This is a genomic window from Kitasatospora sp. NPDC001261, assembly GCF_042896795.1.
Lineage (GTDB): Bacteria > Actinomycetota > Actinomycetes > Streptomycetales > Streptomycetaceae > Kitasatospora.
Genome location: NZ_JBIAXP010000017.1, coordinates 145,837 through 201,719, shown reverse-complemented (window position 1 = coordinate 201,719; position 55,883 = coordinate 145,837). Strand labels below are relative to the sequence as shown.

General features: G+C 74.6%; 51 protein-coding genes (1 of these 51 running past the window's edge). 30 read left to right on the top strand and 21 right to left on the bottom strand.

The genetic code is table 11. The annotated features are described in order from the left end of the window. A protein-coding gene (locus tag ACFY4B_RS23725) for a GlxA family transcriptional regulator (protein ID WP_387970752.1) crosses the window boundary here: on the bottom strand, positions 1-833 show its 5' portion. The gene continues 172 nt to the left of window position 1, outside the view; 833 of the gene's 1,005 nt are visible here — the first part of the coding sequence; it begins with the start codon at positions 831-833; its stop codon lies off the left edge, out of view. Positions 834-1,009: 176 nt separating this feature from the next. On the opposite strand from ACFY4B_RS23725, the gene ACFY4B_RS23720 reads away from it, so the two are divergent. Next, positions 1,010-1,651, top strand: a complete 642-nt coding sequence (locus tag ACFY4B_RS23720) for a DUF4937 domain-containing protein (protein ID WP_387970749.1) — start codon at positions 1,010-1,012, stop codon at positions 1,649-1,651. 172 nt (positions 1,652-1,823) lie between these two features. Beyond that, positions 1,824-2,174 carry a hypothetical protein gene (locus tag ACFY4B_RS23715; protein WP_387970746.1) on the top strand — a complete coding sequence of 117 codons (351 nt, stop codon included), beginning with the start codon at positions 1,824-1,826 and terminating at the stop codon, positions 2,172-2,174. A 59-nt stretch (positions 2,175-2,233) separates the two neighbouring features. Here the strand turns inward: ACFY4B_RS23715 and ACFY4B_RS23710 are convergent, their stop codons facing one another. After that, a complete protein-coding gene (locus ACFY4B_RS23710) occupies positions 2,234-3,388 on the bottom strand; it encodes a hypothetical protein (protein ID WP_387970743.1) in 1,155 nt (384 codons plus the stop codon). Between the two features lie 115 nt (positions 3,389-3,503). Here ACFY4B_RS23710 and tsaA point away from each other — a divergent pair, with 115 nt between their 5' ends. Next, entirely contained in the window at positions 3,504-3,950 is a 447-nt protein-coding gene (tsaA, locus tag ACFY4B_RS23705; RefSeq protein ID WP_387970740.1) for a tRNA (N6-threonylcarbamoyladenosine(37)-N6)-methyltransferase TrmO, read from the top strand. 71 nt (positions 3,951-4,021) lie between these two features. Here tsaA and ACFY4B_RS23700 read toward each other — a convergent pair whose 3' ends face one another. Together ACFY4B_RS23700 and ACFY4B_RS23695 are read right to left on the bottom strand one after the other, a co-directional pair. Beyond that, entirely contained in the window at positions 4,022-4,939 is a 918-nt protein-coding gene (locus tag ACFY4B_RS23700) for an aminoglycoside phosphotransferase family protein (RefSeq protein WP_387970737.1), read from the bottom strand. 141 nt (positions 4,940-5,080) lie between these two features. After that, positions 5,081-5,566, bottom strand: a complete 486-nt coding sequence (locus ACFY4B_RS23695) for an ATP-binding protein (protein WP_387970734.1) — start codon at positions 5,564-5,566, stop codon at positions 5,081-5,083. Positions 5,567-6,031: 465 nt separating this feature from the next. Between ACFY4B_RS23695 and ACFY4B_RS23690 the strand changes: the two genes are divergently transcribed. The 7 genes from ACFY4B_RS23690 (at position 6,032) to ACFY4B_RS23660 (ending at position 12,250) form a co-directional block, all read left to right on the top strand. Beyond that, positions 6,032-6,691 carry a phosphoribosyltransferase gene (locus ACFY4B_RS23690; protein ID WP_387970731.1) on the top strand — a complete coding sequence of 220 codons (660 nt, stop codon included), beginning with the start codon at positions 6,032-6,034 and terminating at the stop codon, positions 6,689-6,691. A 66-nt stretch (positions 6,692-6,757) separates the two neighbouring features. Then, positions 6,758-7,315 (top strand): GNAT family N-acetyltransferase, encoded by a 558-nt coding sequence (locus ACFY4B_RS23685; protein ID WP_387970728.1) that lies wholly within the window; start codon positions 6,758-6,760, stop codon positions 7,313-7,315. A 344-nt stretch (positions 7,316-7,659) separates the two neighbouring features. After that, positions 7,660-8,145: a hypothetical protein gene (locus ACFY4B_RS23680; protein WP_387970725.1), complete on the top strand. Its 486-nt coding sequence runs from the start codon at positions 7,660-7,662 to the stop codon at positions 8,143-8,145. Positions 8,146-8,272: 127 nt separating this feature from the next. After that, on the top strand, positions 8,273-8,632 hold the full coding sequence (locus tag ACFY4B_RS23675; protein ID WP_387970722.1) for a hypothetical protein: 360 nt from the start codon (positions 8,273-8,275) through the stop codon (positions 8,630-8,632). Positions 8,633-8,692: 60 nt separating this feature from the next. After that, entirely contained in the window at positions 8,693-9,784 is a 1,092-nt protein-coding gene (locus tag ACFY4B_RS23670; protein WP_049651746.1) for a PLP-dependent cysteine synthase family protein, read from the top strand. Positions 9,785-9,834: 50 nt separating this feature from the next. Next, positions 9,835-11,067, top strand: a complete 1,233-nt coding sequence (locus tag ACFY4B_RS23665) for an MFS transporter (protein ID WP_387970791.1) — start codon at positions 9,835-9,837, stop codon at positions 11,065-11,067. Between the two features lie 250 nt (positions 11,068-11,317). Further along, positions 11,318-12,250 carry a S1 family peptidase gene (locus tag ACFY4B_RS23660; protein ID WP_375875928.1) on the top strand — a complete coding sequence of 311 codons (933 nt, stop codon included), beginning with the start codon at positions 11,318-11,320 and terminating at the stop codon, positions 12,248-12,250. A gap of 201 nt (positions 12,251-12,451) precedes the next feature. Here the strand turns inward: ACFY4B_RS23660 and ACFY4B_RS23655 are convergent, their stop codons facing one another. Continuing rightward, entirely contained in the window at positions 12,452-15,712 is a 3,261-nt protein-coding gene (locus ACFY4B_RS23655; RefSeq protein ID WP_387970718.1) for a bifunctional cytochrome P450/NADPH--P450 reductase, read from the bottom strand. 161 nt (positions 15,713-15,873) lie between these two features. Here ACFY4B_RS23655 and ACFY4B_RS23650 point away from each other — a divergent pair, with 161 nt between their 5' ends. Further along, positions 15,874-16,545 carry a helix-turn-helix transcriptional regulator gene (locus ACFY4B_RS23650; RefSeq protein ID WP_387970715.1) on the top strand — a complete coding sequence of 224 codons (672 nt, stop codon included), beginning with the start codon at positions 15,874-15,876 and terminating at the stop codon, positions 16,543-16,545. Positions 16,546-16,565: 20 nt separating this feature from the next. On the opposite strand, the gene ACFY4B_RS23645 is transcribed toward ACFY4B_RS23650, so the two are convergent. Further along, a complete protein-coding gene (locus tag ACFY4B_RS23645) occupies positions 16,566-17,378 on the bottom strand; it encodes an SAM-dependent methyltransferase (protein ID WP_049651750.1) in 813 nt (270 codons plus the stop codon). An 82-nt stretch (positions 17,379-17,460) separates the two neighbouring features. Here ACFY4B_RS23645 and ACFY4B_RS23640 point away from each other — a divergent pair, with 82 nt between their 5' ends. Both ACFY4B_RS23640 and ACFY4B_RS23635 read left to right on the top strand, forming a co-directional pair. After that, positions 17,461-17,874, top strand: a complete 414-nt coding sequence (locus ACFY4B_RS23640; protein ID WP_117485742.1) for a MarR family winged helix-turn-helix transcriptional regulator — start codon at positions 17,461-17,463, stop codon at positions 17,872-17,874. Between the two features lie 261 nt (positions 17,875-18,135). Further along, a complete protein-coding gene (locus tag ACFY4B_RS23635; RefSeq protein WP_387970712.1) occupies positions 18,136-18,879 on the top strand; it encodes a hypothetical protein in 744 nt (247 codons plus the stop codon). 23 nt (positions 18,880-18,902) lie between these two features. On the opposite strand, the gene ACFY4B_RS23630 is transcribed toward ACFY4B_RS23635, so the two are convergent. From ACFY4B_RS23630 to ACFY4B_RS23615, 4 genes are all read right to left on the bottom strand, one after another. After that, complete coding sequence (locus ACFY4B_RS23630) at positions 18,903-20,261, bottom strand: aldehyde dehydrogenase family protein (protein ID WP_387970709.1); 1,359 nt, start codon at positions 20,259-20,261, stop codon at positions 18,903-18,905. Beyond that, positions 20,258-21,655, bottom strand: coding sequence for a carotenoid oxygenase family protein (locus ACFY4B_RS23625; protein ID WP_387970706.1), 1,398 nt, complete (start codon positions 21,653-21,655; stop codon positions 20,258-20,260). The genes ACFY4B_RS23630 and ACFY4B_RS23625 overlap by 4 nt, the downstream gene beginning before the upstream one ends. A gap of 148 nt (positions 21,656-21,803) precedes the next feature. Beyond that, positions 21,804-22,844 carry a ferritin-like domain-containing protein gene (locus ACFY4B_RS23620; RefSeq protein WP_387970703.1) on the bottom strand — a complete coding sequence of 347 codons (1,041 nt, stop codon included), beginning with the start codon at positions 22,842-22,844 and terminating at the stop codon, positions 21,804-21,806. Beyond that, positions 22,841-25,042, bottom strand: coding sequence for a hypothetical protein (locus ACFY4B_RS23615; RefSeq protein ID WP_387970700.1), 2,202 nt, complete (start codon positions 25,040-25,042; stop codon positions 22,841-22,843). The genes ACFY4B_RS23620 and ACFY4B_RS23615 overlap by 4 nt, the downstream gene beginning before the upstream one ends. 247 nt (positions 25,043-25,289) lie before the next feature. On the opposite strand from ACFY4B_RS23615, the gene ACFY4B_RS23610 reads away from it, so the two are divergent. The 11 genes from ACFY4B_RS23610 (at position 25,290) to ACFY4B_RS23560 (ending at position 36,670) form a co-directional block, all read left to right on the top strand. Continuing rightward, a complete protein-coding gene (locus tag ACFY4B_RS23610) occupies positions 25,290-26,486 on the top strand; it encodes an inositol-3-phosphate synthase (RefSeq protein ID WP_387970697.1) in 1,197 nt (398 codons plus the stop codon). Beyond that, positions 26,483-27,355 (top strand): SCO3242 family prenyltransferase, encoded by an 873-nt coding sequence (locus ACFY4B_RS23605; protein WP_387970694.1) that lies wholly within the window; start codon positions 26,483-26,485, stop codon positions 27,353-27,355. The genes ACFY4B_RS23610 and ACFY4B_RS23605 overlap by 4 nt, the downstream gene beginning before the upstream one ends. Further along, complete coding sequence (locus ACFY4B_RS23600; RefSeq protein WP_387970691.1) at positions 27,352-28,296, top strand: sugar phosphate isomerase/epimerase family protein; 945 nt, start codon at positions 27,352-27,354, stop codon at positions 28,294-28,296. The genes ACFY4B_RS23605 and ACFY4B_RS23600 overlap by 4 nt, the downstream gene beginning before the upstream one ends. Further along, positions 28,293-29,033: an EboA domain-containing protein gene (locus ACFY4B_RS23595; RefSeq protein WP_387970688.1), complete on the top strand. Its 741-nt coding sequence runs from the start codon at positions 28,293-28,295 to the stop codon at positions 29,031-29,033. Before ACFY4B_RS23600 ends, ACFY4B_RS23595 begins: the two co-directional genes overlap by 4 nt. Beyond that, complete coding sequence (locus ACFY4B_RS23590) at positions 29,033-29,920, top strand: TatD family hydrolase (RefSeq protein WP_375875912.1); 888 nt, start codon at positions 29,033-29,035, stop codon at positions 29,918-29,920. The genes ACFY4B_RS23595 and ACFY4B_RS23590 overlap by 1 nt, the downstream gene beginning before the upstream one ends. Positions 29,921-29,949: 29 nt before the next feature. After that, positions 29,950-31,128 carry a metabolite traffic protein EboE gene (gene eboE / locus ACFY4B_RS23585; RefSeq protein ID WP_387970684.1) on the top strand — a complete coding sequence of 393 codons (1,179 nt, stop codon included), beginning with the start codon at positions 29,950-29,952 and terminating at the stop codon, positions 31,126-31,128. After that, positions 31,125-32,591, top strand: a complete 1,467-nt coding sequence (locus tag ACFY4B_RS23580) for an alkaline phosphatase family protein (RefSeq protein ID WP_387970681.1) — start codon at positions 31,125-31,127, stop codon at positions 32,589-32,591. The genes eboE and ACFY4B_RS23580 overlap by 4 nt, the downstream gene beginning before the upstream one ends. A gap of 15 nt (positions 32,592-32,606) precedes the next feature. After that, the gene (locus ACFY4B_RS23575) at positions 32,607-33,839 is read left to right on the top strand and encodes a S8 family serine peptidase (RefSeq protein WP_387970678.1); all 1,233 of its coding nucleotides are present in this window, start codon (positions 32,607-32,609) and stop codon (positions 33,837-33,839) included. 207 nt (positions 33,840-34,046) lie between these two features. After that, positions 34,047-34,370 (top strand): chaplin family protein, encoded by a 324-nt coding sequence (locus tag ACFY4B_RS23570; RefSeq protein WP_117485752.1) that lies wholly within the window; start codon positions 34,047-34,049, stop codon positions 34,368-34,370. Between the two features lie 36 nt (positions 34,371-34,406). Next, on the top strand, positions 34,407-35,678 hold the full coding sequence (locus ACFY4B_RS23565; protein WP_387970676.1) for a hypothetical protein: 1,272 nt from the start codon (positions 34,407-34,409) through the stop codon (positions 35,676-35,678). Next, positions 35,660-36,670 (top strand): hypothetical protein, encoded by a 1,011-nt coding sequence (locus ACFY4B_RS23560; protein WP_387970673.1) that lies wholly within the window; start codon positions 35,660-35,662, stop codon positions 36,668-36,670. Before ACFY4B_RS23565 ends, ACFY4B_RS23560 begins: the two co-directional genes overlap by 19 nt. 55 nt (positions 36,671-36,725) lie before the next feature. On the opposite strand, the gene ACFY4B_RS23555 is transcribed toward ACFY4B_RS23560, so the two are convergent. Further along, on the bottom strand, positions 36,726-37,478 hold the full coding sequence (locus tag ACFY4B_RS23555) for a sirohydrochlorin chelatase (protein WP_387970670.1): 753 nt from the start codon (positions 37,476-37,478) through the stop codon (positions 36,726-36,728). Positions 37,479-37,743: 265 nt separating this feature from the next. Here ACFY4B_RS23555 and ACFY4B_RS23550 point away from each other — a divergent pair, with 265 nt between their 5' ends. Then, positions 37,744-38,148, top strand: coding sequence for a hypothetical protein (locus tag ACFY4B_RS23550; RefSeq protein WP_074003226.1), 405 nt, complete (start codon positions 37,744-37,746; stop codon positions 38,146-38,148). A gap of 20 nt (positions 38,149-38,168) precedes the next feature. On the opposite strand, the gene ACFY4B_RS23545 is transcribed toward ACFY4B_RS23550, so the two are convergent. The 6 genes from ACFY4B_RS23545 to ACFY4B_RS23520 all read right to left on the bottom strand — a co-directional run bounded on the left by ACFY4B_RS23545 (position 38,169) and on the right by ACFY4B_RS23520 (position 44,623). Then, positions 38,169-39,170 carry a D-alanine--D-alanine ligase gene (locus tag ACFY4B_RS23545; protein ID WP_387970667.1) on the bottom strand — a complete coding sequence of 334 codons (1,002 nt, stop codon included), beginning with the start codon at positions 39,168-39,170 and terminating at the stop codon, positions 38,169-38,171. Positions 39,171-39,207: 37 nt separating this feature from the next. Beyond that, positions 39,208-39,678 carry a GNAT family N-acetyltransferase gene (locus ACFY4B_RS23540; protein WP_387970664.1) on the bottom strand — a complete coding sequence of 157 codons (471 nt, stop codon included), beginning with the start codon at positions 39,676-39,678 and terminating at the stop codon, positions 39,208-39,210. A 23-nt stretch (positions 39,679-39,701) separates the two neighbouring features. Then, positions 39,702-41,315 (bottom strand): M4 family metallopeptidase, encoded by a 1,614-nt coding sequence (locus ACFY4B_RS23535; RefSeq protein ID WP_387970661.1) that lies wholly within the window; start codon positions 41,313-41,315, stop codon positions 39,702-39,704. Positions 41,316-41,398: 83 nt separating this feature from the next. Further along, complete coding sequence (locus ACFY4B_RS23530) at positions 41,399-42,658, bottom strand: phophatidylserine decarboxylase associated domain-containing protein (RefSeq protein ID WP_387970658.1); 1,260 nt, start codon at positions 42,656-42,658, stop codon at positions 41,399-41,401. A 167-nt stretch (positions 42,659-42,825) separates the two neighbouring features. Further along, positions 42,826-42,996 carry a hypothetical protein gene (locus ACFY4B_RS23525; protein WP_387970655.1) on the bottom strand — a complete coding sequence of 57 codons (171 nt, stop codon included), beginning with the start codon at positions 42,994-42,996 and terminating at the stop codon, positions 42,826-42,828. Between the two features lie 10 nt (positions 42,997-43,006). Next, positions 43,007-44,623: an SMI1/KNR4 family protein gene (locus ACFY4B_RS23520; protein WP_387970652.1), complete on the bottom strand. Its 1,617-nt coding sequence runs from the start codon at positions 44,621-44,623 to the stop codon at positions 43,007-43,009. A 238-nt stretch (positions 44,624-44,861) separates the two neighbouring features. Here ACFY4B_RS23520 and ACFY4B_RS23515 point away from each other — a divergent pair, with 238 nt between their 5' ends. Further along, complete coding sequence (locus ACFY4B_RS23515; protein ID WP_387970649.1) at positions 44,862-47,534, top strand: NACHT domain-containing protein; 2,673 nt, start codon at positions 44,862-44,864, stop codon at positions 47,532-47,534. Positions 47,535-47,567: 33 nt separating this feature from the next. On the opposite strand, the gene ACFY4B_RS23510 is transcribed toward ACFY4B_RS23515, so the two are convergent. Continuing rightward, entirely contained in the window at positions 47,568-48,482 is a 915-nt protein-coding gene (locus ACFY4B_RS23510; protein WP_387970646.1) for a hypothetical protein, read from the bottom strand. A gap of 731 nt (positions 48,483-49,213) precedes the next feature. Here ACFY4B_RS23510 and ACFY4B_RS23505 point away from each other — a divergent pair. Together ACFY4B_RS23505 and ACFY4B_RS23500 are read left to right on the top strand one after the other, a co-directional pair. Beyond that, the gene (locus tag ACFY4B_RS23505) at positions 49,214-50,437 is read left to right on the top strand and encodes a glycosyltransferase (RefSeq protein ID WP_387970644.1); all 1,224 of its coding nucleotides are present in this window, start codon (positions 49,214-49,216) and stop codon (positions 50,435-50,437) included. A 95-nt stretch (positions 50,438-50,532) separates the two neighbouring features. Further along, entirely contained in the window at positions 50,533-51,147 is a 615-nt protein-coding gene (locus ACFY4B_RS23500) for a TetR/AcrR family transcriptional regulator (protein ID WP_387970642.1), read from the top strand. A 58-nt stretch (positions 51,148-51,205) separates the two neighbouring features. Here the strand turns inward: ACFY4B_RS23500 and ACFY4B_RS23495 are convergent, their stop codons facing one another. Then, entirely contained in the window at positions 51,206-51,439 is a 234-nt protein-coding gene (locus ACFY4B_RS23495) for a ferredoxin (protein WP_387970639.1), read from the bottom strand. After that, positions 51,433-52,641 (bottom strand): cytochrome P450, encoded by a 1,209-nt coding sequence (locus tag ACFY4B_RS23490; protein ID WP_387970636.1) that lies wholly within the window; start codon positions 52,639-52,641, stop codon positions 51,433-51,435. The genes ACFY4B_RS23495 and ACFY4B_RS23490 overlap by 7 nt, the downstream gene beginning before the upstream one ends. Before the next feature lie 259 nt (positions 52,642-52,900). Between ACFY4B_RS23490 and ACFY4B_RS23485 the strand changes: the two genes are divergently transcribed. Together ACFY4B_RS23485 and ACFY4B_RS23480 are read left to right on the top strand one after the other, a co-directional pair. Continuing rightward, positions 52,901-53,527: a class I SAM-dependent methyltransferase gene (locus ACFY4B_RS23485; RefSeq protein ID WP_387970633.1), complete on the top strand. Its 627-nt coding sequence runs from the start codon at positions 52,901-52,903 to the stop codon at positions 53,525-53,527. A 90-nt stretch (positions 53,528-53,617) separates the two neighbouring features. Further along, on the top strand, positions 53,618-54,259 hold the full coding sequence (locus ACFY4B_RS23480) for a nucleotidyltransferase domain-containing protein (protein ID WP_387970630.1): 642 nt from the start codon (positions 53,618-53,620) through the stop codon (positions 54,257-54,259). A gap of 35 nt (positions 54,260-54,294) precedes the next feature. Here ACFY4B_RS23480 and ACFY4B_RS23475 read toward each other — a convergent pair whose 3' ends face one another. Further along, positions 54,295-55,656, bottom strand: coding sequence for a Fic family protein (locus ACFY4B_RS23475; RefSeq protein ID WP_387970627.1), 1,362 nt, complete (start codon positions 55,654-55,656; stop codon positions 54,295-54,297). Between the last annotated feature and the right edge of the window lie 227 nt (positions 55,657-55,883).

Sequence of the window (55,883 nt, the reverse complement as noted above, 5' to 3'; positions counted from 1 at the left end):
AGCTCCTCGACGTACGCCCCGGGCGTCGTACCGGTCTCCGTACGGAACACCCGGGCGAAGTGCCGCTCGCTCATGGCGAGCCGGCCGGCGAGGGCGGGCACCGACAGGTCGGCGTCCAGGTGCTCGCCGATCCAGCGGCGCAGGTCCCGCAGGTCCACCCTGCCGCCCGCGCGGTGGGCCAGCGGCACGCTGAACTGGCTCTGGCCGCCCGGGCGTTGCAGGTACATCACCATGATCCTGGCGATCTCCAGCGCGAGGTCGTCGCCGTGGTCCTCGGCGACCAGCGCCAGGGTGAGGTCCATCGAGGTGCTCAGGCCGGCGCTGGTCCACATCCGCCCGGAGCGGATGAACACCGGATCGGCGTCCACCTCGACGGCCGGGTGGTCGGCGGCCAGCCGCTCGGCGGTCGCCCAGTGGGTGGTCGCGCGGTGCCCGTCCAGCAGCCCGGCCGCCGCCGTCACGTGCGCGCCCGCGCAGACCGAGGCGACCCGTCCGGCCCGTGGCCCGGCCTCCCGCAGCCAGGCCACCACGGCCTGGTCCACCCGGGGCACCGGCCCGTCCGGCCCCAGGTCCACCCGGCCCGGCACCAGCACCGTGTCCGCGCGGACCCGCGCCTGCGCCAACGTCCCGGTCACGTGCAGCGGCACCCCCGAGAAGGTCTCCACCGGCCCGCTCCGCTCGGCGCACACCCGCACCTCGTACCCCGGCCGCCCGGGCGGCAGCAGCCGGCCGGCCAGCGCGAAGATCTCGGCGGGCCCGGCCACGTCCAGCGCGTTCACCCCGGGGAACACCGGGACCACGACCAGATGCGGCAGGCGGAGTGCGTCGTCCATGCCCCCACCCTCGCCCGGAGGCGGCTCTGGCGGCAATGACAGGACTCTGCAACATCCGGCCATCGGCCCGGGTCCTCTCGTCATCCGAAAGAGAGGACCTACGCCCCCGGCCGTACCGCCCCCGCGACCAGCGCCCGATTGACCCTCCTCCGCCTCCCGGCGGCAGGATGGCCCGCATGTGGGGCAAGTGGATCGACTGCCGGGTACGGCCCGGAGCACACGAGGCGTTCGCCGCCGGCCAGCGCCGCTGGTCGGCGATCTCCGACCAGCCGGGCCTGGTCGGCCAGACCGGCGGCTGGGCACCGGACGGCGACCGCGCCCTCCTCCTCGCCCTGTGGGCCGACGAGCCCGCCTACACCCGCTTCCTGCGCGAACGCCACGACCGGGCCGCCGCCGACGCCGCCCAGCACTCCGCCTACAGCGCGATCGAGGTCGCCACCGGACCGGTCGTCCTCACCATGCCGGGCGGCTCCCCGTCCCTCCCCGACGCCCTCACCCGCGCCACCGTCCTGCGGGCCGCCGACTGCCGCCTCCTCCCGGGGCGCGCCGACCACTTCCTCGACGTCCAACGCCGCCTCTGGGCCCCGGGCATGGCCGCCGCCGACGGCATGCTCGGCGGCGCCGTCACCCGCCTCGCGCCCGACCGCTACCTCGTCACCACCCTCTGGACCACCCCCGCCGCCCACCACGCCTACACCACCGACCACCTCCCTGCCCTGCTCTCCCGCGCCGCCGTCCCCACGGACGTCCACACCCTCACCGGGCACCTGCTCCCGCTCGAACCGTCCTGGCTGGTCCTCCCCGTCCGGTCGCCGTAGCGGGGCCTGTCAGGGGCCGGCCCTACACTCCGGGCCATGTCACTGCCGCACTCCGTAGGCTCCGTCGACGACCAGCTGTCGGTCCTCGACTCCCTCCTCGCCGCCCCGTTCCCCGAGCGCGCGGACACGAGGACCGAGCACGGCTGGGGCGGCGACGGGGAACCAGCTCGCCGTGCTCCGGGCGAGCCGCGACTTCTGGGACGACCCGGGCCCCGAGACCGTCACCGAGGCCGAGGACGAACTCGAAGCCGACCTCACCGCCCTGACCGCCGTCCTGACCGACCGCTGGGGCGCCCCGGACACGATCGACCTCTGGTCCCACCTCGGGTACGACCAGCCGGACTTCGCCGACACCGACGGGCCCGAGCCGCTGGTCTCCCTGGCCTCCCTCGTCTTCCACCTGCCGGTGTGGCGGGTGCCGTCCACCGGGCGCTGGGTGGGCCTGATCATCGGGCAGGCCGACCGGGAGTTCCCGCTCGAACTCCTGGTCGCGATCGGCGAGGAGTCCTGCCTGCCGCGGTGAGACCCCTCGCGCCGTCGCCGCCGCACCGGGCGCCGATCGCGCGGGGCCGCGCCGCGCCGTCACCCCGGCGCCCCCGGCCGGTGGGCGTCGCAGTACCAGCCGCCCGGATACAGCCGGGCTCCCGGCGCTCCGCACGGGATCCGCCCCGCCGAGCAGATCTCCCTCCGCACCGGCGGGATCACCCGATCGGAGGTGAGCGGCTCGCCCACCGGGTCGTACGGGTCCCCGGGCAGCAGCAGCCGATGCGGCGGGCGGTGCGGAGCACGGCGCCGCTCCGGCACCCGCGGGTGGTCGGCCCCGCGCTGACGCGGGATCACCGGCCGGTCCGTCCGGTCCGCCAGCACCCCGCCGTTGGCGAGGAAGCGGCGCCGGTCCGCCTCGGGCGCCCAGAAGCGCAGCGGGCCACCGTTCCGGGTCCGTTGGGTGATCGGCACATACACGCCGCCGGCGACCCGGCGCACGAAGTCGTCGATCCGCGGGACCAGCACCGCCCACGTCGGGTGCCACCGCCCGCAGCGGCCGCCGCCGCCGCGCACCTGGCAGGGCCGCGGGCTGACGCGGTCGCACTTCAGCAGTTGGAGGGTCCGCACCCCGCCGCGCAGCAGCAGGTCGCGGTCCTCGCGGATGGCCCGGGCCGGCAGGTTGTCGGTGCGCACCCAGTGGACCTGGTCGATGAGCGGCGCGTTCGGGTCGACGGTGTGCCAGACCGCGGTGATGCCGTCCTCCCGCGCCAGCCGGTTCCGACGCCGGACGGACTGCGCGCTGACGTACGAGAGTTGGGGCTCGAACCCGAACCGGCGGCCGTCCGCGCCGGTGACCAGGACGGCGGGCCGCCGCCCGTCGGCCGTCCCGGCCCCGATCTCGACGGCGTGCCCGTCGCTCTCGGCGGCCCGGGCGTAGCGCTCCTGGTAGGCCTTGCGCTGCTCGTCCTGGGCAGCGGTGTGGGCCCGGCGGTGCGGGTTGTGGTGGGAGGCGATGCGCCGACCGCGCCGGAACGACAGGTACATCCACTCCGGCTGGTCGGGGCGGGCGTCCCGGCAGATGGGGCAGAGCAGCCCGCGCTGGGCCACCGGCCGCCGGTCGGCGCGCAGCCGGTGCCACAGGCCGGGCTGTTCGGGGACGCCGAGGTCGTCTCGGTCGAGGTCGAGGAGGCGGTCGAGGTCGGTGTTGAAGACCAGGTTGCGCGTAGGGAGTTCACCGTCGTACTCGTTCATGGCGTCTCATCTCTGCCATCAACCACGAGAGGGAACTTCCAGTCTGCACCGGGGCACCGACACCCGGGCCCGCTACCGTGCTGCCGGACGGAGCCGAGGGTGCACGGAGGGCGCAATGACGGACAGGGGTTTGCGGGAGCGGAACCAGCGGGAGCGCGGGTTCGAGGTGCGGGCGATCGGGTGGGTGGAGTCGCCCTTGCTGGAGCGGGCGGGGGCGCCGAGGCAGGGGGACGAGGGCGCGCCGGAGGCGTGGGTGGCCTTCGAGGCCGAGGTGGAGCGGGGGCTGCGGGACCTGGTGGCCGGGCAGGAGGTGCTGCTGCTGACCTGGCTGCACCGGGCGGACCGGGAGGTCTTGGCGGTGCATCCGCGCGGGGACCGCTCCCGGCCGGAGACCGGGGTGTTCGCGACCCGCTCGCCGGACCGGCCGAACCCGATCGGGCTGCACCGGGTCACCGTCCTGGCCGTGGACGGCCCGCGGCTGCGGGTCAGCGGACTGGAGGCGATCGACGGCACCCCGGTGCTGGACGTGAAGCCGGTGCTGCCCGGGCTCGCCGAGCGGTAGCGGGGGTCGGCGGGGGCGGCGGGGGGCGCCGTCGCCGGCCCGGGCCAGCGCATGACGGTGGCAGCGCGCCGTCAGCGGCCCACCGTGGCGACGAGGCGGGCCAGGGCGGCCCGGGCGGGTGGGCCCCAGGTGGGCTTTCCGCCGGGGCGGCCGTGGTCGCCGGCGTGGCCGATGCGCAGGCAGGAGAGGGCGCGCAGCACCGCCCAGCCGCGGGCTCGGCGCAGGGTGGCGGGGTCCGGGGCGGGCCGGTAGGCCGCGTGGAAGCGGTCGGCGGCGCCGTCCGGCAGCAGGATCCAGGCGGCGGCGAGGTCACCGGCCGGGTCGCCGGCGAAGAGGTCGCCGAAGTCGATCACACCGCAGAAGGTGCCGTCGGCGGTGAGCACGTTGGCCGGGTGCAGGTCGCCGTGGAGCCACAGGTCCGGGCCCGTCCACTCCGGCGCGGTGACGGCGTCCTCCCAGACCGCGCGGACGGCCTCCGGGTCGGGGAGCAGCCCCAGTTCGATGGCCGAGGCGAGCTGCCTCGCGAAGCCCTCGGCGTGGTCGGCCAGCGGTCCGCCGCGGCCGCGACCGGCGGGCGCACCGTCGGGGGCGGGGCGGTGAAGGGCGGTCAGGAAGGCGGCCAGGGTGTCGGCGGCCCGCGCGGCGCGGGTGGCGGGCGCGCGGTCGGCGGGCTCGCCCGGCACCCAGGTGGTGACGATCCACGGCCGCGGGAACCGCTCGGAGGGCTCGCCGAGGCGCTGCGGGACGGGGACGGGCAGCGGCAGGTGCGGGGCGAGGGCGGGCAGCCAGGCGTGTTCCTTGCGCAGCAGCTCGTCCGCCGACGTCGTCGCCCAGGGCAGGCGGACGGCGAGGTCGTCGCCGAGCCGCCACAGCTGGTTGTCCCAACCGCGCGCGCCGAGCGTCACGGGGCGGTCGGCCAGGTCGGGGTGCTGGTCGCGCAGCAGCGCGCGGACCAGCTCAGCGGTGATGTCGGTCCCGGTGTCGGTCATGCCGGGCAACGGTAGTCGGGCGGCGGGGGCGGTGCCACGGGAACGGGAAAGGGCGCGCCGGGCCCCGGAGTTCGACGGGTGCCGTGCGCCGGCTGCGGAGCGACGGACGCATCCCCGGACGAGGGCGAGGACGTGCGGCGATCAGCCCGGCCGTTCCGGCGCCCCGTCCGCACCGGCCGCCGTCAGGGCCGGCGGGCGCGACACCTCCAGCCAGACCAGCTTCCCGCCGGCCTCGGGCCGGGAGCCCCAGGCGGCGGAGAGCCGGTCCACCACCCGCAGTCCGTGCCCGCCCGGGCGGCCCGTACCGGCGGACGGGCGCAGGCACGGCGGGACGGGGCTGGCGTCCGCGACCTCCACCCGCAGCCGGGCACCGTCCCAGTGGAGCCGCAGCTCGCTCGGGCCGCCGGGAGCGTACAGACAGGCGTTGGCGACCAGCTCGGCGACCATCAGCAGGACGTCCTCGGCGGCGGCCCGCCGGTCCTCGTCGACGGCCGGCAGCCACTGCCAGGACACCAGCGCCCGTCGGCTGAACTCGCGGCTGCGCCGCACCGTGCCGGGGCCGCCTTCCAGCGCCAGTCGCCTGACCTGCTCCCGGCCTGGCGGCCCACCGTTCCCGGGGCGGTCCACGGCCTGCCTCCTCACCTCGGTTCGGCCCGGCCGGTGCGCTGGTGGCCGGGGTGGAGCCGTGGCACGCGGTCGGCCCCGATTCTCGCGAGCAGCCGTGGCTGGGCCGTCCGAGCGCCCGGTCGCGCCTCCGGCCGGGCGCCCGGCCGGGCGTCCGGCTCGTGGTCCGGCGGGGACGGCGCGGGGCCGTCACCGGGTGCACGGTGCCAGGCGGGCCTCACCACTGGTGCGAGCGGGAGCACCGTCCGTCGGCCGTCCATGCCCCGCGCCTGCCCGTTCCCCGCCGGTGCACACGCGCCGTCCGTTCCGTACCACCCCCGGACCGCGCCCGGACGTTAGAGCCCGCCGCAACGGGGCAGCCGCCCCGGTGACGGGGCGGAACGGACGGTGCCCGCAGGCCGCTCGCCCGTCCGCACCACCCCGGTCCCAGCCGAGCCGCTCGAACACCTGGAGGACGAGGACGGGCCCGTGAGATTCCTCGACCGCAGCGCCGCCGGCCACCAGCTGGCCCTCAGGCTCGCCCCGCTGCTGGGCGGGCGAGCCGGCGCCGAGCTGGTGGTCCTCGGCCTGGCCCCCGGCGGGCTGCCGGTGGCGGCCGAGGTCGCCGAGTCGCTGGGCGCCCCGCTCGACGCCACGGTGGTCCGGCCGCTGGCCGTGCCCGGCCACGACCGCCCGGTCGGCGCGATCGCCGACGGCGGCCCGCCGCTGCTCGACCGGTACGCCCTGGAGAGCCTCGGGGTCACCTCGGCCGAGCTGGACGCGAGCGTCAGACGGGAGCGGGTCGAGGTCCACCGCCGCGAGGCGCTCTACCGCCCGGGCCGGGCCCGGCTCCCGCTGTGCGGGCGCATCGCCGTCCTGGTCTCCGACGGGCTGACCGACGCGCTCACCGCCCGGGCGGCCCTGCACGCCCTGGCCGCCGACCACCCGGAGCGGCTGATCCTCGCGGCGCCGGTCGGCGACGCCCGGATCGCGGCCGACCTGCGCCGGGACGTGGACGCGGTGGTCTGCCTCCACCTGCCCCGCTACGCGCACGCCGCCGGGCCCTGGTACGGCGAGTTCCACGAGGTCACCGACCGCGAGGCGGCCGTCCTGCTGCAGCGGCGCACCCCGGCGGACGGCCCGGACTGACGATCGGACGACCCCGGCCAGAAAACCCGTTTGCCCGGCGAGGCGTGCACGGACCATCCTCCTGCCATGAACCATCCCCAGCACGTCATCGCCCTGGACGGGGCCACCCTGCGCCGCTTCGACGGCGAGGCGGATCTGCCCGAGTTCTTCGCCGTCATCGAGGAGTCGCTGGAGCACCTGCGGCCCTGGATGCCCTGGGTGGGCGAGCACAGCCGCGCCAAGACCGCCGAGTTCCTCGCCGGCCGCGCGGAACTCTGGGCGAACGGGCGGGACTTCACGTACGCGATCGTGCTCGACGGCGCGATCGTCGGTGCCTGCGGGCTGTTCCGGCGCGAGGACACTCCGGACGAGGTCCGCGAGATCGGCTACTGGCTGCACCCTGCCGCCACCGGGCGCGGGCTGGCCACCCGGACGGCGCGGGCCCTGGCCGACGAGGCCTTCCGCCTCCCCGGGGTGGAGGCCGTCGAGATCGTCCACGACCCGGCCAACCGGGCCAGCGGCGCCGTCCCGGCCCGCCTCGGCTTCACCGAGCACCTGCGCCGCCCCGCGGAGGCGCTCGCCCCGGCGGAGACCGGCGAGGAACTGGTCTGGCGGTTGCCCAAGGAACGGGCCTCGGCTCAATAACCCCGTGGCCCCCAGCCGATCCGGTGACCCCGGCGGTCCGCAGCCAGGGGGGGAGCGTGCGGACCGCCAGGTGCGCCGGCCGGACGGGACGGTCCGGCGGCGCGTCGGGAGCGGACGCGGTCGGAGACCTCTGGCTCCGCGCGGAGCGCCCCATCTAGCACTCCGCGTTCCCGCCGTGGACCTCACCCACGGCATCGCGCGTTCACTCCCGTGCCCAGGAGACCCTCCCCGCTCTCGCCGATAACACTTTCTTCCGATCGTGCTCCGAGCCAGGCCAGTTGATGATTCATCACACCATCTGAGGCGCGCTATGGCGGAGCAGGAAGTCGGGCTAGGATCACGGCATGGTCACCGCCCGGTCGCCGTTGCGTACACGACGCGCCCGCCCCCGAGGGGTGGCGGCGCGGCTGTTCTGGCTGGGCGCCCTGCTGATGGCCGTGTTCGCGTCCCATGGGTTCAGCGCGGAGACCGGCGCCGGGCACACCGATCCGATCCGGATCGTCTGGTCCGCCCACGCCACGGCGGCGGGCGACAGCCCCCAGGCTCCGAACTCCCCGAAGGCTCCGCAGCCCACGCGGCCCGCCCACCAGCAGGAGCACGGCGAGGACGCCGACCACCCCGGCGGCGAGTGCCTGTCCGGGAAGCCCGAGGACGGCCCCGACGCCGAGGCCGCCTGGTCGGCCGTCGCCGCCCAGCCCACCCTCGGGGACGCCGCACCGGCGCCCGACCCGACGGGCCCGACGGCCGGAGGCACCGGAGACGCCGGAGCCGGGAACACCGCTCCCGGAACACTCGAACCCCCGCACCGGATCGCCCGGCTGAGGGTCTAGACCGGCCCCGGGCCGCGCCCCGCCCCCGCCCGCCTCGCGGCGCGCGGGCCGGCGCCCGTCACCCGCGTCCGCCCCCTCCGCCCCCGCGATCCGCTGCCGCCCCCGCGCGGCCGCGCGGAGTCCCGTCATGCCCATCAGGCTCCTGGCCGCGCTGCTGCTCGGCCTGTTCTCCCTGCTGCCCGTCGGCTGCCCGCAGCAGCACCTCGACCCCCATCCGCTCCGCTCCCCCACGGCGGCCACCGCCCCGGCCGAGCCGGGCGACTTCTCCGCCGACTCCCTGGAGCGGCACTGCGCGACCGGGGAGGCCGCCGCGCCCGCGCAGCGGTACGTCCGGTCGACGGCCCTGCCCGCTCCGTCCCCGGCCACCGCCCCCGGCGGGGACCGGGCGGAGCCTGCCGCGCTCCGCCCGACGGCCGCCGCCGGGCGCGCCGCCCGTACGTCCGGGCCGAGAGGCCCGTTGCTGGTCACCGGTCGGTGGCGGATATAGCGGCTCGGTGTCCGTCCGAGCTGCCGTACCTTCCGCCAACTTCCCGACAGGAGACGAGACATGACGTCCCTCACCCATCGCACGGACGACCACGCGGCCCTCAGCGGCCTGGTCGGCAACACCCCGGTCCTGCGGATCGGCGAGCCGCTCGCCCCGGCGGGCCGCGGTTTCTGGGCCAAGCTGGAGGGCTTCAACCCCGGTGGCATCAAGGACCGCCCGGCCCTGCACATGGTCCAACGGGCCCGGGCCCGGGGCGAGTTGCGCCCGGGCGGCCGGATCGTGGAGTCCACCAGCGGCACGCTGGGACTGGGGCTCGCGCTGGCCGGCATGGTGTACCGGCACCCGGTCACGCTGGTCACCGACCCGGGGCTGGAGCCGACCATGACCAGGCTGCTCACCGCGTACGGCGCCGAGGTGGAGGCGGTCGCCAGTGCGCACCCGCGCGGCGGCTGGCAGCAGGCCCGGCGCGACCGGGTGGCCGAACTGCTGGCCCGCCACCCGGGATCGTGGTGCCCCGACCAGTACAACAACCCCGACAACACCACCGCCTACACCCCGCTGGCGCTGGAGCTCGCCGCCCAACTGGGCCACCTGGACGTGCTGGTGTGCAGCGTCGGCACCGGCGGGCACTCGGCCGGCACCTCGCGCGTCCTGCGCCAGCTCTACCCGGGGCTGCGGGTGGTCGGGGTGGACACCGTCGGCTCCACGATCTTCGGGCAGCCCGCCCGGACCCGGCTGATGCGCGGCCTGGGCTCCAGCATCTACCCGCGCAACGTCGCCTACCAGGCCTTCGACGAGGTCCACTGGGTCGCCCCGGCCGAGGCCGTCTGGACCTGCCGCCGACTGGCCGCCTCGCACTACGCCACCGGCGGCTGGAGCGTCGGCGCGGTCGCCCTGGTGGCCGGCTGGCTGGCCCGCACCCGGCCCGCCGGCACCCGGATCGCCGCGATCTTCCCGGACGGGCCGCAGCGCTACCTCGGCACCGTCTACGACGACGAGTACGGCGCCGCGCACGACCTGCTGGACCACCCGCCGGCGGACGGCCCGGACGAGCTCGCCCGGCCGGACGAGCGGGAGGTCACCCGCTGGACCCGGTGCGCCGAGGTGGTCGACCCGCTGACCCTCCCGGGCGCCCCCGGCGGTGCCGCGTGAGGGGGCTGACCGCCCAGTTCCGGGGCCACGAGCGCAGCGTCCGGCTACTGATGGTCAACCAGTTCACCATCAATCTGGGCTTCTACATGCTGATGCCCTACCTGGCCGCGCACCTGTCCGGCGGCCTGGGCCTGGCCGGCTGGACGGTCGGGCTGGTGCTCGGGGTGCGCAACTTCACCCAGCAGGGCATGTTCCTGGTCGGCGGCACGCTGGCCGACCGGTTCGGCTACAAGCCGCTGATCGTGGCGGGCTGCCTGCTGCGCACCGCCGGCTTCGCCGCGCTCGGCCTCTCCTCCTCGCTGCCCGCCCTGGTGGCGGCCTCGGCGGCCACCGGCCTGGCCGGGGCGCTGTTCAACCCGGCCGTGCGGGCGTACCTGGCGAGGGACGCGGGCGAGGAGCGGCGGGTGGCCGCGTTCGCCCTGTTCAACGTCTTCTACCAGGCGGGCGTCCTGCTCGGCCCGCTGGTGGGCATGGCGCTGACGGCGGTGGACTTCCGCACCACCTGCCTGGTCGCGGCCGGGGTGTTCGCGGTGCTCAGCGCGGTGCAGATCCGGTCGCTGCCGGCCCGCCGGGGCTCCGGGCCGGACGAGGGGCACGAGCGCACGGGTGTCCTCGCGCAGTGGCGCGGGGTGCTGGCCAATCGGCCGTTCCTGCTCTTCGCGGGCGCGATGACCGGCTCGTACGTGCTGTCCTTCCAGGTGTACCTGGCGCTGCCGCTGGAGGTCCGCCGGCTGGGCGGCGGCGGCACCGGCGGGACGGTGGCGACGGCGCTGCTGTTCGTGGTGTCCGGACTGGGCACGATCCTGCTCCAGACCAGGGTGACGGCCTGGTGCCGGGCCCGGATCGCACCGGGCACCGCCCTGGTCGCGGGGGTGGCCGTGATGGGCGCGGCCTTCCTGCCGCTGCTCGCCGCCTCGGCCCTGCCCGTCCCGGGGGCGGGCCCCGGGCGCTGGGCGCTGGCCGCCGGGCCGCCGGCGCTGGCCGCGTTCCTGCTGGCCCTGGGCACGGTGCTGGCGTACCCGTTCGAGATGGACACCGTGGTCCGGCTCTCCGGGGGCCGCCTGGTCGCCACCCACTACGGGCTCTACAACACCGTCTGCGGGGTCGGCATCACCCTGGGGAACCTGCTGACCGGCGCGGCCCTGGACGCCGCCCGCGCGGCCGGGCTCGCCGCGCTCCCCTGGCTGGCGCTGTGCGCCCTCGGGGCGGCGTGCGCGCTCTCGCTGCGCGCCCTCCACCGCGGCCGCCGGCTCGCCGGGTCCGAACCGGTGCCCGCCGTGTAGGAGCGGCACGGCAGCCGCCGAACGGCGGACCCGCGGGCTCACTCCTGAGCCTGCGGGTCCGCCGACACCCCATCAGAAAGCTTGTACCGAACGGACCGTTTCCTCATACTTCCGGTCAGCGCCGGTCAGGAGCTGATCATCCGCCGTGCTTCCGGAGAGCACCGGCCGGGGTCCGCCCATCGCCTGACCGCGCTTCACGGCCCCAACCCTCAGGGCCGTCGCCCCCCTCTGGAGGAGATCGGTGAGGACCATGCGCCCCACGCCCCGCACCGGCACCACACCCGGCACCACCCGCCGTACCGGCCGTACGCGCCGCTTCCGCCTGCTCGCCGCCGCCCTGGGCCTGCTGACCGCCACCGCGGTCGCCGCGCCGGGCGCCGCAGCCACTCCCATCCCCACCGCCCCCACCGTCCCCACGGCCCCCACCGCCCGACCGGAGCAGCTCCTGGCGGTCAGCGAGGCCATCCTGGGCGCCGAGGTCAACGGCACCGCCTGGTACGTCGACGAGGCCGCCGGACACGTCGTGGTGACCGCCGACAGCACCGTCTCCCCGGTCTCGCTCGCCAAGCTGATGAGTTCCGCCGGCGCCGACGCGTCCACCATCACCGTCCACCGCGTCCCCGGCGCGTTCACCCCGCTGCTCGCCGGCGGCGACGCCATCTACGGCGGCCAGTACCGCTGCTCGCTCGGCTTCAACGTGGTCAGCGGCAGCACCTACTACTTCCTCACCGCCGGGCACTGCGGCAACGTCGCCGCCAACTGGTACACCGACGTCAACCACGCCAACCTGATCGGCCCGACCATCGGCTCGACCTTCCCCGGCCACGACTACGCGCTGGTCCGCTACGACAACGGCGCGCTCAGCCACCCGGGCGGCTTCACCTCCGCCCCGGACGCCGTCGTCGGCGAGGCGGTGCAGCGCACCGGCTCGACCACCGGCACCCACGGCGGCACCGTCACCGGGCTCAACGCCACCGTGCGCTACACCGACGGCAGCACCGTCCGCGGCCTGATCCAGACCAACGTCTGCGCCGAGCAGGGCGACTCGGGCGGCCCGCTGTACGACGGCGCCAAGGCGCTCGGCCTCACCTCGGGCGGCAGCGGCGACTGCACCTCGGGCGGGACGACCTTCTACCAGCCCGTCAACGCGGCGCTCTCCGCGTACCAGGTCAGCGTGTACTGACACCGGCCGCTCCCTGCGAGCCGTGGGGGGGGCGCGCCCCCGGGGCCCGCCCCCCCCCCCCGCCGGCGGGGGGGGGGGGGCCGGCCCCGGCCCCGCCCCCCCCCGACCCCCCCCCCCCCCCCCCCCCCCCCCCCCCCGGGGGGGGGGGCCCCGCCCGCCCGGGGCCCCCCCCCCCACGGCCGTGTCAGGAGGGGTGGGCCGTCAGCCGGCGTACACGTCCTCGACGTACCGCCCGGCCTCGATCAGCCCCTGCAGCCAGGCCTGCGCCCCCTGCTCGTCCGCGCCCGGGACGCGCTCCCGGTACAGCGTCCGGAAGGCCTCCCGGACGCCCGGCGCCATCCGGGCGCCGTCGCCGCACACGTACACCTCGGCACCGGCTTCGAGCAGCTCCCAGACCTCGGCAGCCTCGGCGGCGATCCGGTCCTGCACGTAGCGCCGCCCGTCCCGCGGCCGCTCGCTGAAGGCGGGCCGCAGCGAGACCGCGCCGGCCTGCTCGGCCGCCTCCAGCTCACCGCGGTGCAGGTAGTCCGCGTCCGGGTCGTCGCAGCCGAAGTACAGCAGCGCCGGGGCGAGCCCGGCCCCCTCGGCGAGCAGCGCCCGGCGGTCGGCGACGGCGCCCCGGAAGGGCGCCAGGCCGGTGCCGGCCGCGATCATGACCACCGGGGTGCGGTGGCCGATCCGGAACGCCTCCCGGCAGGGCTGGACCCGGGCCAGCACGCTGTCGCCGACGGCCACCCGGTCGAGGTAGCCGGAGCCGGTGCCCCGGAAGGTGCCCCGGCCCGAGCGGGCCGGCCCGCTGAGCACCGAGACCATCAGCTCCGCCCGGCCCGGGTCGCCGGCGGGCGAGGAGGAGATCGAGTAGTGCCGCGGCCGGATCGGCGGCAGCAGCTCCAGCAGCACCGGCCAGCCGAGCCGCCCCTGGAGGGCCGGGTGGTCCTCGACCAGGTCCAGCAGGGTGCGCGGGTCGTCCTCGGACAGCGCCCGCAGCGCGGCCTGCTCGGGCGGGCAGGGGTTGAGCGCGGCCAGGGCGGCGCGCTGCTCGACGCTCGGCCGGTCCTGCAACTCGACGTGGCGGGTGAGCAGTTCGCGCACCGTCAGCGGGCGGTCGACGGCCAGTCCGGTGCGCCGGTGCGCCACGATGCCCAGCACCGTGTCGAGGTCGGCGCCGAACAGCTTGGCGGCGCGCTCGACCAGCGCCGGGTCGTTGGCCGGGAGCACGGTGAGGTGGTCGGCGGTCCGGTAGCCGGTGCCCTCCGGCAGGGCCAGCCGGACCAGCCGCTTGACCCGGTGGTACGCGGGGTCGGTCAGGCTGCCGACGGCGGTGACGGTCAGCTCCGCCATGCCGTGCCGGGCGGCCAGCGCGGCCAGCGGGCCGCCGGTCACCTCGGTCACCGAGTAGGCGGCCGCCGGCCGCGCCTCGGCGGGGGCGTCGGCGTCCCCGTAGCGCGCCAGCAGGGTCTCGCGCAGCTCGGCGGTGAACTGCCGTACGGTGCCGGCCAGGTCGCCGGAGGCGTCGGCCTCGGCGCGGGCCAGCAGCCGGGTGCCGCCGAGCGCGGCGAGCCGGTCGTCGATCAGCCCCGGGACGCGCTGGTAGGTCGCGGCGTAGGTGCGGTCGCCGATGCCGAGCACCGCGTACTCGACGCCGTCGGCCATCCCGCGCTCCTGCCCCTCCCCGCTCTCCTGGAGGCGCCGGACGAACCGGGCCGCGTCGTCGGTCGGCTGCCCGTTGTACGAGGCGGCGGTGATCACCACCGGCCGGTCGGTGGGCAGCCCGTCCGCGTACGCGTCCAGCGGGGCGGTCTCCGTCTCGCAGCCGAGGTCGGCGGCGGCCTCCGCGAGCTGCCGGCTGAACTCCCGGCAGGCACCGTAGTTGGAGCCGTGCAGAAGCAGCAGCCCGGTCCCCTGGCGGACCCGCCCGGCCGTCCCGGGCCGCTCGGCAGTGCCGGTGGCAGCAGCGGTGGAGCCGGAGGCGGTCGCGGCCCGGCCGGGCGTGCGCCGGGCGAGGCCGAGGGTGAAGTCGTCGGGCTTGATGGTGAGCGTCTGCTTGATGGTCAGCCGGTAGTCGGTGTGGTCGATCAGCCGGTAGCGGTGGACCAGCATGCCGAGCAGCATGACGGCCTCGTGCAGCGCGAACTGCCTCCCGATGCAAGCGCGTTCGCCGGTGCCGAAGGGCTTGAAGGCGTGCGGGGAACGGGCCTCCTCGCACTCGGGGTCGAACCGGGACGGGTCGAACAGCTCCGGGTTGTCGCCCCATGCCGGGTCCCGGTGCAGCATCGGCGTGGAGACGAAGACGGTCTCCCCGGCGCGCAGCGGGATGCGGCCGCCGAGCAGGGTGTCCTCGCGGGCCTCCCGGCTGAACGCGGGCGCCGTCGGCCACAGCCGCAGCGCCTCGTTGAGCACCTGGCGGGTGTGGCGCAGCCGTCCGACGTCCTCGTAGGAGGGCTCCGGGTCGGCCTGGTCGCCCCAGAGCCCGTCCACCTCCCGCTGTACCTGGCGCAGCACCGTCGGGTGCTTGACCAGGTAGTACATCGCGAAGGAGAGCGCGCCCGAGGTGGTCTCGTGGCCGGCGATCAGGAAGGTGATCACCTGGTTGCGGATGTTCTCGGCGTCCAGCCGGGTCCCGTCCGAGGGGCGGACCGCGCCGAGCATCAGGCCCAGCAGGTCCTCGGCCGGGGCCTGCTCGCCCTCCGCAACAGCTCCCTCCCCGGCGGTTCCCTCCGCGGAGCGGGCGGCGATCACCTCGTCCACCACGGCGGCCAGGTAGTCGGCGTCGGCCCGGAAGGCGGTGTCCCGCTCGCGGTGGTCGGCCTCCGGGTCTCGGGTGAGCCTGTTCATCGCCCAGCCCAGGCAGCGCACCATCGCCTCGACGAAGGGGTGCGGCTCGTCCCGCTCGAAGGAGCCGAAGTCGAAGCCGAAGCCGGCCAGTCCGATGGTGTCCAGGGTCATCCGGGTCATGTCGCCGGGCACGTCCACCGGCAGTCCGGCGGCCTCCCGGCGGTCCCAGGAGTCGACCAGCCGGCGGGCCACCCGCAGCATCACCGGGTGGTAGGTGCGCATCGAGCCGAGCGCGAAGGCCGGCATCAGGATGTCGTGCGCCCGGGCCCAGTTGGGCTCGTCGTTGTAGGCGGTGAACAGGCCGTCGCCGGTGAACTGGCGGACGTTCTCCAGGCCCGGGCCGATCGACTTGGTGAACCGGGTCTCGTCGGCGAGCTCCTCGACCAGCTCCAGCCCGCTGACGATCAGGCTGTCCCGGCCGTGCAGCCGCTGGACGAAGGCCGGGCCGTGCTCTCTGGCCAGTTCCATGGTGCGCAGCATCGGGGCGGCGATCGGCGGCGCCGACGAGATGTCCACCAGGGGGACGGCCCGACCGCTCCCGGCCCCGTCCGCCCGCTCGCCGCCGTCCGTCCACCCGTCCTCGGCCGTCCACTGGCCCTCGGTCGTGCTCTCCACGGTCTCGGTCATCGCTGTGGCCCCTCCCACGGCAGGAAACTTCGGTCTTCCACCACTGTGCGCCCACCGGGCGGAACGTCGGCCCCCGATCACTACATGATTGTGTAGTACCAGGGGCTCCGACGGGCTTGCCCACGAACCGTCAGCCCTGGCCCCGGAGAGGAGAAGCACCGATGCGACCGACCGAGGACTGCGCCCCCCTGCCGGGTGGCCGCCTGGACCCGGCGGTGATCTGGCGCAACCGGGCACTGCGGCTGATGGACCACGTGCCGATGCCCATCGCGGTGTGCGAGTTCGGCGGGCAGATCCTGATCGTCAACCGCGCGATGGCAGCCGAATTCGGCTGCTTGCCGGGCCAGTTGCGCCACCGTAGGATTCTGGAGTTCTTCACCCTGCGGGACACCGGCACGCTGGAGGCGCTCACCGAGGCCGTCCGGCTGCACCGCCGATCGCAGTACCCGGCCCGGGTCTCCTGGACGCCCGCCGGCGGCACCGAGCGGCACGGCGAGATGACCGTCGACCTGGTCAGCGACACCCCGGAGCAGACCCCGAACCTCCTGCTGTCGCTGCAGGCGGCGGAGCCCGCCGCCGAGGCCCCGCCGCCCGGCCCCCGGGCCGAGGCCAGCCCGGTCGAGGCCCGCATCCTCGCCGCCGCGGCCCGGGGCGACACCACCGCGCAGATCGCCCGGGCCCTCGGCATCACCCCGGACGGCGTCAACTACCACCTGGCCCGGCTCTCCCGCCGCTGGCGCGTCCCCAACCGCACCGCCCTGGTCGCCCGCGCCTACACCACCGGCGTCCTGGCCCCGGACACCTGGCCGCCCCAGCCCGCCGACCAGAACTGATGGTTCGTCAGGCCCCGGCGTCAGTCCGCGGTACGCCGCTCCGCCTCGATGAACGCCCTCGTGGTCGACGGGTCCGGGAGCGGGCGCCCGTACGTCTCCGCGAGCCGGGTCAGGGCGGTGGTCTCCACCGTCCAGCCGTGCCCGGCCAGCCAGTCGCCGGTGCCCGGGCCGAGCCCGCCGCGCCACAGCCCGGTGAGGTGGGTGAGCGCCGGGTCCTGCGGTGTGCGGCTCACGTCCCCGCCCTGCTCCAGCAGGAGGCGGCTGCCCGGGGCCGCCAGCCCGGCCACCGCCGTGAGCAGCCCGGCCGCCTCGTCCGGGGCGAGGTAGACCAGCAGGCCTTCGGCGAGCCAGACCGAGCGCCGGGCCGGGTCGAAGCCGGCGGCGACCAGCCGCTCGGGCCACCGCGGGTCGACCAGGTCGACGGGCAGGGCGGTGCGCCGGGCCTTCGGCACGGCGCCGAGGCCGTCCAGGACCTGCTGCTTGAAGTCCAGCACCGGGCCGAGGTCGAGCTCGAACACCCGGGTGCCGGACGGCCAGTCCAGCCGGTAGGCGCGGGTGTCCAGGCCCGCCGCCAGCACCACCACCTGGTCGGCGCCGGCGGCCGGCAGCCGGTCGTCGTAGAAGCGGGTGCGCAGGATGCCGTGGGCGACGAGGGCCTTGGCGAGGCTGCTGACCGGGCCGGAGAGGGCGGGTTCGAGGCCGGCGGCGTCCACGAAGGCGAGGGCGTACGGGTCGACGAAGAGCGGGTCGGGTCGGGAGCTCTCGTAGGCCCGCACCCGGGCGACGGACAGGGCGGTGCGGGAGACCGGGCTGAGCGGTTCGGAGGTCGTCATGCCCGGCAATCTACATCGGCACCGATGCATCAGTGAAGATGTATTGGTGGAGATATATCGGTGAAGATGTATTCTTGCGGGCATGGACGGCGTGCAACTCCTCAGACTCGGCAAGCGGCTGACGGAACTCGGCCGCGCGATGATCACCGACCCGGCCGCCGAGCACCTCAGCGCCGGGGAGATCGCCGTGGTCTCCGACGTGTACCGCCACCCCGCCACCTCCGTCCAGGAGATCCGGGTCCGCACCGGCTTCGCCCAGAGCCACGTCTCGGTCTCCGTCGCCCGGCTGCGCGAACGCGGCCTGCTCGACGCCGCCGCCGACCCCGCCGACGGGCGCCGCACCCTGCTGACCGTCTCCGAGTCGGCCCGGCACGCCATCCGCGCCCACGTCGCCCGGCCCGCCGAGCCCGTCATCGCCAAGGCCGTCCCGGACCCGGAGAAGGCACGCAGGGTCACCGAACTGCTGGACGAACTCGCCGGCCTGCTGCTGCCCTGACCCACCACCGGGCACACCACCAGCCCCACGCCCCGGCCGAGTTCCACAAGTCGGTCACAAGCTCGCCAGGCCACTCCCCCGCCACCGCCGGCCCCTGCCATCATCCCGACTGAACCCGGGAGGCGCCCGGGCGAGGCCGAGGGAGTGCGATGGACGCGCGGATCAGGGTCGCCGGCGGCGACGGGCTGCGGGAGACGGCGGAGCTCCGGGACCGGCTGCACCGGGAGCGCGAGCTGGCGGGGCCGGCGCTGAGCGACGACGATGAGTGAGCCGCCGACCGACCGCGTTCCGACTCCGCCGACCGACCAGGCGGCCACCCCGCCACCCCGCCGCCCCCGGCACCACAGCCGGCGGTCCGTCACCCCGGCCGCCCGGATCGTGGCCCAGGCCCTGCTGGTCGTCATCGGCCTGTCCACCGTCGCCCTCGGCTTCTCCTGGTTCGTCGACACCTACGACGAGGCGCTCGCCTACCGCGGCGCCCCGGTCTGCGGCGCCCCCGCCACCGCACCCGGCGCGGACTGCACGAGGCAGGAGACCGGCCGGGTGACGGCCAAGAAGACCGACTCGAACGGAGACTCCACCACCTACGGCCTGACCGTCTCCCGCGAGACGGTGCCCACCGCCACGTACAGCGTCACCGAGGGCCTCTACGACAGCCTGGAGAACGGCGTCAACGTGGACCTGACCCTCTGGCGGGGCCGCGTGGTCGAGCTCTCCCACCAGGGCCACCGCTCCACCGTCCAGAGCACCCCCTGGCTCACCGCCCTCAAGCTCGCCCTCCTGGTCGGCACGGGAACCGTCCTCGCCGTCTACGGCCTCCTCCTGCGCCGCCTCGTCAGCTGGGCGCTCCCGCTCGCCGTCCTCCCCTTCCTGGTCCTCTTCACCGTCCTCGGCAGCATCATCCTCATCACCGCCCAGTGGCCCTTCGCCCTCACCCTCGCCCTCCCCCTCATCGGCTGGCTGGTCCTGACCGCCATCACCGCCACGATGTCCTGGGACTACTAGCTCGGGGATCCGGACCCGGCCGGTCACACCAGGGGCGCGTCCAGGCAGGCCCGGCGGTGGCTGAAGGTGTCGAGGGACCAGCGGCCGTGGTAGCGGCCGGAGCCGCTCTCCCCCACGCCGCCGAAGGGGAGTTCCGGGATGCCCAGGTGGGCCACCGGGAGGCCGAAGTTGAGGGCGCCGGAGGCGGTCTCCTCGGCCAGGCGGCGGCGTGCGTGCCCGTCCCCGGTGAAGGCGTAGAGGGCGAGGGGGTGGTCCCGGTCGTTGATGAAGGCGATGGCCTCGTCGAGGCCGGCGACCTCGACGACGGGCAGGACGGGGCCGAAGATCTCCTCCCGCATGACCGGGGCGTCCGGCTCCACCTCGGCCAGCAGGGTGGGCGCGATGTAGCGGTCCGCCCGGTCGTGCTGCCCGCCGAAGACCGTACGGCCCGAGTCGAGGAGGGCGACGACCCGGTCGAAGTGCCGCTCGTCGACGATGCGCCCGTACGCCGGTGACCGCGCCGGGTCGGGGCCGTACAGCTCGGTGACGGCGCGCGCCAGGGCGCCTTCCAGCGCGCGGGCCGTGGCCGGGTCGGTCAGCAGGTAGTCGGGGGCCACGCAGGTCTGCCCGGCGTTGGCGAACTTGGCGCGGGCCAGCCGGGCGGCGACCGCCCCGGGGTCGACGCCGCGGTCCACGAACACCGGTGACTTGCCGCCCAGTTCGAGGGTGACCGGGGTCAGGTGTTCGGCGGCGGCCCGCAGCACCGTCCGGCCGAAGCGGGCGTTGCCGGTGTAGAGGATGTGGTCGAAGCGCTCGGCCAGCAGGGCGGTGGTCGTCTCCCCGCCGCCCTCCACCACGGCGATCGCCGCCGGGTCGACGTACCGGGGCAGCAGCCGTGCCAGCAGGGCCGAGCAGGCCGGGGCCAGTTCACTCGGCTTGGCGAGCACCGTGTTGCCGGCGGCGATCGCGCCCGCCACCGGCACCAGCAGCAGCTGCACCGGGTAGTTCCAGGGCGCGATCACCAGGACGGTCCCGAGCGGGGCGTGGCCGGTGTGGGCGCTCGTCCCCGGCGGCAGCCGGGTGAGCGCGGCGGCGGGCACCGGCTCGGGGCGCAGCCACTGCTCCAGGTTCTGCAGGGTGTGGTCGATCTCCCGTACGGTGAAGTCGACTTCGGCGATGTCGGTCTCGGCGCGCGGCTTGCGCAGGTCGGCGTGGAGGGCCTCGGCGATCTCCTCGCGGTGGCCGGTCAGCAGGGCGCGCAGCCCGGCCAGCTGCTCGGTGCGCCAGGCGAGCGGCCGGGTGCGGCCGGTGCGGAAGGCCGCGCGCAGCCGGGCGACGGTCTCGGCCGGGGCGGCTACGGAGGGCGCGGTCACGGAGGGCGCGGTCACAGTCGGCGTGTTCACTGGGAGTCCTCTCGGACGGGGTCGGGGATCCAGCTGCCGTGGAAGCCGGCCGGCACCCGCACCGGCAGGTGGACGGTGGCGAGCGGGGCGCCGGTGAAGTCCTCGGCGGAGAGGACGACCAGGTCGCTCGCGCCCCGCTCGGGGTCGTGGACGTAGGTCAGCAGGTAGCCGTCGTCCTCGCCGCGGGCGCCCTCCCTCGGCACGAAGGAGACCTCGCCGGTGTACCGTCCCGCGCCGAACTGCCGTACGGTGCTGGACTGCCGGCGCAGGTCGTGCTTGATCAGCGCGTCCCCGGCGGCCTCCGGGGGCAGCGCGTCCAGGTCGTCGGCCGTCGCGGCGAGGTGGCGCAGCAGGGGGGTGGCCACGGTGGAGTAGCCGTAGCGGTGGGCGCCGCCGACCACCGCCGGGTTGACCGCCGGGAACTCCTGCGGCCGGTCGTCCAGCCGGGTCTCGATGACCGTGCCGGAGACGGTGTCGACCGTCCAGCGGTCCAGGGTGGGGCTGCTCTGCCCGTCCACCGCGCCGCCGGCGAACATCCTCGGGTAGCGGACCACGTCGACGACGACCCGGTCGCCGTCCTCGTGGGCGTTGAGGGTGTGGAAGACGAAGCAGGGCTCGACCTCGAACCAGCGGACCTCGGTGCCGTTGCGGGGCAGCAGCCCGACCCGCGCGCCGCGGGTCTCGTCCCAGACTGCCGGATACGTCTTGCGTGCCAGGTTGTCGGGCATGCTGACGCGCCCCGCGAGGTCGAGGACGACGGCGAAGTTCCGGGTCAGCGCCATGTCGTGCACCACCGGCCGGTGCGGGACCGGGATGTCCACGGCGCGCACGACGACGCCCTCCGGGGAGACCACCAGGTGGCGCAGCCGCTCGCTGTCGTCCCGCTGCCAGGTGATCGCGTGCAGCTCGCCGGTGACCGGGTCGAGCTTGGGGTGGGCGGCGAACCCGTCGGGCAGCGTGCCGCAGAAGTCGCCGGCCCCCACCGTCTCGATCTCGTAGGAGAGTTCGTACGGGCGGAAGCCGCCCTCGACCAGCGCGAGGGTACGGTCGGCGTGCCCGATCACGTGGGTGTTGGGCGCGACGTCGGCGATCCTCGGCACGGCGCCGGGGCGCGGCCGCTCCCCCAGCGCCTCGGCCACGGCGGCGCTGCGCACCAGCCGGTTGCGGTACCACCGGGCCCGCCCGTCGAGCAGCCGCACCCCGTGCACCATGGCGTACCCGGCGAACAGGTGCCGCGGCCGCGGGTCCTCCGGCCGCATCCCGTTGGGCCCGTTGCGCAGGTACCGGCCGTTGAGCTCGGCCGGGATCGTCCCCGTGACCGGCAGGTCGAAGGCCGTGACTTCCTCCTCCACCGGGGCGTAGCCACCGGTGAACGGGTTGGTGACGGTGGACACCGCAGACTCCCTCAGGCCGCTTCCGACTACCACTGCGCACGCGGGGCGGCGCACCCGGCTCAACGAGCCACCCACCCGGCGGGTGACGGCCCGCCGGGCATCGGCGGGAGGGAGCCTGGAGGAGCCGGGGGTCCGCCGCACCGCCGGCTCACTGGTCGGGCAGCTCGAAGGTCGGGGCCGCGTAGTAGTCCATGCCCTTCAGCTTGCAGACCAGCACCTCGTCGGCGCGGGCCAGGAGCTGGCGCATCCGTCCGATCGCCACGTCGATCAGGGCCGGGTGTCCTCGGAACCCGGCATCCAGGTCTGTGATCATCTTCCGGTAGAGCTCCGTGAAGCCGAGGGCGGCCTTGAGGGCGTCCGGGCTCTCCTCGTAATTCGCCAGTTTGGGGTTCACGAGTGTGTTCACGACCTCGTCCCCTTTCGGGACGTGGAAGCCGTCGCCGGTGGGGTCGAGCGGTTTGTCGTCCTGCTGGTAGAACCTTCCGACGCTCAGCTCGTGGAACGTGAAGTAGTGCGACAGGTCGCGGTTGGAGTCCAGGATTCCTCCGCCGTCCCCTTCTCCCTCCCAGATGACGTCCTGCATGAGCGTCAGCGCGTCGTCCAGGCCTTCCACGGTGATGCAGTCCTGCCCGAAGTAGGCGTACTGGCGGTCGAGGCGCCCGGCCGGGAACACGGCCTTCTCCCCGTACAGGTGGACGCAGTCCTTCAGGTGCTGCATGAGGTCCCGGTAGAACTGCCCGATCGTCTCACCCGGGTCGGGGAGGATCGGGGTGTGCAGCCGCGGGTCGAACTCGGCGGTGACCGGCAGTGCGGCCCTGAGCCCCTCCGGCAGGGTCCCTTCGTCGACGGGCCCCGGGGACTCGATGCACATGCCCATGGCCAGGAAGGAGTCCCCGAAGGGCTGGAGTTGGATCTCCATGGGGCCGGGGGCACTGAAGAAGCGCGGATAGGGGAGGGAGGCGACGGCCTTGATGTCGGGGTCGGCGCCGGTGGCGATCAGGACGTTCGCGGCGATCGACAGGTGCCGCATCTCGACGGTCACCAGCTCCCGGACGAGTTTGGCCGCGGTGCTCCGACGGTCCTTGATCGACCACCAGCCCGTCAGGTAGGCGGGGATGGTGGAGAACTCGACCAGGCAGGCGCTCTGCAGCATCTCCCGCAGTTTCTTGATGTCGTCCTCGAAGCTCATGAGGTGGCCCCCTCCGGCTTTCCGGTCCTGAGCAGGGTGCGGTACATCTCCAGAACCTTGCGCTTGCCGCTGGACAGGTCCCTGGTGACGGGCATGTAGAGCGAGGAGTTCGCCATGGAGACCGAGGACAGTTCCAGGATCTGGTCGATGTTCCGTTCGACGGCCGTCCTGTCCCCCAGGTCGAGCGCGGCGTAGTACTTCATGACCGGGAAGATCATGTCGTACACGTAGAGCACCCGCTTGTAGACGTAGTCCCAGGCGGCGGCCGGGTCGTTGTGGTGCTCCTCGCAGTACTTCCGGAAGTCCTCGGGGAGCTGGTCGTCGAAGGGCAGCATCCGCACACAGCAGTAGAACGCCGAGACGAAGGACCACGGCGCTCCCACGAACCCCACCCTTTCCGGCGGAACGTCCGGACTCCCGTCGAGATAGTAGGGAAAGAAGGCGATGACCGGGAGGTTGGGGGCTTCGAGACCGCTCACCACGGTGAACCCGATCTCCGCGCGGCCGTTCACCACCGGCCCGACCTTGGTGATGGTGAGGACTTCCTCCTCCTTCTTCTCCGGTTTCTTCCAGAAGGAGCCGTTCTGCATGGGTGGCGGCGGGTCCGGCAGGTACTGCTGGACGACCAGCCCGACCTTGCGGGTGGGGATCGCACCCCGGTCCCGGACCTCGACCACCACCACCCGGTCCTTGTCGCTCTGGTCGACGTAGATCGATCGCAATTCGGTCTGGGCCGTGAGCACCTTCTCCGTCAGCATCGTGACCTGCTCGGCATTCGGCTTGCACCGGATGCCCAGGACCCCGTCGGCCAGGTCCGCGTCGGTCACCTTGCCGTCGACCGGCACGTCGATGATGCCGGAGGTCAGCTCGTAGCCGCTCCTGTCGTAGACATCGGGCTTGATCTCCGCCACGGTCTCGATGGTGGCGGCGCCGGCGACGACGAGCTCCAGAGTTCCGAAGGACGTCTCCTTGTCACCGCTGGCGTCCTTCTCCGGGATCGTGGCCCCCAGGTCGAGGCTGACGTAGCGGGTGCCCCCGGCATTCCGGTTGACCTCCGCCACCGCCGGCCCGAACCAGGCGTCCACCGGATTCTTCTCCGAATCGAGGACCTTCACCGAGTTCGCCGGCGCCAGGAACCGCCCGCCGGGTACCGAAGCCGGCTCGCTCTCGTGCCACAGGCCGATCGTGCCGACCACCCGGGAAAGGCAGGTGTTCCGACGTGGCGGATTCCCCGCTTTTCGGTCCTGCTCCCACAGGTCCAGCAGTTTCTCGAACCGCTCCTTCTGGGTCTTGCAGCCGGCGAACTCGAGTGCGTTGAAGTAGTGGGTCAGATAGACGGAGTACCGCATCATGATTCCGCGGGCCTTCTGGGAATCCATCTCCTTCTTGAGCGCGTTCAGCAGTGGCGATTTGTCGGAGGTGAAGTGGAGATTTTCCCGGCCCACGCACGCCTGGACGACGGTGGCGCCGACCCCGTCGCGGTAGACGTCCCCTTTCAGATTCAGGTTGCGGCTGAAATTCTGCCAGCGCGCCGGCAGCTGGAGGCCGTCCTCGATGTCGCCGTAGAAGAATCCCTCCGGGCTGGTTCTGCTGCCGATCTGGATGCGCCTGGCGAAGAAGCAGGGGCTCCAGACCGAATCCGGGTTGTTGTCCGCCATGCTCGCGCTGGTGTGGAACGCGGCCCTGGGGAAGTGGCCGTCGCCGGTCTGCTCCTCCGGGGTGAGGTCGGCGATCGGGAACGAGTCCCCGGCCAGGTTGACGACGGCGCCGAGCAGCGGGTCGCCCGGGATCGACGGATCCGCTCCGTACGCGGTCTGCCCCCCGGTCACGGTCGTGAGGACGCCCTTGCCGTCCGGCGCGTCACGGGGCTGCACGTGGAGCCACCAGTCGTTGCCGCCGTAGGCACTCCACCCCGAAGGGGGCTCCTCCGTCTCCTTCCCGTCCGGGCCTTGGCCCGTCTGCATGCTGAACGCCCACTTCGGAAAGGCCTCCCGGAAATTGTCCGGGGTGATTTTCTTGTCCTTGAGATAATTCCAGTTCAGCTCCGCCGTCCGGAAGTCGTACGTCGGGAACAGGCCGTTGTTGTTCATGGTCGCCGGATTGAAGGTCATCTGACCCCGGAAGAAAACCCGGGGAACGGAAAGGACGCTCACAGCACCTCCTAGGGGGTTGGCGGGAAGCCGCCAGCGATGTACCACCGCACCTTGATCCCTAGCCCGCCTCGACCCGGACAGCCGAGGGTGTTCACTCGGCGTCAGTCACCCCGCGATCGCATGATTCCGGCCCAGGCCGATTCGGGTGATTCCTGCCGCACCGATGTGAGTGGAACGTCCGCCGTCGGCATAGATGGATCGTTGACGACGTGACAACGGATAGGGTCCTGCGGCATTTCCGCCGAATCGACGGAGAGTGACCGCGGACCGGCGAGCGGAAGGAGCCTGGCACATGCCGGAACCGGGAGCGGGGCCCCGGACGGGGGTCTGGCTGGTGGGGGCGCGCGGCTCGGTGGCCACCACCACCGTGGTGGGCGCGGCGGCGGTCGGTGCGGGGCTGGCCGAGCCGACGGGGTGCGTCACCGCGAGCGAGGACTTCCCCGGGGCCCGGCTGCCGCCACTCGGCGCCCTGGTCTTCGGCGGGCACGACACCGGCTCCGTCCCCCTGCCCGTCCGGGCCGCCGAGCTGGCCGAGTCCGGGGTGGTGCCGCAGCGGCTGCTCGAACCGCTGGAGAAGGCCGTCGTCGCCGCCGACCAGGAGATCCGCCCGGGCTACGCCACCGGTCGGAGCGGACTGCCCCAGGCGGTGGCGGCCCGGGCGCTCACCGTCGACATCGAGGGCTTCCGGCGGCGTCTGGGCCTGGACCGCGTCGTGGTCGTCAACGTGGCCTCCACCGAGGCGCCGGTGCCGGACCGCCCCGAACACCACGACCTCGACCTGCTGGAGGCGGCCCTGCGCGGCCCGGCCGACGTCCTGCCGGCCAGCTCGCTCTACGCCTACGCGGCCTTCACCGCCGACTGCCCCTACGTGGACTTCACCCCCTCCACCGGTGCCCGGCTGCCCGCGCTGGACGCCCTGGCCCGCGCGCGCGGCCTGCCGTACGCGGGCAGCGACGCCAAGACCGGCGAGACGCTGGTGCAGTCGGTCCTGGCACCGATGTTCGCCGTCCGCGCGTTGAAGGTGCGGGCCTGGTCCGGCACGAACCTGCTGGGCGGCGGGGACGGCGCCACCCTGGCCGATCCGGGCGCCGCCGCCAGCAAGACGGCGTCCAAGCGGCGGGGCCTGGGCCGCATGCTGGGGCACCCGGTGGAGGGCTCGGTGCACATCGACTGCGTACCGGCGCTCGGCGAATGGAAGACCGCCTGGGACCACGTGGCCTTCGAAGGGTTCCTCGGGGCGCGGATGAGCCTCCAGTTCACCTGGCAGGGCTGCGACTCGGCGCTGGCCGCACCGCTCGTGCTGGATCTCGTCCGGCTCACCGCCACCGCGCACGCGGCGGGCGTCTCGGGCCCGCTCGGGGCCCTGGGCTTCTTCTTCAAGGACCCGGTCGGCTCGGGTGGTTACGCCCTGACCGACCAGTACGAGGCCTTGCGGGCGTTCGCGGCGGAGGCCGCGGCGGCGACCGCGGGCGGCGGGCCGCGCACATGAGGATCCCGAGCCTCGGCACCGTCGCCGAACTCGTCCGGGCACCGGCCGCGATCACCGTGCCCGGCGACCCCCTGGTCGGGGCGACGCTGGCCGGCCGCCCGCTCGGACCGGCCACCGGACTGCTGGCCCTGTCCTCGGTCTGTCTCTACTGGGCGGGCATGGCCCTCAACGACTACGCCGACCGGCACACCGACGCGGTCGAGCGTCCGCACCGTCCGATCCCCTCCGGCCGGGTGGAGCCTTCGGTCGCCCTGTCGCTGGCCGCCGGCCTCACCGGGACGGGGCTCGCCTTCGCCGCGGCGGGCGGTGGGCGTGGGGCCCTGTCCGTCGCGGTGCCGTTGGCGGCCGTGGTCTGGAGCTACGACCTGGGCCTCAAGGGCCGTCCCGTCGCCGGGCCCGTCACCATGGCCGCCGCCCGCGGCCTCGACGTCCTCCTGGGCGCCGGGGGCCGCGGGCTGCGCGCGGCCGCGCCCGCCGCCGCGGTGGTCGGCGCGCACACCCTGGTGGTCTGCGCGCTCAGCCGCCACGAAGTCCGGGGCGCGGACGGCCTGCTCCTCCCCGCCACCGCGGCCGCCACCTGCGCCGTCGCCGCCGTGGCCGCCGCCCCGGGTGCAGGCGGCGCCCCGGGTCGCCGGGCGGTCCGCCTCGCCGCCCTCGCCGTGTACGTCGCCGGCTTCGGCGGCGCCCAGGCCGCGGCGGGCCGGCTCGACCCGCGACGCCTCCAACAGGCCGTCACCGCCGGCATCGCCGCCGTCCTCCCCCTCCAGGCCGCGTGCGCCTGCCGCGCCGACGCCCTGCCCGTGGCCCTGTCCCTGCTCGCCGCGGCGCCGGTGGCCCGCCGCCTGTTCCGAAAGCTGTCCCCCACATGACCGGCACGGTCACCGACCAGGGCCACGCGCAGCCCGGCCCCGTACGAACGGACGCCGTACGGACGGACGCCGTACGCGCGGACACGGGGCTGCGGTTCGGCTACGGCACCAACGGGTTCGCCGGGCACCGCCTGACCGAGGCCATCGCCGTGCTGGCGGACCTCGGCTACGACGGGATCGCCCTCACCCTGGACCACTGCCACCTCGACCCGTTCGCCCCCGGGCTGTCCCGGCGGGTCGCGCGGGTCGCCCGGCGACTCGCCGAGACGGGCCTGGACACCGTGGTGGAGACCGGCGCCCGCTACCTGCTCGACCCGTGGACCAAGCACGCCCCCACGCTCGTCGACGAGGATCCGAGCCGTCGGCTGGAGTACCTGGGTCTGGCGATGCGGGTGGCCGCCGATCTGAACGCGGGGGCCGTGTCGCTGTGGAGCGGCGTGCCCGCCCCGGGCGTGCCGTCCCGGGTGGCGTGGGAACGACTGGTCCACGGCTGCGGGTGGGCGGTGGCGGAGGCGGACCGCCATGGCGTCGTCCTGGGCTTCGAGCCGGAGCCGGGCATGCTCGTCGATACCCTGGACGCCTACGAGCTGCTGCGCCGCCGCCTCGGCGATCCGCCCGCTCTCGGGCTGACCCTCGACATCGGCCACTGCCGCTGTCTGGAGGCCGCCCCGGTGTCCGACTGCGTCGTACGGGCCGGGCCGCACCTGGTCAACGTCCAGATCGAGGACATGCGCAGGGGCGTGCACGAGCACCTGGAGTTCGGGCAGGGCGAGATCGACTTCCCGCCCGTGCTGGACGCGCTGCGCCGCACCGGCTTCCCGGGACTGGTCAGCGTCGAACTGCCGCGGCACAGCCACGCCGCGCCGCAGCTCGCCGCGCGCTCGCTGGCCTTCCTGCGAGCCGCCGCCGGCGCGGCGCACGGCACCCGGACACCGCGATGAGCTTCGGCAACGCCGCCCGGGTGACCGTCCGCGACCTGCGCGCCGCCCTCGACCGGCAGCTCACACCGGACGCCGCCCGCTGGCTGGCCACGGCTCTGACCGAGGTGGCCGCCGAACCCGACCAGGCCCTGCCCCGGCGCTTCGCCGAGGCGGGCCGCCGGGGCGGCCGGGCACTGCTGGCGGCGGCCCCCGCACCGCATCAGGACCCGGCGCCCGCGGTCCCCGCGGAAGCGCTGGCCTGGACCGTGGACGACGCCGTACGGGCCCTGCTGCTGGCCGCCGCCCCGGCCCCCGCCGACGGCCCCGCCGTCCGGGCGTCCGCCGTCTACCGCCACGGGGACGCCGCGGAACGGCGCGGCGTGCTCCGCGCCCTCGGCCCGCTGGACCTGCTGGCCCCGTACGGCCTGCGGGACGACGCCGTCCCCCTGGTGTCCGACGCGCTGCGCGCCAACGACCCCCGGCTGCTGGCCGCCGCACTGGGCCCCTACGGGGCGCGGCACCTGCCGGCGCCCGCCTACCGGGAGGCCGTCCTGAAGTGCCTGCACTGCTCCGTCCCCCTGCGGGCCGTGGCCGGGCTGCCCCACCGGACCGACGCCGAACTGGCCCGGATGGCCGCGACGCACGCCCGTGAACTCACCAGCGCCGGACGCCCCGTACCGGGCGACGTGCGCGCGCTGGCCGGCCCCCGACCGGCCGCGACCGAGCCCCTTCCGCCCCCTCACCCTGCCGGGACCTGATGCGCATCTTCGACCCCCACATCCACATGACCTCGCGGACGACCGACGACTACCAGACGATGCGGGACGCCGGCATCCGGGCCGTCGTGGAACCGGCGTTCTGGCTGGGCCAGCCCCGCACGGACGTCGCCAGCTTCGTCGACTACTTCGACTCCCTGATCGGCTGGGAACCCTTCCGGGCGGCCCAGTTCGGTATCCGCCACCACTGCGCCCTGGCCCTCAACCCGAAGGAGGCCAACGACCCCCGCTGCACCGCCGTCCTCGACGTGCTGCCCCGCTACCTGGACAAGGACGCGGTGGTGGCGGTGGGCGAGGTCGGCTACGACTCCGTCACCCCGGAGGAGGACCACGCGCTCGCCACCCAGGTCCGGCTCGCCATGGACCACGAACTGCCCGTCCTGGTGCACACCCCGCACCGGGACAAGGCCGTCGGGACCAGGCGCACGCTCGCCGTGCTCCGCGAGTGCGGGATCGCTCCCGACCTGGTCCTGGTCGACCACCTGACCGAGCTGACCGTGACGGAGGTCGCCGACACCGGCTGCTGGACGGGGTTCTCCGTCTACCCGCACACCAAGATGGACCCCCACCGCCTGGTGCAGCTCCTCAAGCGCCACGGAACCCACCGGGTGCTGGTCAACTCCGCGGCCGACTGGGGCCGCAGCGACCCGCTGGCGACCCGGCGCACGGCGGAGGCGATGCTCGAAGCCGGCTTCACCGCCGACCAGGTCGACGAGGTGATGTGGCGCAACCCGGTCGCCTTCTACGGCCAGAGCGGACGCCTGACCCTGCCGGTGGACGGTCCCGACACGCCGGACCACCGCGAGGAGCCCCACGAGCGGGCCGGCGACGCCGTGTACCTGGGGAACTCCATCGCCCGCGGCGAGTAGCCCTTCCCCGAGCAAGGAGACCGCCCCCGATGCGCCTGCGCCACCCCGACGGCAGCACCGTCCACCTCGCCTACTGCACCAACGTCCACCCCGCGGAGGACCTCGACGGCGTCCTGGCTCAACTCGCCGTCCACGCCGAGCCCGTCCGCGAACGGCTCGCGGCGCCGTCCCTGGGCCTGGGCCTGTGGCTCGCCCACGACGTGGCGCGCACCCTGGCGACGGACGCGACGGCCCTGCACCGGCTGCGCCGTGAACTGTCCACCCGGGGGCTCGAAGTCGTCACCCTCAACGGCTTCCCCTACCGCGGCTTCCACGAGCCGGTCGTCAAACGGGCCGTCTACCGGCCGGACTGGAGCGACCCGGCCCGCCTGGCGTACACCCTCGACCTGGCCCGGGTGCTTACCGCGCTGCTGCCCGAGGACGCGGCCCGCGGGAGCATCTCCACGCTCCCCCTGGGCTGGCGGGCCGGCTGGACGCCCGGACACCAGGACCGCGCCCGCCGCGGCCTGGACGAACTGGCCGAAGGGCTCGCCAAGTCGGAGTCCGACTCCGGCCGCCGCGTCCGGGTCGGCCTGGAACCCGAACCGGGCTGCGTGGTCTCCACCGTGAGCGACGCCTGCGCACGGCTCACCGGGCTCGACACCGAGCGCATCGGCGTCTGCCTGGACGTCTGCCACCTCGCCGTCGACTTCGAGGACCCGCCGTCCGCCCTCCGCGGCCTGGCCGACGCCGGCCTGCCCGTCGTCAAGGCCCAGCTCTCCAGCGCCCTCCAGGCCGACGATCCCTCCGACCCCGCCGTACGGCGGGCGCTCGCGCGCTTCGCCGAGCCGCGGTTCCTGCACCAGACCCGCGCCGAGCCCGCCGGCCCCCGCCCGGAGCGGTGGGACGACCTCGACCTGGCGCTCCGCTCCCCGGCTGACGGCGCCGATCCGCGCCCGTGGCGGGTGCACTTCCACGTCCCCGTGCACGCCGACCCGGAGCCGCCGCTCACCGCGACCGGACCGGTGCTGACCGACGCCATCCGCGCCCTCGTCCACGGCCCGCACCCCGTCACCGACCACCTGGAGGTCGAGACGTACACCTGGTCGGTGCTCCCGGGCCGGGACCGGCCGGCCGACGACGAGGCACTGGTCGCGGGCATCGCCGCCGAACTCGCCTGGACCCGCGAGCAGTTGCTCGCCGCCGGACTGCGGGAGCACACCTCGTGACCACCGGCCGCCCCACGCCCCTGCTGGTGCTGAACATCGCCGCGCTCACCTCCCGCCTCCTGCGCCACATGCCGCACCTGCGGGCCGTCGCCGAACCCGACGGCGACACCCCGGGGCACGGCGCCCGGCTGGAACCGGTCTTCCCTGCGGTCACCTGCTCCGTCCAGGCCAGCCTGCTGACCGGGCTCCCCCCGAGCCGACACGGGATCGTCGGGAACGGCTGGTACTTCCGCGACCTCGGCGAGGTGCTCCTGTGGCGCCAGCACAACCTGCTAGTGGAGGGCGAGAAGGTGTGGGACGCCGCCAGGCGGCGCCACCCGGGCTACCGCGTCGCCAACATCTGCTGGTGGTACGCCATGGGCGCCGGCACCGACATCACCGTCACCCCGCGCCCCGTCTACCACGCGGACGGCCGCAAGTCCCCCGACTGCTACACCGTCCCACCGGGTCTGCACGACGAACTGACCGACGCCATCGGCCTGTTCCCGCTCTTCGACTACTGGGGACCGCGCGCCTCCATCGCCTCCAGCAGGTGGATCGCGCGGGCCACCGAGCACGTCATCCGCACCGCCGCACCCGACCTGACCCTCGCCTACCTGCCGCACCTCGACTACGACCTCCAGCGCTTCGGCCCCGCCGCACCCCAGGCCGCCGCCGCGGCCAGGGCCCTCGACACCGTCCTCGCGCCCCTGCTCCACCTGGCCCGGGAGCACGGGACCACCGTCGTGGCGCTGTCCGAGTACGGCATCACCGCGGTCGACCACCCCGTCCACATCAACCGCGCGCTGCGCGCGGCCGGCCTCCTCACGGTGTACACCCAGGCCGGGATGGAGTACCTCGACCCGTACACGTCCCGGGCGTTCGCCGTCGCCGACCACCAGGTGGCCCACCTCTACGTGCCCGACCCCGCCGACCTGCCGCGCGTCGCGGAGCTCGTCCGAGCGCTACCCGGAGTGGAACGCGTCCTCGACAGCGCGGGCAAGGCCGCGTACGGAATCGACCACGCCCGCGCGGGCGAACTCGTCGCCGTCGCCACCACCAACGCCTGGTTCACGTACTACTACTGGCTGGACGACACCCGCGCCCCGGACTTCGCCCGCTGTGTCGAGATCCACCGCAAACCCGGCTACGACCCCGCCGAACTCCTCCTCGACCCCGCCGACCGCCTCGTCCGACTCCGGGCCGCTGCCGCCCTCGCCCGCCGTCGGCTCGGCCTGCGCTCCACGCTGTCCGTCGTCCCGCTCGACGCCACCCACGTCCGCGGCAGCCACGGCCGCCTCCCCGACGACCCGGACGACGGCCCCGTCCTCCTCCTCTCCGACACCACCCGCCTCCCCCGCGTCCACCCGCGCTACGCCGCCACCGACCTGCCCGGCCTCCTCCTCCGACTCGCGGGCGGCACGCAGCGGGAGGAACACCCCGCACCCCGCGTCCGCTCGGGCACCCGACGCCCGTCCGGGTAGTCCGCGTTCGCCACCATGATCCCGATCGATCGGAGCACATCCGTGTACCCGTCCCTCCGCCGGGCGTCAGCGGCCCTGCTGCTGGCCCTGCTGCCCGCCACATCCCCCGCCGCCGCGTACGGCGCCCAACCGCCCGCCCCCGCCGTGGCCGTGGCCGTGGCGCACTCCGCCCGGGCCGTACCCGGGCAGTACATCGTCACCCTCAAGCACGGCCGCGACCCCGGTGAGGTCCTGCGAGCGCTGGGCATCACCCCCAGGTTCACCTACGGCGCCGCGTTGAACGGCTTCGCCGCCGCCCTCGACCCGCTCCTGCTGAACACCGTACGGACCAACCCGGCCGTCGAGGCCGTCGAGGAGAACACCACCTTCCGCCTCCCCACCCCCGTCGACGGTGCGGACCGGCCCGGCCACACCACCCGGGCTACGGCCGCCACCTGGGGCCTGGACCGCATCGACCAGCGGTACCTGCCCCTGGACGGCCAGTTCACCACCCGCGGCCACGGCGCCGGCGCGACCGCCTACATCCTCGACAGCGGCATCGACTACACCCACCCGGAGTTCGGCGGGCGCGCCGTCCCCGGCTTCGACGCCATCGGCGACGGCCGCGACGGCCTCGACTGCCACGGCCACGGCACCCACGTCGCCGGCACCGTCGGCGGCCGCACCTACGGCGTCGCCCCGCGGGCCCGCCTCGTCTCGGTCCGCGTCGTGGACTGCACCGGCAGCGGCGACAAGGCCCAGATGATCGCCGGCCTCGACTGGGTCGCCCGCGACGCCCGGTACCCCGCCGTCCTCAACGCCTCCCTCGGCGAGGAACGCTCCCGGGCCGTCAACGACGCCGCCACCGCGCTCTCCGACCAGGGCGTCCTGCCCGTCGTCGCCGCCGGAAACGACGCCGTCGACGCCTGCACCGTCTCCCCCGCCTCCGCGTACGGGGTCGTCACCGTCGCCGCCACCAACCGGCGGGACGAGGAGACCGACTTCTCCAACTGGGGCACCTGCGTCGCCCTCCACGCCCCCGGCCAGGCGATCCTGTCCGCCAAGCTCGGCGGCGGCAGCACCACCCTCAGCGGCACCTCCATGGCCGCGCCGCACGTCACCGGCACCGCCGCCCTCTACCTCGCGGAACACCCGGACGCCGAGCCGATCGACGTCTCCGACTTCCTCCAGTACACCGCCACCCCGGACGTCCTGACCGACGTGCGCGAGGGCACCCCCAACCTCCTGCTGTTCACCGACGACCTGTAGCACCGCCTCCGGACTCCGCGACGGGACGACTGCGGCCGGCGCCCGGCCCGCACGGCGTCCCGACGGTCCCCGCGCCGGGTGCGCCGCCTCGACGGTGCGTATCCGGAGCGCGGTTCCGTCGTTGACCAGGCCAGGTCCCGGGCGCTCGCCCGGGACCTGGCCTGCGCGGCGCCGGTGTTCGCCGGGCCCGTGCGAGGAGGGAGTGCGATGAGCAGGGTGGCGGGCGTGGAGCGCCAGGGCACGGGCAGCGGTGCGCGCAGCGTGGGCCAGCGGATGGCGGTGCTGGGTACGGCCGTGGGGGCGGCGCTGGTCCCGGCCGGCGCCGCACAGGCCAGTGTCGTCGGGGTGGGCAACGCGGTGTTCGGCAACTCCTGTGAGAACCACGACGCCGGCACCCAGGCCCTCGGGGGCACGGTCTCCGACAGCGGGACGGCGAGCGGCAACCAGCTCGGCCTGCCGCTGAGCCTGCCCCGCAACCACTGCGGCAGCAGCGGGATCGTCTGCACCGCCGTGTTCATGTCCAGCGTCTGATCCGGCAGGCCCGACGTGGTGCGAGGCAGTGGTGTCGTGGCCGGTCCCGCAGCGGCGGGCGTGTCGCTGGAGGACGCCGCCGTACGGGAGTTGGCGGCGATGAGCGGGCACGCGGTGCCGTTGGCACGGGACTGGGTGGCCGAGCGTCCACGGCTGGGTGTGGCCCGGGCGCTGCTGGTACTGGCGACGGCCGGGGGCCTGAGCGATGAGGCGCTGCGGGAGGAGCTGGTGGTCGCGTACCGGGACGCCCAGGCGGCGGACGCCCGGTCGGCGAGCCTGGTGTACGGGGTCTTCCTCTACACCCACCGGCAGTTCCGGCTGACGGCCGACCACCTGGTGACGCATTTCGCGCGGTGGCCCGGGGACGAGGTGGCCTCCCTCATGCTGGACGCCTTCCACGCCTGCGGGGACGCCGGCTACCGCGCGCACGGCGACGCGCTGGCCGAGCAGCAGTACGCCCTGGCCGGCGCGGACAGTTGGCCGTGGGCAGGCAGGCTCGCGTGGACCCGGGCCGAGCAGGGGCGCGTCGAGGAGGCGCTCGAACTGGCCGGGCACACCCTGGCCCACTACCCGCGTTCCGGGCTCGCCGCGCACGCCCGCGCGCACGCCGAGCACGAACTGGGAGCGGGCCCCGCCTCCACCGCCTTCCTCGACCGGTGGCTGGCCGTCGACCCGCAGGCGATGCAGTTCAAACACCTCACCTGGCACGCCGCCCTGCAGTCGCTGGCCTGCGGGGACTTCGCGGACGCGCGCCGCCGGGCCGACGAGGTCCTGGGCCGCGCGGACGTGGGGATGCGGTCGGCGACGAACTGGCGCCTGCTGCTGGCCGGGCAGCGACCCGCCGGCCGCTGCGACCTCGACCACGTCCGGAGCCTGCTGGCCGGACCGGGCGGCATGGCCGAGGTCTTCCACACCTTCAACCTGGCCCTCGCCCTGGCCGTCGAGGCGGCCACCGAGGACCTGGAGGCCCTGGCCCGACGGTCGGCCGCCGACGAGCGCCCCGACTACCGCGAGGTCCTCACCCCGGTCGTCCGGGCCCTCGCCCACGTCACCGCCGGCCGCGCCCGGGCGGCCGTCGACCTCCTGACCCGCCTCGGCGCGCGGGTGGAACGGATCGGCGGCGTACGGGTGGAACGCGAGATCGTCCAGGACACCCTGGCCCGCGCCCTGATCGACACCGGCGAACACGCCCGCGCCGTCACCCTGCTGCACGAGCGCGTCACCACCCGCCGCCACCACACCTACGAGGACCTCCTCCTCGCCCCCGCAGCCTCTCCGGGAGATCCGCCATGGCCGTGCCCCAGCTGATCGTCGTCTCGCCGCGCGGCAGCGGCACCCCCCTGCTGGCCCACCTCACCACCGCGCTCGGCTACACCCCCTACGGCACGATGAGCGGCACCCAGCCCGACAACGGCGAGCGGCCCGGCCCCGGCGAGGTCTCCCGCCTGCTCCGCGCCGCCTACGGCCAGGACGAGGCCGCACGCCTGCTGCGCGGGCAGCGCGACCACCGGGAAGACCTGGAAGCCGCCTTCCAGCAGGCCGTGAACGCCCTGTGGCGGGTGTGGTGGACCCGGCTGGGCCAGCCCGTCACCGCCGCCTCACCCGTCGACCCCGCCCTCGAAGAGCGCCTCACCCGCGTCCCCGACACCGACCTGCCCCGACTCCTGCCGGGCCACGGCTGCTGGTACGTCAACAGCCTGGACCTGAAACGCGCCGACGCCGGCCTCCTGCGCACCTGGCACGCCACCGCGCGGCCGCCGATCGTCTACCACCACCGCGACGTACGCGACCGCGTCGTCCAGCAGATCCACCTGCTCTCCCGACCCGCCGGGCGCGTCGGCTCCCTGCCCGACCACCTCGTCTACCGCGACATCGTCAGCGCCCTGCCCACCATGGACGCCAGGATCACCCTCGCCCTCACCGACCCCGGCTTCCCCGGCATCCGCGAAGCCCGCCACTGCCAGTGGCTGCTGCGCCACCCCGCCGTCTGCGTCCTCACCCACGAGGAACTCGCCGGCCCCGCCCAGGGCGGCACCACCGAGGCCCGCGACCGCGCTCTGCGCCGGCTCCTGACCGCCACCGGCCACCCCGACCCGGCGGCGGCCCTCGCCGCCCTGCCCGAGGCCCCCGTCGCCGGGAGCGGCGAACTCGCCGTGGGCGGCTGGCGCGAGCACTTCAGCGCGGAGCACGAACGCCTCCTCCACCGACACCACGGCGACCTCCTGGCTCCCGCCCCGGACTGCGGCGCGCCCGCCGTCGGTCCACGGCACCCGGGCGTCCCGCTCCCCTCCGGCCGGTGATCCGCCGCCGAGCGGGCTCAGCGGCGGATCACCGGCCGGGCGGAAGTGTCGCCGGTCAGACCTTCGCGTCGCGGGCCTGGTGAAAGCGTTCCAGAACGAGCTCGACCAACTCCGGCGCGTCGACCAGCGGTTGGGAGACGCCGACCACTCCGGCCGCGGTCGAGGCCTCGACGGTCACGCGGAACAGCAGGCCGGCGGCGAAACAGTAGGACGCGACCGCGATCCGCCGGGCCCCGGCCCGGCGCAGCTCCGCCACCGCCTCGCCGGGGGTCGGCTCGGTGGCCGACGCGAAAGCGGCCCGGCACGGCAGGCCGAGCTCCGTGCCCAGCGCGGACGCCATCGCGGCCACCGACGAGGACGCGGCGGCGTCGACGCTGCCCGCCGCCGCCAGCACCACCGCGTCGAACTCGACGTCCAGTTCGGTGAGCCGGCGCCGCAGCGCCGCGACCAGCCGTCCGTCGGGCACGCCGGTGGGACCGCCCAGCACCGGCGCCACGATCGGTGCCTTGCCCGGCGGGTCGAGCAGTGCCTTGGGCAGGTCGACCCGGGCGTGGAAGGCGGCGGTCAGCAGCAACGGCACCACGACCACCTCCTCGTGCCCGGCTTCGGCGAGCGCGCCCAGCGCTTCACGGGCCGTGGGGCCGGCGTGCCGGAGGAAGGCCACCTCGACCCGGCTCCCGTGGGAGGCCTCGACCGCGCGGGCGAGCGCCCGGGTGGACTCCTGCGCCTCGGGAGCGAGGCTGCCGTGCGCCAGCAGGAGCAGTGCGCTCGGGGCCTGCTCGGCGAGCGGCTGGGGCGTCTTGATCACGTCGGTCACTGTCGTACCACCCTCGTCATGCGGTGCGAGTACTGCGAATACAAGGAAGTGACCGTCAGATTACCGTCCGTGACCAGCCTTGCCGGTGGCGCCGCGCAGGCGGCCACGAGCAGGTCCCGCCGGCCCTCGACCTCTCCCCGCGCCCCGCATCCGGGTGGACCCGCGCCGGGCCCCGCCCGAGACCGGCGGGAGCCCGGCGGATGCCCCCGTAGCCTGCGACCACTTGCCCGGCCCGACACCTCGAAGGCGGCCCACCATGGAAGCGTCCACACTCCTGCCGGCTGTCGCCGTCTTCTCGCTGGTGACCGTGGAGTTCGGCGGACACGCGCTGCTTCAGCTGACCACCGTCCAGAACGGCACGCTCACCCCGCTGCGCGAACGGTCCTTCCGCGCCGGCCACGCCCACGCCGGCGTGCTGCTGATCCTGTCCCTCGTCTACTTCCTCTACCTGCCCCGCGCGGGGTTCTCCTCCGGAACGGAGTGGCTCTTCGGCATCCTCCTGCTGGCCGGAGTGCTCGCCCAGTCCGGCGGCTTCTTCCTGCACCTCGCCCTCGGCACCGAAGGCCACTCCTCCCCCGGCACCCACCTCACCCGGGGCGGGGCCCTCCTCCTCGCCGCGGCGCTCATCGCCCTGGGCGTCGGCCTCGTCCAGCACCTCTGACAGGTGATCGTTTTCCCTCCTCAGTCGCGCGGCGCGAAGGCACCGCGCAGGACCCGCTCGACCAGCTCTTCGTAGCCGATGCCCACAGCGGCGGCCGTCAGCGGGAGGGTGGCGGTACGGCGCAGCGCCGGCAGGGTGTTGAGTTCGAGCCAGTGGAAGCCCCCGTCCGGGGCGATGACGAAGTCGCTTCGCGAGTGGCTCGAGCAGCCGAGTGCGGTGTGTGCTCGCCGGGCGGCCTCCCTGATCCCCCGTGCTGTCCCGTCCGGAAGGTCGGCCGGACACCTGAAGGAGTGCAGGTCCGGGCTGTTCTTCGCCGCGTGGTCGTAGAACTCGCCGGCGGTGAGGACCTCCGCGGCGGGGAGGGGCACCGGGTCGCCGTCCGACTCCAGGATTCCGACCGTCACGGTCCTGCCCTCGACGAACGGTTCGACGAACAGTCGGTGGCCGGCGGCGCGAAGGCCCGTGAGCGCCTGCGTCAGCCCGCTCCGGTCGCGGGCCACGGCGATGCCGATGGAGCTGCCCTCGGCGCGCGCCTTGACGATGACCGGGGCGGCCAGCCGGGCGAGGACGTCTTCGGCGGCCGCGTCGGCGGCCTGGGTGTCCGGCACGAGGACTCCGGCCAGCACGGGCACGCCCGCCGCGCCGGCCACGATCTTGGCGATGGGCTTGTGCATGGCGAGGGCGCTGGCCCGGACACCCGAGCCCGTGTAGGGGATGCCGCTCGTCTCCAGGAAGCCCTGCAGCCTGCCGTCCTCCGCGTGCCGGCCCGCCAGCGCCAGGAAGGCCACGTCCACCGCGCGCACCTGGTCCGCGAACGCGGGATCAATGGTGTCGATCACCCGGATCCGGTATCCGAGGGTGGTCAGTGCCTGCGCGACGTCGGCGCCCGTCGCGAGGGAGCGGTCGCGTTCGCGGCTCGGTCCTCCCGTGAGGACGCCGACGACGGTGTCGGCGGGCCGGTGGTCGTGTCTCTCGGGCTTCGTGGGGTTCGTGGGGTTCATGGGGTTCGTGGGCTGGGGCACCTTTCTCCTTCGGGCCCCCTTCGCGCAACCGGCGGGGTCAGAGCTCGGCCGGGCCGGGCCGCAGCGTCATGTAGCCGTCCACGGGGTGGAACCCGAGGGCGCGGTAGAGCGGGGCGCCGGCCTCGGTGGCGCGCAGTTCGATCGAGCCGCAGTCGCGGAGCCGGAGCGCCCGGACCAGGGCGGTGGTGACGGCGCGGGCGTGGCCCCGGCGCCGGTGGGCCGGGTCGGTGACCACGGTGTGGATCCGGGCCCACCGGCCGGTGGGGTGGCTGGGGCCCCGGTAGCAGCGGTGGACGACGCCGATGGCGCAGGCCGCCAGCGCGCCGCCGTCGGCGGGGGCGACGAAGGCGAGCAGGTCCGGGTCGGTGCCGAGCCGCGCGCGCATCTCGTCGCGGAAGGCGGCCCGCCAGTCGTCGGCGGGCCGGGCGCCGTCGAGCACCGCGACGCGCAGGCGCAGCAGCTCGTCGGCGTCCTCGGGACCGGCGGGCCGTACGGGGGGAGCGGTCATCCGGGGCCGCCTCTCGGATGGTGTCAGCCGTTCACGTTGACCGCGGACCAGCTGTCGGCGACGGCGGTGACGGTGGCGCTGTCGGGGCCGAAGAGGTCGGCGGCGGCCTGGAGGGTGGCGGCGCGGGCGCCGGAGTAGTCGGTGGTGGAGGTCATGTAGGTGGTCAGCGCGCGGTACCAGATCCGTTCGGCGTCCGCCCGGCCGATGCCGGTGACGACCCGGCCGTCGACGGTGGGGCTGTCGTAGTCGTAGCCGTTGACGGTCTTGGGGCCGCTGCCCTCGGCCAGCAGGTAGAAGAAGTGGTTGGCGGGGCCCGAGGAGTAGTGGACGTCGAGGCCGGCGATGCCGTCGTACCAGTAGTCCGGGGAGTGGCCGTCCTTGGAGGGCTGGTCCAGGTAGCGCAGCGGGGTGCCCTTGCCGTCGAGGTCGAGGTGCTTGCCCATCAGGTAGGCGGGGACGTCGGTGGGGTTGTCGGCGTGGAAGGAGACCGCGGTGCCGAAGATGTCGCTGGTGGACTCGTTGAGGCCGCCGGACTCCCCGGTGTACTCCAGGCCGGCGGTGGCGGAGGTGAGTCCGTGGATCATCTCGTGGGCGGCCACGTCGAGTTCCGTCAGGGGTTTGGCGTTGCCGGGCCCGTCACCGTAGGTCATGCAGAAGCACTTGTCGCTCCAGAAGGCGTTCGCGTAGTTGGAACCGGCGTGGACCCGGCTGTAGGCGCCGACGCCGTCGCCGCGGATGCCGGTGCGGCCGTGGACGTCCTGGAGGTAGTCCCAGGTCTGGGCGGCGCCGTAGTGGGCGTCGACGCCCGCGGTCTCGTCGTTGCTCTGGTCGCCGCTGCCCCACCGGTCGGTCTGGTTGGTGAACAGGTCTCCTCGGCCCTTGGCCTCGTGGTGCATGTCGTAGGTGCGGTGGCCGCCGCGCGCGGTGTCGTTCATCTCGTAGCCGAGCAAGGTGTGGGTGGTGCCCAGGGGCACCGTGCCGTTGTACTGGCCCTGGCCGATGCCGGTGCGCACGGCCTCGTAGGCGTACAGCTGCCCGCCCGTGGTCGCGTCGGTCACGACGTGCCGTTCGCTCGGAGTGCCGTCGTCCTGCGTCGCCTCCAGCACCGACTCCCAGGCCAGTGCCGGGGTTCCGGCGGCGGACCAGACGACCAGGCGTGGGAGCGCCGCGGTGTGGAGCGACTGCGCCACCTGGGTAGCCGGGACCACGGGCGTGGTGCTAGGCACGCCGATCGACGCCCGGTGGGCGCGGGTGTCCGACAGGGCGCCCTGCGCGGTGCGGTGGACGACCAGGTCGCCGCCGAGGACCGGCAGCGCGGCGAAGGTGCGGTTGTAGCGGAAGTGGACGGTGCCGTCCGCGTCCTGGGCGGCGTCGACGGGCTGCAGGGCCTCGCGCGGGTCCAGGTGCAGCGCCTTCGCCAGCTCGACGGCGATCCGGGCGGCTTCCTTCAGCAGTTCGGCGTGCTCCTGCGGGGACAGCAGCGCTCCGGCGCCCCCGGCCCGTACGGCGCCGGGGGGTGTGTGGGCGGACGCGTCCGCCGGCTGTACGCCCGTCAGGGCCACGGCGGCCAGGACCGCGAAGGCGGCGGCCGACCGGGTGGACCGGTGGCGTGCGCGGTGGGGGTTCGTCGACCGCAACGGGGGCTCCTCGGTGGTGTTCTCGGTCTTGGCGGGCCGGCGGTGCCGACCGGGCGCGAACGACCGGTCGGCACCCGAGCGGGTCAACCAGCGTTGGCGAGGGGGGCGTTGGTGGCGACCTGGGGGTCGTCCTCGGGGTCGACGTCCTCGCTCGGCTCGACCGTGGGCTCTACGTCGCTGCCCGGCTCGAACGCCATGAAGTGGGTGGATCCGCCGTAGCTGAAGTAGCCGAGCTCGTCGCCCTTCCGCACCTCCTGGTCCTCGCGGACCACGGGCGTGACCGAGGAGATCTCGCCGATGCCGACGGCGGCCAGACAGATCATGCCGATGCGGGGAGCGGTGCTCTCGATGAAGACCAGGGCACGCGTACTGGACGCGGCCGCGCCGCCGAACGACACCCCCTGAGGCGCGGGGCCCGACCCGTCCAGCTCGGCCGTGCCGAACACCAGGCCGGGGACGACCTCCACGTGCCGGACCACGCCGTCGACCGGCGCGTGCCAGCGGTGGTAGCCGGTGGCGGGGAGCACCAACTGCAGGACGTCGCCGCCGACGAAGCGGTCCGTGTAGGTGCTGTTGTTGAGCGTCTCCGCCAGGGAGAAGGTCTGGCCCTTGAGGGTGAACCCGGCGTTCTTCCCCACCTTCCGCTCGTGGCGCACCAGGGTGCCGTCGCTCGGCGCGAGGACCGCCGCCGGGTCGGTGGAGACCGGCCGGGCCCCGGGCTTGAGCTTGCGGTGGAAGAAGTCGTTGAACGACGCGAAGCCCCAGTGCTCGCCGCCGCGGTCGGGGATCTCGTAGTCGTCGAGCCGGTGGCGTTCGACGGAGTACGGGGACAGCCAGCCGTTGTCCGCCTCGGTCAGCACGGAGCGGCTCGCGGGGCTGTCCAGGAACACGCACCACTCGCGGAGGACCTGCTGGAGCGCGGAGTTGAACGCCGGGGTGCGCAGGAGGCTCTCGCCCGCCTTCGTCAGCGCCATGTTCGCGAACAGCGCGGACAGCGGGAAGAGGATCCGCTCCTCGGACTTGGCGCGGTACTCGGGCGCGGTCGTGATGATCTGGTCCACGCACTGGAGCAGGTGGCCGACGCCCTGGATCGGCTGGAGCGCGCGCGGGAGCTGCTCCAGCGTGCCGGCCACCAGCGACCGGGTGTTCCTGTCGGTCTCGATCAGCTTCTCCATGACCGCAACGGCGGGGCTGTGCGACCCCGTTCGCGCCTGGGCCCGGTCCGCGAGGTCCGCCAGCCAGGCGTCGACGGCCCGGCGGTCCTTCGGCAGGTAACCGGCGACCCGCCCGAACGAGGCACGGTAGCGGGCGTCGGTCACTGCGCCCGTGAGATCTCCGAGCATGCTTTCCTCCGTCATGGCGTTCGATCGGTGACGATCCGGCAGGATTCCTGGCCAGTCTCGGCCGGGCCCGCCGGGGCGGGGCCAGGAATCACGGCCCGTCCGGAAAGAGAACCCGAAAGGACGAAGGAGATCGGTAATCAGCTCAGCTGATATGCGAGTTGAGCCGTTCAAGGATGTCGCGCCGCGGGCCACGGCCCGGCGGTGACCAGGTCCTCCATCCGCGCCAGGTCCACCTCGGCGGCGCCGGAGACCAGCCGGTAGCCGCCCCGGTCGTGCCCGATCACCGAGGCCGGGCTGTCCCCGATGCGCAGGATCTTGCGCAGCCGGTGGATGTGCACGCGGCCGTTCTCACCCGCCGTCAGGAGCGAGGGTCCCGGTGACGGTGAACGGCTCCCCGACGAACCGGCCGAGTCGTTCGGCCCAGGCCAGCGCCACGTCATCGGGCACCTCCGCTCCGGCCAGGCGGGCGGCGGCCAGGGTGGCCGGGAGCGCGCCCTGGTCCAGCAGGACGGCCCACTGGCCGGCGGTGAGGGCCAGGTAGCGCAGGTCGGGGCACTCGGCGAGCGCGGTGAGGTTCCGGACCTCCGCCCGGGAGAGGTCCAGGCCGCGGAGGTTCGGGACGGTGCGCAGTGGGGCGATGTCGACGGGCCCGGATGTGGCGAGGTCGAGGGCGGTCAGGTGCCGGTGGCCCGCGAGCGGCGCGAGGTCGCCGCCGTGCAGGGTGACGCCCAGGAACTCGACGGGCAGCTCCCGAAGCGGGGACAGGTCGTCGACAGGGCGGCGGTGGAGTTCGAGGCGCCGCAGGTGGGGAGCGGCGGTGAGCGGGGTGAGGTCCATGAGCCCACTGGGGGCGTTGCAGTGGATCAGGACGGTCTGAACGCCGGGTGGGACGTCCTGAGGAATTCCGTCCGCCACCAGCTCGGGGCTGGAGCCGAATTCACGTGGGCCTTCCACGAACTCGATGTAGTCGACCTCGTCCTCCTCCACTTCGTAGGCGTCCCGCTCCAGCAGGTCCAGGTAGCGGGCGAGGAGTGAGGTGACGGAGTCGCAGACGTAGAGCGGCCCATCGTAGTAGTCGCGGCCGATCTGGATCACCTGGCCGGGACGTCCGGCCCGGGCCGGGGACATGTCGACCGCCAGGTAGTTGCCGTCGTCGGCGGTCGCGAACGGCAGCCAGCCCGGGTGCTCGTGGCAGCGCCGGACGGTGTCGAGCGGCTCGGCGTCGAGCACGACCGAGTCCCAGGAGGTCTCCCAGCCGGACCACACCGGCTCCCACAGGTTCGCATTCGCGGCGACCAGGCGTGCCAGGGGCATCCAGGCGAGGTTGCCGAAGAGGCCGATCGCCTCGTCTCCGCTGCCGTCGGCGATCAGGTAGAGCGCTCGCAGGTCGGCGGGCAGCGGCCGGCCGAGCCGGCGCTCGGCGTCGTCGAGTGCCGTGGTGGTCACCGGCGGTGGCAGCTTCTCGGCGTGTCCCAGGATGTCGGCACGCCACTCCAGGTAGGCCCGCAGCCGGGTGACCGCGAGGTCCGGATCGCCCGCCGGGGCGGCGCCGCTCTCCTCCTGGGCGAAACCCGGCTGGGACAGCCGACAGTCGTGGTCCAGGACGGCCAGGAACCCGGGACGGGCATCGTGCAGGCGGGAGACGACCTGCCGGGACGCCGTCAGGGCGAACTCGCCGGACGGCCGGCACCGTATCTCCAGATTCGTGCGCTCCCAACCGCGGGCCGCGCCCACCGCCGCCGTCACGTCGTCCAGGCCCTGGAAGATCGCGGCCCCGTGGACCGGCCGCGGCTTCTCACCGGCGATCGTGTACCGACCGGAGACGCCCAGGCCGAACAGGCCTTGACGGCTGGCCAGCACCGCCTCCGTCCAACCCTCGGGTGCGTTCGCCGCGATGCTCTCGGCCACCCGCGCGACGCCCTGCTCCACCTGCTCGGCCATGCTCTGCTCCGGTTCTGTCGACACTGCCGGCGATCATCGCAGGGGGCTGTGACAGCCCCGTGGGCCGAGGTGCCGGGCGCACGGGCTGGGTGAGACCAGTCGGCCTGGTGCTCTTCCGGCCGAGTACCGGTTCGGGCCGGGCCCGTCCGCCCGGCCCGGACCGGAACCGCGGGAGAACCGACGGTCCGTCGAACAGGTCGGGCGGGCGCTGGTAGAAAGGAAGTTCGCGCGGCAGCGGTCGACACAGGGGCGGAGCCGGGGAGTGGTGGAATTCGAGGACGGCCACGGGCCCACGAACATCCGGAACGTCGTCACCGACAGTACGGTCCACTACCTGGTGCAGATCGGTGTGCTCAACGGGGAGCTGCACCTCACCGTGCCGCCCCGGGCCGTGGCGGCGGAGACACCGCTCGGCCTCGCCGAGGAGCGGCTCGCCCGCAGCCTGCTGTACCAGTGGCGGGCCGAGGCCGACGCCTGGGACATGGCCGACCCCGAACCGTTGGCCGTCCGCTGGGTGCACAGCCGCACCGCGCTCGCGCCGGGGGCCGAACTCGGCGGGCGCGGCGACCGGGTCGGCACGATGGCCGAGGCCCTGCTGGGACTCGACCACCGCCGCCTGCTGATCCTCGGCGGGGCCGGCGCGGGCAAGACGACCCTCGCCGTGCTGCTCACCCTGGAGCTGCTCGCCCGTCGGCTCACCCGGGGCGAGGACGTCCCGGTGCCCGTCATGCTCTCGCTGGAGTCCTGGGACGCCGAGCGGGTCAACTTCCACGACTGGCTGGCCGGCCGGATCACGGAGGAGCACCCCGGTCTGCCCCGGGTGGACGGGCTCCATCCCGCCCGCCGACTGGTGAGCGAGCGCCGCCTGCTGCCCGTCCTGGACAGCCTCGACGAGCTGCCCGAGCACCGGAGGACCGCCGTGCTCGGCGCCCTCGGGCGCCAACTGGGCCAGGAGGGCGGGGTGGTGCTGATCTGCCGGACCGAGCCCTACCGCGAACTGGTGGCCACCCAGCGGGACGTGCTCCGGGTGGACTCGGCGATCGAGGCGCTGCCGCTGGCCCCCGGCGACGTCGCCTCCTACCTGCACCGGGCCCGGCAGCCCTCGCGCGCCGCGCAGTGGGCGCCGCTGCTCACCGAACTCCGCTCGGCGCCCGACAGCCCGGTGAGCCGGGCACTGTCGACGCCGCTGATGGTCTGGCTGCTGCGGCGCGGGTACGAGCGGGCCCCGGCGGACCCGGGCGAGCTGCTGGACCGCCAGCGCTTCGCGACCGCCTGGCAGGTGGAGCAGCACCTGCTCGACCGGATCGTGCCCGCCTCGTTCCCGCCGCTGCCGCCGGCGCCCGACCGCCTGCACCCGCCCCGGCGGTGGGAACCGGACCGAGCCCGGGCCTGGCTGTCCTTCCTCGCCCGGCTGATGAACCGCCAGGACACCGCCGAGCTGGCCTGGTGGCGGCTGTTCGGCGCGCCACTGCCGCGGGCGCTGGCGGCGCCCGCGCTGATCGTGGTGGGGATCGCCCTGTCGGTGCTGATCGACCTGGGGCTCGGGGCCGTCGGGGGCTCCGGCCACCCCTTCGGCTTCGGCACCGCCGTGGGTCTCGGCGTCGCCCTCGCGGGCTTGGTCCGCACGGCCGGGCAGGGCTGGTTCGGGGACGAGACCTCGACGCCCCGACGGCGGGTCAACCCGCTGCGCTTCGCCGGGGCTCTGCGCTCGGCCGGCCGCAACGGGCGACTCGGCCGGGCCTGGCGGCTCACGGTGGTGATCGGCGGGCCGCCGGTGATCCTCGCCCTGGTCGTGCTCCAGCTCCTGGCACCGGCGGAGGAGGGTCTCGCACTGGTGGCGGCGGTGCTGCTGTCCGCCTATCTGATGGTCGCGTTGGCGGCCCCCTCGGACACCGTGGACGCCGCGACCCCCGACTCGCTGCTGCGCTCGGAGCGGACCTCGGTCCTGGTGACGCTGCTCGTCCTCGCGCCGCTGCTCGCCGCCGGGATCGGGCTGATGGACTGGTCGCGGGCCCATCTCTACCGGTACCACCAGGTGGACTGGTCCTACCCGCTGGCGACCTGGTGCGGGGCCGGCGCGACGTTCCTGCTGCTCAGCCCGTGGAGCCGGTGGCTGCTGGCCCGGTGCTCGCTGGCCCTCGTGGGCCGACTGCCCTGGCCACTGATGACCTTCCTGCGGGACGCCCACCGGGCTGGCCTGCTCCAGCGCACCGCCGGGACGTACCGCTTCCGCAACCTGCGGCTCCAGCAGCACCTGGCCGCCAAGGCCGGGCCCCGCTCGGGAGGCCAGGGAGGCTCGGGGACTGCGGGGGTCCCGGCGCCCCGGGCGACGCCAGACGGAGCGACGACGGACGGAGCGACCACGGTCGCGGCCGGTCCCCTCGCCGACTTGGCCCTGCCCCCGGCCTCCACCTGGCGCGGCCTCACCGTACGGCGCGACCCGGACTCGTACCTGCTCACCGGCCGCGTCCGCGCCGTCATGCTCGCGCACTGGGGCCCGCTCGGCGCCCTGCTGGGCCTGCACCTGGTCCGGATCACGGTGAGCGGCACCTGGGACCGACTCGACTCCTGGAAGCCGATCGTCGGCGTGCCCGTCCTCGGCCTGCTGGTGATGCTGATCAGCCTCCTGCGCCGGCGGCACATCGAACTGCACATCACCGACACCTTCATCGCCGCCCGGACGGGCAGGCACCGCTGCCGCTACGAGTGGCGCGACGTGGACGAGGTCGCCGTCCGCCGGGTGCACCTCCGCGGCCGTGACACCCCCGTCCACGGCATCCACGTCCGGCCGCGGACGGGAGCGCCCCTGCCCCCGGCCCGCTGGCGGGGGCGGGACGGGTGGTACCTGGTGCAGCCGATGAACGTCGTCCGGACCCTGCCTCCCGACCTCACCGAGGCGCTCGCCGAGCTCTCCGGCGGGCGCTGGCGGCCGTAACGCGGACCAAGGGCCGGAGAAGGCTCTGCCCGGCTACGGATGGCAGGGGCTCTGGCCGAGCACGTAGCAGCGCAGGTCGACGTCCTCGGGCAGGACGGGCACGGCACCGGGAAGGGCGACGGCGCCGACCGTGACGATGAACGTCCTGGTCACGGCGTCGCTTCCCTTCTTGTTCTGTGGGGCCTGGAAGAGCAGGTAGCGGGCCGCCAGGTAGTCAGCGACGGTGAGGTGGGGGCGGGCGAGGAGGTCGAGGGCGGCGGAGTGCAGGACGGCGCTGTCCCGCGGCGTGGGAGTGGCCGAGTAGACCGGCCTGCCGCCGGTCTCGATCCGGGAGGCGTCCAGGCCCCGGGCCGCGTAGCGGGCGACGAGTTCGGCGTCGGCGCGGTGCGCGGCCTCACCCCGCAGGAGGCGGTTGCCGGCGACCCTCCGCCCGTCCGGCAGGAGCACCCAGTTCTGGAGGGTGTCGCCCTCGACGCCCTCGGCGGCGAAGCGCCGCTCGGCGAGACGGCCGTAGCGAAGCATCGCTTCCGAGGCCGGGGTCGCCAGGCCCCCGGTGTAGGCGCGCGTGGCCTGGTCCCACTCCGCGCCCTCGCGCAGACGGCCGACCTCGCCGAGCCGGTCGAAGTTGGTGTCGCCCTCCCGGATCGGGGTACGGAAGCGCTCCGGGTTGAAGAAGGCACCGGCAGGGCCGGGAGGAGGACCCATCGCGACGGCGAGACGGTAGCGCCAGTCGACCAGCCGCTCGTGGACGGCGGCCAGCGCGGCCGCCCGGGCCGGCCGACCCGGGGCGTTGTCCCACAACTGGGCCAGCAGGTCCGCCGCTTCGGTGGCGGCGGCCGCCTGCTCGGAGGCGAAGGCGCGGGCCTTGGCCTGCCGGGCCGGGTCGGCGAAGCGCAGCGCGAGCGGGCTGGTGGGGAAGTCGCCGGGGGTGATCGGTGCGGTGGGCATGGCTCTTCTCTCCTGATACGCCGCTTTCGCCCGGTACCGAAAACTTCCGACTCGGTTCTGACCATGGCCAGTTCATCGTGCCATCGCGCCGTGCCCGGCACCGGGGAAACAGCAGAGATCTCCCTCTCGGTCGCGGTCTGCCCGATCAGACCCGGCGTCCGCCGGCCGGGGCCCTCCACGTGCCCTGGCGGATCCATCGTCGGTTGGCGGAACACGCCACGGCCGGGACCACGAGCATGGACAGCATCCACAAGATCACGCTGCCGTGCGAGTAGACGTAGTACTGCCACCGATCCGGTAGCAGCATCGGCAGGAGAAGGAGAGCGACCAGAGTCACCCATGTCGTGAGCACGGTGATCACCGCGCGCGACGCCACGTCCGCGCCATTTCCCGGTGCCATGCGTCCTCCCGGTTTTGAGTCGTCACGTCGAACAGGGCTGGGACCTTCACAGGTCGTCGACGGTTCGGAATAGCTCCGCCGTCAAGTTTGAACGTGTTCAATATAGTGGTGCGGCACTGGGCACCACCAGCGGGATGGGGCTCAGCCGCACCTCCGAGCTCCCTGGCCCGAGGGTGCCGCCGCCCTGGCGTGCGGTAGGGCCGGTCCGGGGCGCCCCGGTGTGGTCCGGGCCTGGGGTGTTCTGCAGCCATCAGCCCCGCCTGCGCGGAGATCCCCTCCCTCCAGGGCCGAGCCCGGAGCAACACCGGCCCCGGCGTGGAGAATTGCCCCCATGCGTATTCTGATCGTCACCACCGGCTCCCGCGGGGACGTCGCGCCGTTCACGGGCCTGGGCCGGCGTCTGGTGGACGCCGGGCACCGGGTGGCCGTGGTCGCCCATCCGACCTTCGCGGCGCTGCTCGAGTCCTGCGGCCTGGAGCACCGGCCGCTGCCGGGGGATCCGGAGGAGCTCATCCGGGCCAGGGCCCGCGCGACCTCCCCGGAGGAGATCCGCGCGCTGATGACCGCGTTCGTGGACGGGCTCGCCGACGGCGTGGCGGACGCCGTCGCGGGCGGGGCCGACCTGCTGCTCACCGCCTTCGCCCCGTCGCCGCTCAGCCTGACGGCGGGGGACGCGTACGGTGTGCCCGTCCTCGGCACGTACCTCACGCCCGCCTTCGCCACCACGGAGTTCCCGCTGCCCTGCCCCGCCGGCGGCGCGGACCTGGGACCGGAGGGCAACCTCGCCGCCGGCCAGGAGCGGCTCCGGGGCGCGGACCGCATGTTCTCGAGCGCCGTGGACCGGATGCGCGAGCGCCTCGGCCTTCCCGGCACGACGTCGCCGGAACCGCTCGGGCGCACCCGTCCGGTCGTCCACGGTTACAGTCCCGTGCTGCTGCCGCGCCCGGCGGACTGGCCGGCCCCGGTCGACGTGGCGGGCTTCTGGTGGCCCGCGCGGCCGCTCGGCTGGCAGCCTCCGGGCGACCTGGTCGACTTCCTCCAGGCCGGTCCGGCCCCGGTGTTCATCGGCTTCGGCAGCATGGCCCCCGGGGAGGGCGAGCGGCTCGGCGAGCTGGTGACGGCCGCGGTACGGCAGGCGGGGGTGCGCGCGGTGGTCCAGGCGGGCTGGGCCGGGCTGGAGGCGGCGGGTGACGGCGTGTTCTGCGTCGGCGACGTGCCCCACGACTGGCTGTTCCCCCGCACGGCCGCCGTCGTCCACCACGCCGGGGCGGGCACCACGGGCGCCGCGCTGCGCGCCGGGGTCCCCGCCGTACCGGTGCCCGTGATGGCCGACCAGCCGTTCTGGGCGGCACGGCTGCACCGGCTGGGAGTGGCCCCGCAGCCCGTGCCGTTCGCCGACCTCACCGCCGAGCGCCTCGCCGCCTCGATCACGGCCGCTCTGGCCGAGCCGGTCCGCCGCCGTGCGGCCGCCGTCGCCGGGCTCATGGCGGGCGAGGACGGCGCCGGTGCCGTCCTGGCCCACGTCGCCCGGATCGCCGAGGCCCCCGGACGCTGACCCCGGCCGCTGAGCCTGGACGGTCTGACACCCGGCCAGGGCACGCGCCCCGGACGGCCGGCGGCGGTCCACCCACTCTTGGATAGGCTGCCGGGATGATCCCCGACGCCCCCCGGCTGCTGCGCGCCGACGCCGCCCGCAACGCGGAAAAGATCATCCGGGCCGCCCGGGAGGTCTTCACCGAACAGGGCCCCGACGCCCATCTCGACGACGTGGCGCGCCGGGCCGGTGTCGGGGCCGCCACGCTGTTCCGCCGCTTCCCCGACAAGGCCGCGCTCCTGCGGGCCGTACTGGACCAGGGCTTCGGCGAGCGCGTCCGGCCCGTCATCCAGGCCGCCGCCGACGACCCCGACCCCGCGTCCGGGCTGGCCCGCGTACTGGCGGCGGCCCTGGAGTCGGTGGCCGGCGACTACAACGTCCTGGCCGCCGCCCGCGCCGCCGGCGTCCTGACCCCGGCGACCGGCGAGGAGTTCTTCGCCTCCCTGGACGCCCTCCTGGCGCGCGGTCAGAGCGCGGGCGTGATCCGCGCCGACCTCGTGCCCGACGACCTTCACCGCATCGTCGTCATGCTGGTCTCGGTGCTGTGGACGATGGACCCCCGCGAGGACGGCTGGCGCCGGTACCTGGCCCTGGTCCTCGACGGCCTCTCCCCCGCCGGGGCCCGCCCACTGCCGTGCCCCGCCCCCGCACTGCACTCCCGCACGCCCTGACGCCCTGACGCCCTGCCTGGTGTCGGCGGCCCCGCCGGGCCGCCGACACCACCGGCCGTCAGCGCGCCGGATCCAGCCGGAGCGCCGAGGCCGGGCACCTGGCGGCCGCCTCCCGGGCCTCTTCCGCCGCCCGTCCGACGGGCTCGGCGGCGAGCACGACGACCTGCCCGGCCTCGTCCTGGTCGAACACCGACGGCGCGGTCACCGCGCACTGCCCCGACGACACGCACCGCGAGGTGTCCGCCACCACCCGCGCGGCGGGCCGCTCGCACTGCCGCTCCCCGTTCACCACAGGACCGGGACCTCGCCGAGGCCGCCCGCCAGCCGTTCGGAGTGGTCGCGCAGGCTGTGCGCGTCCACCGCCAGCCGCAGGCCGGGGAAGCGCCGGAACAGCGCGGTCAGCGCGATCTGCATCTCGGTGCGGGCCAGCGCGTTGCCGATGCAGTAGTGGCCGCCGTGCCCGAAAGCGAGGTGCGCGTTGGGGGAACGCGACGGGTCGAAGGCGTCCGGCTCCTCGAACGCCCGCCCGTCCCGGTTCGCGGCGTTGATCGCCACCAGCACCGCCTCGCCCGTCGCGATCGCCGTCCCCGCGAGGGTGACGTCCTCGCGGGCGTAGCGGGTCAGGCCCAGGGCGCCGGGCGCGGCCATCCGCAGGACCTCCTCCACGGTGGCGCGGGCCGACCCCTCGGGGTCGGCGGCGAAGCGGTCCCGCCGGCCGGTGTCGCTCAGCAGGAACAGGACCCCCAGGTCGATCCGGGCCGAGGTCGTCTCGTGGCCCGCGAACAGCAGCCCCACCGCCAGACGGGCCATCTCCTCCTCGGTGAACGAGGGGTCCTGCGCCTGTACGGCCAGGATGTCGCTGATCACGTCCTGGCCCGGCCGCTTGCGCTTCTCCTCGGCGATGGCGGACACGTACGCCTCGAACTCGGCCATGGCGGCGGCCCCGTCGGCCCCGCCGTACAGCGCGGCGATCCGCTCGGACCAGCCGCGCAGCAGGCCACGGTCCTCGACCGGCACGCCCAGCAGCTCGCAGATCACCATCACCGGCAGCGGGAACGACAGGTGGTCGTGCAGGTTGACGGCGCGGCGCGGATCCCCCGAACGCTCCTCGTCCATCGCGTCCAGGCAGGACGCGGCGAGTTCCCCGATCCGCTCGCCCAGCCGGCGCATCCGCGGCGCGCTGAACGCGGGCGCCAGCATCCGGCGCATCCGCGTATGCTCCCGGTCCTCCTCCTCGGGCGAGGGGGCGGGGCGCGTGTGCAGCGCCGAGGACGAGATCCTCGGGGCGCCCTCGGTGTCGGGGCGCAGCCGGGAGAACCGGGTGTCGCTCAGGATCTCCCGGGCTTCCTCGTAGCGGGTCACCAGCCAGGCCGGGTCGCCGGCGGGTGTCGTCACCCTGGCGATCGGGCCTTCCTCGCGCAGGCGCGCGAGCAGCGGCGCCAGGTCCAGGGCGTTGGGGCGCTCGAAGGGTAACTGCGGTGCGGGGGCGGTCATGGTCTCTCCTCGCCGGCCGAAGGGCCACAAGAGCAGTGAACGCTTGACGGAGCCGTGCTCTCCTTGCCCGTCCGGACCAGGGCGGACGAGTGCCCTTCCGGCCGACAAGTGAGAGTCAACTCTCTCTTACTGGGAGCGTAACACCGTCAGCACGCACAGTCAGCCTCCAGAACGCTGCCGGGAGGAGGGCACCTGTCGAGGCCGGCGGCAGTCGAAATGCTGTCGCTCCGCCGGTCAGGGACGGCTACGGTGCGCCGTTGTGGATGACGAAAACCCGAAGGACCTGGTCCGGCGTGGATACGACCTGCTGTCCGCGCACTACGAACGCGCGTTCAACAGCGAGACGAAGTACGGATCGTGGATCGAGGAGTTGCTCGGGCGGCTCCCGGAGGCGGGCACGGTGCTGGACGTGGGGTGCGGGACCGGAGTCCCCGTGGCCCGCTCCCTCGCCGCAACAGGGCGCCGTGTCACGGGCGTCGACATCAGCGACGTCCAGATCCGGCGGGCACGGGAGCTGGTGCCGGAGGCCGAGTTCATCCGGGCGGACGCCACGACCCTGGCGTTCCCGCCGGAGGCCTTCGACGCCGTGGTCTGCCTGTACGCGCTGATCCACATTCCGGTCGGGGAGCAGCCGGCCCTGCTGGGGCGGATCGCCTCGTGGCTACGGCCGGGAGGCTGGCTCCTCGTCACCACCGGGCACCAGGCCTGGACCGGCACCGACGAGAACTGGCTCGGCGGCGGGGCCGCGATGTGGTGGAGTCACGCGGACGCGGCGACCAACCGGTCCTGGCTGCTGCACGCCGGCCTGGAGGTGGCGCACGAGGAGTTCGTCCCCGAGGGCGACAGCGGCCACGTCCTGTTCTGGGCGCGGCGGCCCGTGAGCTGACGGGCCGTGCGGGGCCGTGGCCGAGCGGAGCGGTCGCGGGACGTACGCCGCCCACAACCACGGCGGGCCCTCCGCTGATAGGTTCCAGCGATGAACGAGCAACTACCCGACGGCGGCGTCGAACTGTCCCCCGACGAGATCGAGGCCCTCCCCGCCAGGTGGTCGTCCTGCTGGACTCCGGGTGAGGTCGCGCAGCGGTTGGCCGGGATCGGCACGCCCTGGTACGTGGCCGCGGGGTGGGCGCTGGACCTGTTCCGCGGCAGGCGGACGCGCGCCCACGGGGACATCGAGATCGGGATTCCGGCCGCGGGCTTCCCCGAGGTCCGCGACCGCTTCCCCGGGTACGCCTTCGACGCGGCGGGCAGCGGCCGGATCTGGGCGGACGCCGCGCCGGAGGTACTGGCCGCCGTCCACCAGACCTGGCTCCGCGATCCGGCCACCGGCGACTACCTGCTCGACGTGTTCCGCGAACCGCACGACGGCGACACCTGGATCTGCCGACGCGACGAGACGATCCGGCTCCCCTACCGCGAGATCATCCACCACACCCGGGACGGCATCCCGTATCTGGCCCCCGAACTGGTCCTGCTGTTCAAGGCCAAGCACGTCCGGGACAAGGACCAGTCGGACTTCGACACGACCGTCCCGCACCTGACCCCGGCTCAGCGCGAGACCCTGACCGGCCTGCTCGCCCGCGTACACCCCGGGCACCCCTGGCTCGCGGACCTGTAGCCGCCCCCACTGGGCCCCGTGTCAACTGCCGCCGGTCACTGAGCGGCGGCGCGGCTCTGCCTGAGGTGGATCTCGACGGAGCGGCACAGGCTCAGCGCGTCGTGCGGGTCGTCGGCCCGGTAGCCGAACCGGCGGATGAGCAGCACCGAGTCGAGGGTGACGCCTGCGCGGGCCAGCACGAACAGCAGGGTGAGCAGGGCGGCGCGGGCGTTGCCGTCGTCGAACGGGTGGAAGAAGCAGACATCCAGGTAGACCCGGGCCGCCCTCGCGGCCAGCGGGATCCGGCCGTCGGCGGCCTGCGCCAGGCAGGCGTCGAGGCGGGCGCGGGTGTCGGGGCCGATCCCGTAGCGCTCTTCGCCGCCTTTGGCGAAGGCGGGGCGGGTGCGCAGCGGCGGCGGCTCGGGGGTGCCCAGCACGTGCTGCTGCCAGCCGCGCAGCAGCTCGAAGTCGAGCACGGCACCACGCGCCGCGTCGGCCCGCACCAGCTCCAGTGCGGTGAGCAGGCCGGCGGCGCGGGCGGGGTCCACGGCGGCATCGAAGAAGCGGAAGTCCTCCGCCGCTCCGTCGCGGGCGGGGGTCACCGGCCCGCTGTCCGTGCCGTCCTCGCCGTCGGCGCCGTCCGACCACGGCACGCTCTCGCGCACGGCGAGCCAGCGTTCCAGGTGGTCCGGGAGCTCGCCCGGGTCCGGCGACCAGTAGATGTCCTGCGGACGCAGTGGGCCGACGAGTCGCTCCGCGACCTCGTCGGCCAGGACGGTGTCGGGTGCGGTCCAGCTCTTGAACCGGCCGCCGACCGCCTGTCGAACCAGTCGCTCGGCCGGCTCGGGGGCGACGCCCCAGTAGCCGAGGAACCACTCCAGGACCTGCCGGCAGTGCCCGTACCAGCCGCTCTCGGCGCCCGTCCGGTCGGCCACCTGCAGGATCAGGTTGCGGGCGGCGCGCTCCCAGAGGATCCGGTCCGCGTCCAGGGTCTCCGGGTCCAGGGGGTAGGCCTCGAACCACTCCGCGAGCCGCTCCAGCCAGTCACGCCACTCGCACAGAGCCGCCACGACCCGGTCGAGGGTCTGCTCCGGGGTGGTGATCGAGTGCGATCCGCAGCACCAGTTCCCGACCGGCCCGCCGTCGACGTCCCCCTCGCCGAGCGACCAGCGCCACCCGGCCGCCCAGCGGCCGTAGCGCTCCATCAGCACGTGCGTCATGGCGTCGGACCAGGGTTTGGCCACCTCCCAGGCCCAGTTGACCCTGGTCAGATCGATGGCCGGGTCAAGCCGGGAGGGCACCCGCCGCGCCGGCCCGAGGGAGCGGATCACCCCCGCCACCGAGGCGGGGTCGAAGGGGTGGTCGGCGGGGTCGACGTCGTCCCAGGTCAGGTCTGTGGGGTGGAGCGTGTTGAGCACCGGGTCAGGGTGCCACGGGGCCCGGGGGCGCGAGCAACACCTTTTCCGGCAGTCCACAGGGCAGGGCACCACGCTCGTCGCCGCTGCTCGCCCTGACCGTCACCCGTCCGACGGCGGACCGCCGGGGGGGGGGGGCCCCGGCGCGGGGGGGGGGCCCCCCCCGGGGCGGGGGGGGGCGGGGGCGCGCGGGGGGGCGGGGGGGCGGGCGGGGGGGGGGGGGGGCGCGC

What these genes read in the sequence shown, in the direction of transcription:
- ACFY4B_RS23720 (WP_387970749.1), top strand. Translation starts at nt 1,010, where the DNA reads ATGTGGGGCAAGTGGATCGACTGCCGGGTACGGCCCGGAGCACACGAG.
- ACFY4B_RS23710 (WP_387970743.1), bottom strand. Translation starts at nt 3,388, where the DNA reads ATGAACGAGTACGACGGTGAACTCCCTACGCGCAACCTGGTCTTCAAC.
- tsaA (WP_387970740.1), top strand. Translation starts at nt 3,504, where the DNA reads ATGACGGACAGGGGTTTGCGGGAGCGGAACCAGCGGGAGCGCGGGTTC.
- ACFY4B_RS23700 (WP_387970737.1), bottom strand. Translation starts at nt 4,939, where the DNA reads ATGACCGACACCGGGACCGACATCACCGCTGAGCTGGTCCGCGCGCTG.
- ACFY4B_RS23685 (WP_387970728.1), top strand. Translation starts at nt 6,758, where the DNA reads ATGAACCATCCCCAGCACGTCATCGCCCTGGACGGGGCCACCCTGCGC.
- ACFY4B_RS23680 (WP_387970725.1), top strand. Translation starts at nt 7,660, where the DNA reads ATGGTCACCGCCCGGTCGCCGTTGCGTACACGACGCGCCCGCCCCCGA.
- ACFY4B_RS23675 (WP_387970722.1), top strand. Translation starts at nt 8,273, where the DNA reads ATGCCCATCAGGCTCCTGGCCGCGCTGCTGCTCGGCCTGTTCTCCCTG.
- ACFY4B_RS23670 (WP_049651746.1), top strand. Translation starts at nt 8,693, where the DNA reads ATGACGTCCCTCACCCATCGCACGGACGACCACGCGGCCCTCAGCGGC.
- ACFY4B_RS23665 (WP_387970791.1), top strand. Translation starts at nt 9,835, where the DNA reads ATGGTCAACCAGTTCACCATCAATCTGGGCTTCTACATGCTGATGCCC.
- ACFY4B_RS23660 (WP_375875928.1), top strand. Translation starts at nt 11,318, where the DNA reads ATGCGCCCCACGCCCCGCACCGGCACCACACCCGGCACCACCCGCCGT.
- ACFY4B_RS23655 (WP_387970718.1), bottom strand. Translation starts at nt 15,712, where the DNA reads ATGACCGAGACCGTGGAGAGCACGACCGAGGGCCAGTGGACGGCCGAG.
- ACFY4B_RS23650 (WP_387970715.1), top strand. Translation starts at nt 15,874, where the DNA reads ATGCGACCGACCGAGGACTGCGCCCCCCTGCCGGGTGGCCGCCTGGAC.
- ACFY4B_RS23645 (WP_049651750.1), bottom strand. Translation starts at nt 17,378, where the DNA reads ATGACGACCTCCGAACCGCTCAGCCCGGTCTCCCGCACCGCCCTGTCC.
- ACFY4B_RS23640 (WP_117485742.1), top strand. Translation starts at nt 17,461, where the DNA reads ATGGACGGCGTGCAACTCCTCAGACTCGGCAAGCGGCTGACGGAACTC.
- ACFY4B_RS23635 (WP_387970712.1), top strand. Translation starts at nt 18,136, where the DNA reads ATGAGTGAGCCGCCGACCGACCGCGTTCCGACTCCGCCGACCGACCAG.
- ACFY4B_RS23620 (WP_387970703.1), bottom strand. Translation starts at nt 22,844, where the DNA reads ATGAGCTTCGAGGACGACATCAAGAAACTGCGGGAGATGCTGCAGAGC.
- ACFY4B_RS23610 (WP_387970697.1), top strand. Translation starts at nt 25,290, where the DNA reads ATGCCGGAACCGGGAGCGGGGCCCCGGACGGGGGTCTGGCTGGTGGGG.
- ACFY4B_RS23605 (WP_387970694.1), top strand. Translation starts at nt 26,483, where the DNA reads ATGAGGATCCCGAGCCTCGGCACCGTCGCCGAACTCGTCCGGGCACCG.
- ACFY4B_RS23600 (WP_387970691.1), top strand. Translation starts at nt 27,352, where the DNA reads ATGACCGGCACGGTCACCGACCAGGGCCACGCGCAGCCCGGCCCCGTA.
- ACFY4B_RS23595 (WP_387970688.1), top strand. Translation starts at nt 28,293, where the DNA reads ATGAGCTTCGGCAACGCCGCCCGGGTGACCGTCCGCGACCTGCGCGCC.
- ACFY4B_RS23590 (WP_375875912.1), top strand. Translation starts at nt 29,033, where the DNA reads ATGCGCATCTTCGACCCCCACATCCACATGACCTCGCGGACGACCGAC.
- eboE (WP_387970684.1), top strand. Translation starts at nt 29,950, where the DNA reads ATGCGCCTGCGCCACCCCGACGGCAGCACCGTCCACCTCGCCTACTGC.
- ACFY4B_RS23575 (WP_387970678.1), top strand. Translation starts at nt 32,607, where the DNA reads ATGATCCCGATCGATCGGAGCACATCCGTGTACCCGTCCCTCCGCCGG.
- ACFY4B_RS23570 (WP_117485752.1), top strand. Translation starts at nt 34,047, where the DNA reads ATGAGCAGGGTGGCGGGCGTGGAGCGCCAGGGCACGGGCAGCGGTGCG.
- ACFY4B_RS23560 (WP_387970673.1), top strand. Translation starts at nt 35,660, where the DNA reads ATGGCCGTGCCCCAGCTGATCGTCGTCTCGCCGCGCGGCAGCGGCACC.
- ACFY4B_RS23550 (WP_074003226.1), top strand. Translation starts at nt 37,744, where the DNA reads ATGGAAGCGTCCACACTCCTGCCGGCTGTCGCCGTCTTCTCGCTGGTG.
- ACFY4B_RS23540 (WP_387970664.1), bottom strand. Translation starts at nt 39,678, where the DNA reads ATGACCGCTCCCCCCGTACGGCCCGCCGGTCCCGAGGACGCCGACGAG.
- ACFY4B_RS23530 (WP_387970658.1), bottom strand. Translation starts at nt 42,658, where the DNA reads ATGCTCGGAGATCTCACGGGCGCAGTGACCGACGCCCGCTACCGTGCC.
- ACFY4B_RS23510 (WP_387970646.1), bottom strand. Translation starts at nt 48,482, where the DNA reads ATGCCCACCGCACCGATCACCCCCGGCGACTTCCCCACCAGCCCGCTC.
- ACFY4B_RS23505 (WP_387970644.1), top strand. Translation starts at nt 49,214, where the DNA reads ATGCGTATTCTGATCGTCACCACCGGCTCCCGCGGGGACGTCGCGCCG.
- ACFY4B_RS23500 (WP_387970642.1), top strand. Translation starts at nt 50,533, where the DNA reads ATGATCCCCGACGCCCCCCGGCTGCTGCGCGCCGACGCCGCCCGCAAC.
- ACFY4B_RS23490 (WP_387970636.1), bottom strand. Translation starts at nt 52,641, where the DNA reads ATGACCGCCCCCGCACCGCAGTTACCCTTCGAGCGCCCCAACGCCCTG.
- ACFY4B_RS23480 (WP_387970630.1), top strand. Translation starts at nt 53,618, where the DNA reads ATGAACGAGCAACTACCCGACGGCGGCGTCGAACTGTCCCCCGACGAG.